Annotated in this window: 37 protein-coding genes and 1 pseudogene; 23 read left to right on the plus strand and 15 right to left on the minus strand. The window is 32.4% G+C overall.

Annotated elements, in window-relative coordinates:
• The first annotated feature begins 292 nt into the window (after window positions 1-292).
• A complete protein-coding gene (locus tag ACKTSW_RS03600; protein WP_408023905.1) occupies window positions 293-1,462 on the plus strand; it encodes a histidine decarboxylase in 1,170 nt (389 codons plus the stop codon).
• Window positions 1,463-1,523: 61 nt separating this feature from the next.
• On the opposite strand, the gene ACKTSW_RS03605 is transcribed toward ACKTSW_RS03600, so the two are convergent.
• From ACKTSW_RS03605 to ACKTSW_RS03615, 3 genes are all read right to left on the minus strand, one after another.
• Window positions 1,524-2,621 carry a methyltransferase gene (locus ACKTSW_RS03605; protein WP_408023906.1) on the minus strand — a complete coding sequence of 366 codons (1,098 nt, stop codon included), beginning with the start codon at window positions 2,619-2,621 and terminating at the stop codon, window positions 1,524-1,526.
• A 19-nt stretch (window positions 2,622-2,640) separates the two neighbouring features.
• Window positions 2,641-4,173, minus strand: coding sequence for an FMN-binding glutamate synthase family protein (locus ACKTSW_RS03610; RefSeq protein WP_408023907.1), 1,533 nt, complete (start codon window positions 4,171-4,173; stop codon window positions 2,641-2,643).
• A gap of 90 nt (window positions 4,174-4,263) precedes the next feature.
• The gene (locus ACKTSW_RS03615) at window positions 4,264-4,515 is read right to left on the minus strand and encodes a type B 50S ribosomal protein L31 (RefSeq protein ID WP_408023908.1); all 252 of its coding nucleotides are present in this window, start codon (window positions 4,513-4,515) and stop codon (window positions 4,264-4,266) included.
• Between the two features lie 197 nt (window positions 4,516-4,712).
• On the opposite strand from ACKTSW_RS03615, the gene ACKTSW_RS03620 reads away from it, so the two are divergent.
• Both ACKTSW_RS03620 and ACKTSW_RS03625 read left to right on the plus strand, forming a co-directional pair.
• Window positions 4,713-5,753 carry a glutaminyl-peptide cyclotransferase gene (locus ACKTSW_RS03620; protein WP_408023909.1) on the plus strand — a complete coding sequence of 347 codons (1,041 nt, stop codon included), beginning with the start codon at window positions 4,713-4,715 and terminating at the stop codon, window positions 5,751-5,753.
• 16 nt (window positions 5,754-5,769) lie between these two features.
• Window positions 5,770-7,266: a hypothetical protein gene (locus ACKTSW_RS03625; protein ID WP_408023910.1), complete on the plus strand. Its 1,497-nt coding sequence runs from the start codon at window positions 5,770-5,772 to the stop codon at window positions 7,264-7,266.
• A gap of 225 nt (window positions 7,267-7,491) precedes the next feature.
• Here the strand turns inward: ACKTSW_RS03625 and ACKTSW_RS03630 are convergent, their stop codons facing one another.
• On the minus strand, window positions 7,492-8,775 hold the full coding sequence (locus tag ACKTSW_RS03630; RefSeq protein ID WP_408023911.1) for a metal-dependent hydrolase family protein: 1,284 nt from the start codon (window positions 8,773-8,775) through the stop codon (window positions 7,492-7,494).
• Between the two features lie 74 nt (window positions 8,776-8,849).
• Here ACKTSW_RS03630 and ACKTSW_RS03635 point away from each other — a divergent pair, with 74 nt between their 5' ends.
• The 4 genes from ACKTSW_RS03635 (at window position 8,850) to ACKTSW_RS03650 (ending at window position 13,360) form a co-directional block, all read left to right on the plus strand.
• Entirely contained in the window at window positions 8,850-9,530 is a 681-nt protein-coding gene (locus ACKTSW_RS03635) for an SDR family NAD(P)-dependent oxidoreductase (protein ID WP_408023912.1), read from the plus strand.
• Between the two features lie 151 nt (window positions 9,531-9,681).
• Window positions 9,682-10,266 (plus strand): SprT-like domain-containing protein, encoded by a 585-nt coding sequence (locus ACKTSW_RS03640; protein WP_408023913.1) that lies wholly within the window; start codon window positions 9,682-9,684, stop codon window positions 10,264-10,266.
• Window positions 10,267-10,276: 10 nt separating this feature from the next.
• Window positions 10,277-11,338, plus strand: coding sequence for a mannose-1-phosphate guanylyltransferase (locus tag ACKTSW_RS03645; RefSeq protein ID WP_408023914.1), 1,062 nt, complete (start codon window positions 10,277-10,279; stop codon window positions 11,336-11,338).
• Between the two features lie 36 nt (window positions 11,339-11,374).
• Window positions 11,375-13,360 carry a GTP-binding protein gene (locus ACKTSW_RS03650; protein WP_408023915.1) on the plus strand — a complete coding sequence of 662 codons (1,986 nt, stop codon included), beginning with the start codon at window positions 11,375-11,377 and terminating at the stop codon, window positions 13,358-13,360.
• Here ACKTSW_RS03650 and lpxK read toward each other — a convergent pair.
• Entirely contained in the window at window positions 13,357-14,388 is a 1,032-nt protein-coding gene (gene lpxK, locus ACKTSW_RS03655) for a tetraacyldisaccharide 4'-kinase (protein ID WP_408023916.1), read from the minus strand. The two genes, ACKTSW_RS03650 and lpxK, sit on opposite strands and share 4 nt — an antisense overlap.
• Before the next feature lie 103 nt (window positions 14,389-14,491).
• Between lpxK and ACKTSW_RS03660 the strand changes: the two genes are divergently transcribed.
• The 12 genes from ACKTSW_RS03660 (at window position 14,492) to ACKTSW_RS03715 (ending at window position 26,834) form a co-directional block, all read left to right on the plus strand.
• Window positions 14,492-15,586, plus strand: a complete 1,095-nt coding sequence (locus ACKTSW_RS03660) for a Nif3-like dinuclear metal center hexameric protein (protein WP_408023917.1) — start codon at window positions 14,492-14,494, stop codon at window positions 15,584-15,586.
• A gap of 3 nt (window positions 15,587-15,589) precedes the next feature.
• Window positions 15,590-16,360, plus strand: a complete 771-nt coding sequence (locus ACKTSW_RS03665; protein WP_408023919.1) for a zinc ribbon domain-containing protein — start codon at window positions 15,590-15,592, stop codon at window positions 16,358-16,360.
• 147 nt (window positions 16,361-16,507) lie between these two features.
• Complete coding sequence (locus ACKTSW_RS03670; protein WP_408023920.1) at window positions 16,508-17,380, plus strand: 2Fe-2S iron-sulfur cluster-binding protein; 873 nt, start codon at window positions 16,508-16,510, stop codon at window positions 17,378-17,380.
• A 183-nt stretch (window positions 17,381-17,563) separates the two neighbouring features.
• A complete protein-coding gene (locus tag ACKTSW_RS03675; protein ID WP_408023921.1) occupies window positions 17,564-19,894 on the plus strand; it encodes a discoidin domain-containing protein in 2,331 nt (776 codons plus the stop codon).
• A gap of 207 nt (window positions 19,895-20,101) precedes the next feature.
• Window positions 20,102-21,157, plus strand: a complete 1,056-nt coding sequence (locus ACKTSW_RS03680) for a hypothetical protein (RefSeq protein ID WP_408023922.1) — start codon at window positions 20,102-20,104, stop codon at window positions 21,155-21,157.
• A gap of 213 nt (window positions 21,158-21,370) precedes the next feature.
• Window positions 21,371-21,760: a biotin/lipoyl-containing protein gene (locus ACKTSW_RS03685; protein WP_408023923.1), complete on the plus strand. Its 390-nt coding sequence runs from the start codon at window positions 21,371-21,373 to the stop codon at window positions 21,758-21,760.
• 151 nt (window positions 21,761-21,911) lie between these two features.
• Window positions 21,912-22,769, plus strand: a complete 858-nt coding sequence (locus ACKTSW_RS03690) for a restriction endonuclease (RefSeq protein ID WP_408023924.1) — start codon at window positions 21,912-21,914, stop codon at window positions 22,767-22,769.
• 175 nt (window positions 22,770-22,944) lie between these two features.
• Window positions 22,945-23,424, plus strand: coding sequence for a MarR family transcriptional regulator (locus ACKTSW_RS03695; protein ID WP_408023925.1), 480 nt, complete (start codon window positions 22,945-22,947; stop codon window positions 23,422-23,424).
• An 8-nt stretch (window positions 23,425-23,432) separates the two neighbouring features.
• Window positions 23,433-23,903: an OsmC family protein gene (locus ACKTSW_RS03700; RefSeq protein ID WP_408023926.1), complete on the plus strand. Its 471-nt coding sequence runs from the start codon at window positions 23,433-23,435 to the stop codon at window positions 23,901-23,903.
• Between the two features lie 164 nt (window positions 23,904-24,067).
• Window positions 24,068-24,460, plus strand: coding sequence for a hypothetical protein (locus ACKTSW_RS03705; protein WP_408023927.1), 393 nt, complete (start codon window positions 24,068-24,070; stop codon window positions 24,458-24,460).
• A 72-nt stretch (window positions 24,461-24,532) separates the two neighbouring features.
• Window positions 24,533-26,101: a serine hydrolase gene (locus tag ACKTSW_RS03710; protein ID WP_408023928.1), complete on the plus strand. Its 1,569-nt coding sequence runs from the start codon at window positions 24,533-24,535 to the stop codon at window positions 26,099-26,101.
• Window positions 26,102-26,141: 40 nt separating this feature from the next.
• A complete protein-coding gene (locus ACKTSW_RS03715; protein ID WP_408023929.1) occupies window positions 26,142-26,834 on the plus strand; it encodes a hypothetical protein in 693 nt (230 codons plus the stop codon).
• A gap of 59 nt (window positions 26,835-26,893) precedes the next feature.
• Here ACKTSW_RS03715 and ACKTSW_RS03720 read toward each other — a convergent pair whose 3' ends face one another.
• Window positions 26,894-27,520 carry a tetratricopeptide repeat protein gene (locus ACKTSW_RS03720; RefSeq protein WP_408023930.1) on the minus strand — a complete coding sequence of 209 codons (627 nt, stop codon included), beginning with the start codon at window positions 27,518-27,520 and terminating at the stop codon, window positions 26,894-26,896.
• 216 nt (window positions 27,521-27,736) lie between these two features.
• Window positions 27,737-29,893 (minus strand): TonB-dependent receptor, encoded by a 2,157-nt coding sequence (locus tag ACKTSW_RS03725; protein ID WP_408023931.1) that lies wholly within the window; start codon window positions 29,891-29,893, stop codon window positions 27,737-27,739.
• A gap of 236 nt (window positions 29,894-30,129) precedes the next feature.
• Here ACKTSW_RS03725 and pdxH point away from each other — a divergent pair, with 236 nt between their 5' ends.
• The 4 genes from pdxH (at window position 30,130) to ACKTSW_RS03745 (ending at window position 33,416) form a co-directional block, all read left to right on the plus strand.
• Window positions 30,130-30,777, plus strand: a complete 648-nt coding sequence (pdxH, locus tag ACKTSW_RS03730; protein WP_408023932.1) for a pyridoxamine 5'-phosphate oxidase — start codon at window positions 30,130-30,132, stop codon at window positions 30,775-30,777.
• Window positions 30,778-30,806: 29 nt separating this feature from the next.
• Complete coding sequence (locus tag ACKTSW_RS03735; protein WP_408023933.1) at window positions 30,807-31,295, plus strand: SixA phosphatase family protein; 489 nt, start codon at window positions 30,807-30,809, stop codon at window positions 31,293-31,295.
• An 8-nt stretch (window positions 31,296-31,303) separates the two neighbouring features.
• Entirely contained in the window at window positions 31,304-32,200 is an 897-nt protein-coding gene (locus ACKTSW_RS03740; protein ID WP_408023942.1) for a Ppx/GppA phosphatase family protein, read from the plus strand.
• 121 nt (window positions 32,201-32,321) lie between these two features.
• A complete protein-coding gene (locus ACKTSW_RS03745) occupies window positions 32,322-33,416 on the plus strand; it encodes an OmpA family protein (RefSeq protein ID WP_408023934.1) in 1,095 nt (364 codons plus the stop codon).
• Window positions 33,417-33,457: 41 nt separating this feature from the next.
• On the opposite strand, the gene ACKTSW_RS03750 is transcribed toward ACKTSW_RS03745, so the two are convergent.
• The 8 genes and pseudogenes from ACKTSW_RS03750 to ACKTSW_RS03785 form a co-directional block, all read right to left on the minus strand.
• Window positions 33,458-33,928, minus strand: a complete 471-nt coding sequence (locus ACKTSW_RS03750; protein ID WP_408023935.1) for a thioredoxin family protein — start codon at window positions 33,926-33,928, stop codon at window positions 33,458-33,460.
• Between the two features lie 186 nt (window positions 33,929-34,114).
• Window positions 34,115-35,563: a DUF389 domain-containing protein gene (locus ACKTSW_RS03755; RefSeq protein WP_408023936.1), complete on the minus strand. Its 1,449-nt coding sequence runs from the start codon at window positions 35,561-35,563 to the stop codon at window positions 34,115-34,117.
• Window positions 35,564-35,806: 243 nt separating this feature from the next.
• Entirely contained in the window at window positions 35,807-35,980 is a 174-nt protein-coding gene (locus tag ACKTSW_RS03760) for an HAD family hydrolase (RefSeq protein ID WP_408023937.1), read from the minus strand.
• A gap of 120 nt (window positions 35,981-36,100) precedes the next feature.
• The gene (locus tag ACKTSW_RS03765; protein WP_408023938.1) at window positions 36,101-38,008 is read right to left on the minus strand and encodes an OmpA family protein; all 1,908 of its coding nucleotides are present in this window, start codon (window positions 38,006-38,008) and stop codon (window positions 36,101-36,103) included.
• An 18-nt stretch (window positions 38,009-38,026) separates the two neighbouring features.
• On the minus strand, window positions 38,027-38,950 hold the full coding sequence (locus ACKTSW_RS03770) for a PorP/SprF family type IX secretion system membrane protein (protein ID WP_408023939.1): 924 nt from the start codon (window positions 38,948-38,950) through the stop codon (window positions 38,027-38,029).
• A 40-nt stretch (window positions 38,951-38,990) separates the two neighbouring features.
• A complete protein-coding gene (locus ACKTSW_RS03775; protein ID WP_408023940.1) occupies window positions 38,991-40,235 on the minus strand; it encodes a gliding motility-associated C-terminal domain-containing protein in 1,245 nt (414 codons plus the stop codon).
• A gap of 237 nt (window positions 40,236-40,472) precedes the next feature.
• Window positions 40,473-43,853: a beta strand repeat-containing protein gene (locus ACKTSW_RS03780; protein WP_408023941.1), complete on the minus strand. Its 3,381-nt coding sequence runs from the start codon at window positions 43,851-43,853 to the stop codon at window positions 40,473-40,475.
• Window positions 43,854-43,890: 37 nt separating this feature from the next.
• Window positions 43,891-44,644 (minus strand): annotated as a pseudogene (locus tag ACKTSW_RS03785) (hypothetical protein); the annotation flags it as partial.

The following is a 44,644-nucleotide window of genomic DNA, read 5'->3' on the forward strand; positions in this document are numbered from 1 at the left end:
ACCACATTTAAGTCTTAACATGAAAACACCTAACTTTGTACATAACAAAAAAACCAGAGAAGTTAACTTCTCTGGTTCAATATAATTTTTTAAATAACTGTCAACCTATTTTAGGACGACTCAATAATTTAATATTACTCCTAAAATATATCTTTTTTACTCCATTAAAAGAACCTTTTACAGTTTATTAAACTATTAAAAATATTTAATTAGAATATTAATCTAAATATTTACATTTTACCTGATAAATAATATCTCTTTAATTACTTTTGACGGCTTAAATTTTAATACTATGGTTAACGAAGGAAAATTATCATTAGAAAATCAGCAAAAACTAAATAAATTACAAGAAGAATTAGCTTCTGCTCGTGATACTTTTTTAGGGTATCCTGTATCAAAAGATTTCGATTATTCAGAATTAAATAAATTTTTTCAATATCCAATTAACAACCTTGGTGATCCTTTTGAACAAGGTACTTACCGCGTACGAACCCATGAAATGGAACGTGAGGTCATCGCTTTTTTTGCAAAACTATTTAGAGCAAACCCAAAAGATTTTTGGGGATATGTTACCAATGGTGGATCAGAAAGTAATTTATATGGTTTATACATCGCTCGTGAGTTGTTTCCGAAAGCTATGGTATATTATTCTGAATCTACTCATTATAGCGTTCGTAAAAACATTCATCTTTTAAACATTCCCAGTATTGTAATTAAATCACAAGAAAATGGTGAAATGGATTATGAAGACTTTGAAAACACAGTTCGTATGAATCGTCATAAACCAGTAATTGTATTGGCTACTTTTGGTACTACAATGAAAGAAGCTAAAGACGACATAGGTAAAATTAAAATAATTTTACACAAGCTAGCTATTCAAGATCATTATATTCATTGTGATGCAGCTTTAGCAGGCTCTTTTGGACCATTTATGCAACCTCGTCTTCCTTTCGATTTTATGGATGGTGCTGACAGTATTTCTATCAGTGGACATAAATTTATTGGTTCACCAATACCTACTGGAGTATTAATAGCTAAACGTTCAAACAGAGATAGAATTGCTAAAGGCATTTCGTACATCGGTTCTTTTGATACTACTATTACGGGTTCTCGTAATGGGCACTCTCCTTTATTCTTATGGTACGCTTTAAAAAAATTAGGTATTGAAGGTTTACAAAAACGTTACCTACATAGTTTATCAATTGCTGAATACTGCGAAGCCGAATTACAAAAAATTGGAATAAATGCTTGGAGAAACCCTAATGCAATTACTGTGGTGTTACCAAAAACTTCAAAAAACATTAAAGATAAATGGCAGTTAGCTACTGAAGGAGATGTTTCTCATGTAATTTGTATGCCTAATGTAACCAAAATACAGATTGATGAATTCGTAAGTGATTTAAAAAATTGTACGGAACAGATTATTGAAGAAGAATTTTCTTATGATTTTTCATTAAGCTAGAATTTTGAAATTTCTCTTATTCATTAAGAACTAAATCATATAAAAAATACTGAGAAATTTCTTAGCGTTTTCTTATACATTCTATAATTTGAAACTTTTTATTTTGTTTTAACACAGTCACGATAGAAAAAAGTTGAGTTAAGTGTGTACTGTAATTCAAATGTGAATTAGCTACTAATAAAAATCTTCCGTTGTTTTTTAAACAGTTTTCTACTCCTTTAAAAAGATTCAGTGCTACTTCAATATTATTTTCATATTCAAAATGAAAAGGTGGATTAGACACTACTAAATCAAAATAATTTTTTTTCAAGTTTTCTAGCGTATCATCGCATAAAAATACTGTATTCTTTTCTTGTAAGTTCATCTTAGATGATTCCATAGCTAAGTTAAAATCATCTAGTAAAGTTACGCCTGCTTCCTTATTTTGCTCTGCTACTTCATAAGCTATAACCCCATTACCCGAAGCTACATCTAATACGTTTAACTCTTCTGGTTTAACTACTAAGTTTTCTAAAAAAAACTGTGTTCCAACATCTATGTTTCCAGAAGAAAACACACCATAATATTGTTGCAACTCTTTATCTTTCCACCGAATAGTATTAATTAAGTTTTTCTTTTCAGTTTCTTTTTTAGGTACTTTTAAAATCAGCAAACGTGCCTTTTTCCATGCTTTTGACTGCGTTACTTCTTCAAAATATTGTTCAGCAACCTTTATGAAAGAAGAAGAAAAATACTTCGTCATAAATCCACAAACAACCTCTGTTTTTTCATACGAAGCTTTATGAATTTGTTGTAAAAACAACTCAAATAACTCTAAAGATTTTGGAATTTTAATCAAGGCTACTTCTACATGCTGTAAATCATCTAGTGGTGTTTTAAAATCAACCTTCGTAGAAAGTTTATTCAATATCAAATTTTTACGAATTGCTTTTCGCTGACTAGCATACGTCCAAATAGTTGTAACTCTTTTATCCTGTAGAGCACAGTTCCAAACCCCGAAACGATCGTTAAAAAGGTGTAAGTGTGCTATATTTTTTTCTGCTACATATTCCAACGCTAAGAGTTCAGCACTACTCCAAGCTCGTAAACTTTTATCAGAAGTTTCGGGGTAACGCTGTAATTGATATGTTTTTGAATTAATTTTTACTGTAGTATCCAATTAAACTAATATTCTACTTTTAATTTACTAAGGCTCTTTCTTTAGTGTAGTAAATTTCATCTAGTGAAGTTATTTTCCCTGCTCCGTTTCTTCTAAAAATGTGTTTTGACTCTACATCTTCTATTGACTCTTTCCCCATAGCTGCAACCATTTCTTTAATTGCACTAATTGTTTTATTGTGATAATTCTTTACACGTATATTTTTATACTTAACTACCAAAGCTTTCACTAAATCTTTTTCTTGTGTTGCTACACCTACTGGACAGGTATCTAAATTACACTCACGTGCTTGAATGCATCCTAAACTCAACATAAAACTACGAGCCATTCCAATAGCATCGGCTCCTAGAGCTAAATATTTAATCACATCAAAAGCATCAATAGCTTTACCGCTTGCAATAATTTTTATTTGATCTTTTAATCCGTACTTTTTTAACGTCTTATTCACGAACGATAACCCTTCTAATAATGGCATTCCGATATAGTTTGAGAACTCTAAAGGTGCAGAACCTGTTCCTCCTTCACCTCCATCAACAGCTATATAGTCAGGGTAGTTGTTTGCATCTGCAAACGTTTTGATCATTGTTTCAATTTCATCGTTATCTCCAACACAAAACTTAATTCCCACAGGCTTTCCTCCTGATAATTCTCTTACTTGTTGAATAAACGCAACCATTTCATCAAAATTAGAAAAGGCATCGTGTGCTGGTGGCGAATCTACACGTGTAAAAGGCTCTACAGAACGTATTTCAGCAATTTCTTTTGTGTTCTTTTTAGCTGGAAGAATTCCTCCATGACCTGGTTTAGCTCCTTGAGAAAATTTAATTTCAATCATTTTCACCTCTGGTCTTACTGCATTTTTCTTAAAAATTTCAGCATCAAAAACACGCTTTCCATCCACACTCTTTCCTGCTCCAAAATAACCTGTTCCCACTTGGAAAATTAAATCTCCTCCTTGTAAATGATATGGTGAAATTCCACCCTCCCCTGTGTTATGCGCAAAATTACCCATCTTTGCTCCTTGATTTAATGCCGTTATTGCATTTTTACTCAACGAACCAAAAGACATTGCCGATATGTTAATTATAGAGGCATCATATTTTTGTGTACACTTGTCTGAACCTATTAATACCCTATCTCCTTTTATATGATGATGATCTTTAGGAAAGAGTGAGTGCTTTACAAATTCATATCCTTTTGCATATACATTGTGTTGTGTACCAAAAGGAACTGTTTCAATTTCTTTTTTTGATCTTTGATAAACTATGCTTCTTTTTTCACGGTTAATTGGTTTCCCACTTAAATCGTCTTCGATAAAATATTGCTGAATCTTCTCTCTTTCCTCTTCAAACACCCAACGCAAACGAGCTACTATAGGAAATGCACGCATTAGTGAGTGTTCTTTTTGAATAAAAGCATCGTAAACTGCTAACAAAGTTACCGCTGAAGCTATGGTTAATAAAATATAATTCCCCATATCTGGCATAAAATAAACCAATACACCACATAAAATATTAATGACAATGATAACCGATAAAATAGTATCTCTCATTTCTTTAGTTTTCAGGTAAAAATACAATTTTAACGCAAAAAAAGCTCTGACATATAGCCAGAGCTTTTAAATATATTGAAATGCTCAAAATTATTTTTTGAATTTTGAGTATTTGTTTTTGAACTTATCAATACGCCCTGCAGTATCTACTAACTTAGACTTACCAGTGTAGAAAGGATGTGAAGTTCTTGAAATTTCTAATTTAATTAATGGATATTCAACTCCATCTACGTCTAAAACTTCTTTAGTATTAGCAGTTGAACGTGTTAAAAAAACATCTCCGTTAGACATGTCTTTGAACGCTACCATTCTATAATTTTCTGGATGTATACCTTTTTTCATCTCTTGTAAATTTAAAATCTTTTATTTTTATTGAAAAAATTACAAAGTTGGTAAAGCTTTATAGTTATTTCATGTATCAAAAACCTGCAATGGCTATTTGAGAGTGCAAATTTAATTCTTTTTTTTAATTTGCAAACAAATAATTTGCTTTAATTTGTAGAAGATCTTTATAAATTACAGAAAACAACATTTTATATATGCATTTTTATAAACTTATAACTTTAGGGCTGGCTACTTTACTTATAACTTCTTGTAGCGAAACTAATTACAAATTTAAATTAAATACCACTAAAAAAACCTCTCTAGGTAAAAAAGCTGCTATAAAATTTGAACAACTTAAAGGGGAACAGATAGATTCTGTACAACTTTATGTAGACAATAAACGTGTAAACACAAACGAAACAAGCATTACCATTAATACTACTGATTTTGGTGTAGGAAAGCATGCTGTTACTGCTTTGGTATTTTACCCTAATAAGTCTAAAAAGCTAAACAATTCTATTGAGATCTTAGCTAAAGAAGCCCCTGCTGTATATTCATACAAAATTGTAAACACCTATCCGCACGATAAAGATGCTTACACACAAGGTTTAGAATATAAAGATGGTTATTTATATGAAACGACAGGACGCAAAGGGCAATCTACCTTACGAAAGGTAGAGTTAAAAACTGGGGAGGTACTACAAAAAATAGATTTAAATAAAAAGTATTTTGGAGAGGGAATGACCATTTTTAACAATAAAATTTATTGGTTAACATGGCAATCACGTAAAGGCTTTATCTACGATTTAGAAACATTTAAACAACTAGGCTCTTTTGATTATAACAATAGTAATGAAGGCTGGGGATTAACACATAACAATTCTGAACTTATTAAAACTGATGGAACAAACAAGCTTTGGTTTTTAAACCCTGAAAACCTAAAAGAAAAAAGAAGTGTTCAAGTATACACAAACAAATATCCAGTTGATAATTTAAATGAGATTGAACTTATCAATGGAAAAGTTTATGCTAACAAATGGCAACAAAATTCAATAGTTATTATTAATCCAGAAACCGGTATTGTTGAAGGTGTGGCTAACTTAAATGGATTAAGAGATATTGTTACTAAAAATCAAGCTTTAGAACCTCAAGACGAAGTATTAAATGGTATTGCATATGATGTTGAAAACAACCGTTTATTTGTTACTGGAAAACATTGGGGAAAATTATTTGAAATAGAATTAATCAAACAATAACTTACTACCTAAAACCATGAAAAATACCCTTACCATACTAGCACTTATTTTATCTATTATTATGATGTCTTGTAGAAAAGACTTTAATACAGTACCTAGTTATGGGAAGTTACAGTTTTCAAAAGACACTGTATTTCTAGACACTATTTTTAGCAACATAGGTTCTGCTACTTATAACTTAAAAGTATATAATAAGAGTAGTAAAACTATTACCATTCCTGAAATTAAGTTAGAAAATGGAAACGCTTCTAATTATCGATTAAATGTAGACGGATTAGCTGGTAACAGTTTTAATAACATTGATATTTTAGCTAACGATAGCATCTATGTTTTTATAGAAACCACTATTGATTTCAATGAAATTACCAATCCTTTATATACTGATAAAATATTGTTTGATAATGGTGAGAACCAACAAGATGTAGATTTGGTTACTTTAGTACAAGATGCACATTTCATTTTTCCTTCAAAAAACAATTCAGGAATTGAAACTCTTACTATTGATGGTGAAGAAACTGAAATTCAGGGACGTTTTTTAACAGATGCGGAGCTTACATTTACAAACGAAAAGCCCTATGTTATATATGGCTATGCTGCAGTACCTTCGAACACAACACTTATAATTGAAGCTGGAGCTAAAATTCATTTTCATAATAACTCTGGATTAATTGTTGATAAAGAAGCTAACTTTATAGCTAATGGAACTTTAGAGGATAAAATTACTTTTGAAAGTGATCGACTAGAACATCAATTTAGCGAAATTCCAGGGCAATGGGGCACTATTTGGATACGTGAGGGCAGTTATAACAATCAATTAAACCATACTCAAATTAAAAATGCCGCTGTAGGACTCTTAGTTGACGGTCAAAACACCTCATCTCCTACACTAACCATAAAAAACACTGAAATATACAACAATACTAACTATGGTATTTTAGGTAGAAATACACATATTGAAGGTGAGAACCTAGTAATAGGTAGTACGGGTCAATCTGCACTGGCTTGTACTTTTGGAGGAAAATATAGTTTTACACATTCTACTTTTGCTAACTTTTGGAACAATAGTATTCGTCAGTTACCATCAGTTTTAGTCAATAACCATATTACTTACCTTAATGATAATAACCAAGAAATTACGGAGACTAATGATTTAGTTACCGCTAACTTTATAAATTGTATCATTGAAGGGAACAACAACGTTGAATTTATTCTTGATAAAATTGATGGTACAACCTTTAATTACATGGTTGAAAATTGCTTAATAAAATTTAATGACCTTAATAATTCATTCACTAACAATAATGAATTGAATTTTGATGATTCTGCACACTATCAAAATAACATTTTAAATGGAGAGCCTAACTTTAAAGATGTTACTAAAAGCGAGTTTATCATTGGTGAAAATAGCAACGCAATTAACAAAGCACAACCTTCTGCTGTTACTCAAGATATTTTAGGTGTTTCTAGAAGTTCTACACTTGATATTGGCGCATATCAACATATAACTTTTTAAATGAATAAGGTTTATATACAAAACACTTCCATTTAACGAACCAAACTCATTAATAAATTAATGAGTTTGGTTCGTTAAGAGCTACTCTTTCGTAACTGTCATGAATAGCTTTTTTAAAAAATAAAATCTATTACAATATAAATATTTGCCGAGGGCAGTACCAAATAGATTTAGGAATCTATGCAAAAAAAAGGATACAGTGTATTCCTTTTTTTTCTTCTAAATTTAATCTTTTTTATATATCACACCATTTTTCATTACAAAGGTTACCTTTTCCATAGTATGGATGTTTTGAGTAGGATCTTCATCTACTGCAATAATATCTGCTAGAAATCCTTTTTTAACTTGTCCTAGCTCATTTTTCATATCTAATAATGCTGCATTAGTTACTGTAGCAGACTGTATAGTCTCCATAGCAGGCATTCCTGCTTCTACCATATACCCAAATTCTTTACCATTCTTACCATGTTTAAACACACCTGCATCGGTACCAAAAGCTATTTTAACTCCTTTTTTATAAGCTCTACCAAAGGTTCCTTGTATTTGCGGGCCAACTGCTAAAGCCTTAGGAACAACTATCTCTGGATAAAACCCTTTTACTTTTGCTTTCTCTTCAACCTCTTTCCCTGCTGTAATAGTCGGTACTAAATATGCATCATGTTTTTTCATCAGCTCCATCGTAATATCACTCATATAAGTTCCATGCTCTATAGTTTTTACACCTCCAATAATAGCACGTTGCATTCCTTCATCTCCGTGAGCATGAGCCGCTACATGCATTCCATAATCTTTTGCAGTTTCACAAATTGCTTTTATTTCATCAATATTAAATTGCGGATTGTCTCCACTTTTAGCAACACTTAACACTCCTCCTGTAGCTGTAATTTTTATACAATCTGCTCCATTTTTATAACGTTGGCGTACTGCTTTTTTTGCATCTTCAACCGAGTTTACGACTCCTTCTTTTGGACCAGGATTTCCAATCAACTCTCTACTACTTCCATTCGTTGGGTCTGCATGCCCACCCGTAGTTGCTAACGATTTTCCTGCAGTAAATACTCTAGGCCCTGTAATTTTACCTGCTTTAATTGCTTTGGCTAAAGAAATATTAACCCCAGTTCCTCCTAAATCTCTCACTGTCGTAAAACCATTTAACAAAGTGGTTTCCGCAAATTTTACTGAATTATAGGCTCTATCAGCTTCATTCAATATATATTTTTCTAATCTCGATTTTGGGCTGTGTTCACTTTCAATATGCACATGCATATCAATCAACCCAGACATTACTACCTTATCTTTTAAATCTATTGTTATATCATCAGGGTTTTCAGGATTCACATAGTCTTTTAACACATCAACAATCTTATTACCCTTTACAATTACGGTTTGTTGTTCTTTTATTTTACCTTTTTCTGTATCAATTAATTTCCCGCAAAATATATAGGTGTTTTGAGCAAATGTTGCAATTGATATTGTTAAGAATAACACTAAAAAAAGTCTTTTTTTCATGATAATTTAAGAATGATTAAGCAATAAATGTAGTGATTTTTATGTAGCTTGCCTTTTTAAATTTTGACAATTACATGAAGAACATTGTTATTACAGGAACTAGTAGAGGTATTGGTTTTGAATTAGCGCAGCAGTTTGCTTATCAAGGACATCAAGTCTTAGCTCTATCAAGAAATACAAAACCTTTAGAACAAGTAAATCACCCAAATATTACAACTATCTCTGTCGATTTATCTGACGAAAAGGATATAAAAAAAGCGGTTGATTTTGTTTCTACTGAATGGGAAAAGGTAGATATTCTTGTTAACAATGCAGGAAAATTGATTAATAAACCTTTTGAACAATTAACTACGCAAGATTTTGAAGAGGTTTATAAAGTGAATGTTTTTGCAGTTGCTGAATTGACTAAAAACTTACTGCCTTTTATGCAACAAGGGAGCCATGTAGTAACAGTAAGTAGTATGGGTGGAATACAAGGAAGCATGAAATTTCCAGGTTTAGCTGCTTATAGTTCTGCCAAAGGTGCTGTAATTACTTTATCTGAATTATTAGCTGAAGAGTACAAAGAACAACAAATCGCTTTTAATGTTTTAGCATTAGGGGCTGTACAAACAGAAATGTTAGAAGAGGCTTTCCCTGGATATGAAGCTCCTTTATCAGCTAAAGAAATGGCTAATTATATTTTTGACTTTGCTTTAACAGCTAACAAATACTACAACGGAAAAGTATTACAAGTTTCTAGTTCTACTCCATAAAGAAATAACGACTGTCACTTCGAGTGATTTTCGTTCAACATAGTTGGAAAGAAAATTGTATCGAGAAGTATTAGCTAATTCTCGATACAATTTTTATTTTTCCATTTTATTTCAAAATAAAAACCACTCGAACTGACTTTTGAAAAAAACATTGATTAAATATATCCCCGAAGAAGCAATTCCATTAGTTGAATATTTAATTGTTGAACATCGTATCAACTTAAAAATAGTAAGCCAACGCCAAACTAAGCATGGCGATTTTCGTCGTTTACCAAACGGTCACATGCAAATTACGGTGAATAACAACTTGAATCCATATCAGTTTTTATTAACATTAATTCATGAAATAGCTCATCATGTTACCTATCAAAAGTTTGGAAGAGTACAGCCTCATGGCAAAGAGTGGAAAACGGTTTTTCAACATTTAATGCTGCCTTTTTTACAGCCAGAGATTTATCCTAAAAATATTTTACCCTATTTAGCCAACTACTTAAAAAACCCGAAAGCGAGTACCGATACAGATGTAAATTTATCATTGGCATTACGAGAAGGAAAATCAGAAGATGGAAAGAATTTTATCTTTGAAGTTCCAAACGGAAGTGTTTTTCAGTTTAAAGAAAAACTATATAAAAGAGGAAATAAACGCAGAACACGCTATGAATGTTTAAATTTAGAAAATAAGCGCGTGTATCTGTTCAATCAAAATGCAGAGGTGAAACTCGTAGTTTCTAAATAAACAAAATAGTATGAACTCTAATTATTATGCAGTAATTATGGCGGGGGGTGTAGGTTCTCGTCTTTGGCCGGTAAGTACCGAAAAGTACCCAAAACAGTTTCACGACCTATTAGGAACCGGTGAATCTTTACTGCAAAGAACTTTTAGTAGAATTAATCAATTAATTCCTTCTGAAAATATTTTAATCGCTACGAATAAGCGTTATGAAGAATTAGTATTAGAGCAGCTTCCTAAAATTAGTAGTAAACAAGTACTACTTGAGCCTACAATGCGCAATACTGCTCCCTGTATTTTATATGCTGCGTTAAAAATTCGTCAGCAAAAAGAAAATGCTGTAATGCTGGTAGCTCCGTCGGATCATTGGATTGAAAACGAGACTGAATTTATTAAGAATATTGAGACTTCTTTTAACGCTTGTGCTAAAGAAGATATATTGATGACCCTAGGAATTCAACCAAATCACCCTAATACAGGTTATGGCTATATTCAATTTGAAGAAAATGCTTCTGAAATAAAAAAGGTTAAAACATTTACTGAAAAACCAAACCTACAAAAAGCTACTCAGTTTTTAGCGAGTGGTGACTATCTTTGGAATGCAGGGATTTTTGTTTGGTCTGCTTCTAGCATTTTAGATTCTTTTAAAAAACATCTTCCTGAAATGGTTGGCATTTTAGATGATGGGAATAATGTGTACAATTCCGATTTTGAAGACGATTTCATTAAAAATAATTATGAAAAATGTGAAAACATTTCTATTGACTTCGGAATTATGGAACGCTCTGAAAAAGTACATGTACTCCCTGTAGATTTTAGCTGGGATGATTTGGGTACCTGGGGTTCTTTATATAACAAACTTGGTAAAGACACTCACCAAAATGCGACAGTTGGAGCCACAACTATTTTTAAAGACGCCAGCGGAAATATGGTCAGCACTAAAAACGGTAAAAAAGTAATAGTTCAAGGATTACAAGATTTTATTGTGGTAGAAAAAGATGATGTTTTGGTTATTTGCCCACGTAAAGACGAACAAGATATTAAACAGCTACGAACTGAAGCAAAAGAGAAGTTTTAACAAACTACCTCTCTTTTTATAAGATATTATTGATTAATGGAATATTCTAACATTCTTAACATAGGAATTTTAGCACATGTTGATGCTGGTAAAACTACTTTAACCGAACATTTATTATACCATACAGGAGCTATAAGAAATATAGGAAGTGTAGATAAAGGTTCTACTGTTACTGATAGTTTAGCACTGGAAAAAGAACGTGGAATTTCCATAAAAGCAGCAACCACTTCTTTTATTTGGAATAATACCAAAGTTAATCTGATAGATACTCCAGGGCACGTAGATTTTTCTAGTGAAGTTGCAAGAACTTTATGTATAGTAGATGCTGTTGTTTTAGTTGTTTCAGCAGTTGAAGGTGTGCAAGCTCACACTTTAACTATTGCAGATGCTTTACAAAAACTAAAAATTCCGACAATAATTTTTATTAATAAAATTGACCGACAAGGAGCAGATACTGAGAGTATTTTAGAACAAATAAAAGATGAGCTTCAAATTAAAACTGTATCTATCTATACCAGTCAGCACGAAGGATTAGATGCTGCTTGTATTAATCCTGTTTTTCATAATATTTTAGTTCCCAAAGAACAAAAAGAAACCATCACAGAAGAACTGATTGAAACTGATGAAAACTTGTTAGAACAATACTTAAACGGTCACACCATTACTGATGAAACCTATATAAAATCTATTGTAAAAAACACTTCCAAAGCTTTAATTTCCCCTGTATTTGTTGGAATTGCTAAAAACAACATTGGTGTAAAGGAGCTATTAGACGGATTAACAAGTTTCATCAAACCAGATAAGAATACTACCACACAAGAAATTTCTGCTTATGTGTACAAACTAGAACACCATAAAACTCATGGTGTTATGGCACATGTAAAAGTTTTTTCGGGTGAGTTATCCTCTAAATCGGTTGTTTATAATCATACCCAATCAGTAGAAACTAAAATAAACCAATCGAAAGTTTTTCATCATACCAAACATATTGACACTACTATTAAAACTGGTGATATCGGAATTATTACAGGTGTTGTTGATACAAAAACAGGAGACATTCTTGGCAACCCCGAAGGAATTCCAAAACTTCCCGAATTAAACACACCTGTTTTGAGTGTACAAGTAATACCTTATAATGATAAAGATTACAATGCTTTAGCGCAGGCTTTACAAATCATAGACAGAGAAGATCCAACACTACAATTTAAATGGCATAAACCCGAAAAAGAATTATTATTGTTACTAATGGGAGATATGCAAATTGAAGTGCTTACACATGTTTTATTAGAGCGATTTTCAATACCAGCTACTTTTACAGAGCCTCAAATTGTTTATAAAGAAACCATAAGCAAAGCCGCAGAAGGTTATGTTCGTTATTGGATGCCTAAACCTTGTTGGGCAATCATGACTTTTTTAATTGAACCTGCTCCTCTAAATTCTGGTGTTAGTTACCAATCTATTGTTTCTAAAAATGATATTCATAACAAATATCAAAATGAAATAGCCAGAACGATTCCTAAAGCTTTAGAGCAAGGTTTACTTGGTTGGGAAGTAACCGATGTAAAAATAACATTGATTAAAGGAGAAGATCATAATGTGCATTCAAGACCAGGTGATTTTAACTTAGCTACTCCAATGGGAATCATGAAAGGTTTACAAGCTGGTGGAACACATTTACTGGAACCTTTAGTTCGCTTTGAAATAAAAACCAATGAAGAGTTTTTAAGTAAAATTATATCTGAACTTACTACGAGAAGAGCTACTATCAACTCTCCTACTTTTCAAAACGAAATGATGCATCTTACAGGAACGATTCCTGTTGCTACTTCTTTAGATTTAAGTATTAAATTAAATACTATTTGTAGTGGTCGTATACGTTTGCGAATGATTTTTCATGGTTATGACGTGTGTCCTGAAGGAGAAGGAAAGTCAAGACCTTTTAAAGGAGTTAATCCATTAGACGAAGCTCAATGGATTTTACATCGACGAGGTGCTTATAAAGCTGACGAACGAGTGATTTAGTTTACCTTATTTACTTCACTCAACACCAAAGAATTAAAAGCTTCTCCCTCACTTATAAAGTGACTTTTTATAGAGATATAATTAAGAGAATCAACCTTTCCTTCTAAACGCATATAATCTTTTTCGGTGGTTAGTATGATTTTTTCTTGAGATTGCAACTCATCAAAATTTTTCTTGATAGTTGTAATATCTTGATTCGTAAAATTGTGATGGTCAGGAAAGTTTAGATGCTTGAAACTTACTTTCTTTTCTTTCAAAAAATTCAATAAAGGAGTCGGATTCGCAATTCCCGTCACTAACAATACTTCTTTATCTTTCAAATCATCAATTGTTAACTCATTTGTTCCTTTTAAATTCTCATCGTAAGCTATTGTTGTAAAGAATACTTTTTGATATGGCTTCGGATTAAGCTTTCGTACTATCTTTTCTTGCGCTACTTCAGATAAATTTTCAGGACATTTCGTAACCACAATCACCTTTGCTCGTTTAGCTCCTCTCCTACTTTCTCGCAAATTTCCTGTAGGCAATAAAAAATCATCTACAAATAAATCGTTGTACTTTGTTAGTAAAACATAACTACTCGCCGTTACTTTTCTATGCTGATAAGCATCATCCAACAACACTATTTCTGGCGGATTATCACGCTGTAACAATTGTTGAATTCCGTTCGTTCTATTAGCATCCACAGCTACGGTAACATCTTTTTTAAACTTCTTATAAAACTGTAAGGGTTCATCACCTACATCTTCAGCAGTATGTGTGTCATTTACTACTTGAAATCCTTCTGTTTTACGTTTATATCCACGACTTAAAACTGCAATTCTATAATTATCTTTTAGTAAACGTATCAAATATTCAATCTGTGGAGATTTTCCTGTTCCGCCTACACTCAAATTACCAACAGCAATTAAAGGAATATCAAAAGAAGTAGATTTTAAAATGCCTACATTAAAAAACCAATTACGAATCCTCGTAATTACATCGTACAAAACAGCAAACGGAAATAATAAAAATCGAAGTAGCTTCATTACATCAAAAGTAATAATTTAAGCATTAATCTACAGGATACTTTTATTTTCATTTTTCTACTTTGTAACTTTGCTATAGTAAATATTTTGAAAACATACCCAAATGCAAATAAAAGACGTCACCAACTATATTGAACAATTAGCTCCACTTTCATATGCTGAAGATTTTGATAATGTTGGCTTACTAATAGGAAACTATCATACTGAAGTTACTGGAGTTTTAGTTACGCTAGATACTCTTGAAGAAACTGTGGATGAAGCAATTGCTAACAACTGTAATCTTATTGTAAGTTTTCACCCTATTGTGTTTAGTGGTTTGAAAAAAATTAATGGTAACAATTATGTAGAACGCGTTGTATTAAAAGCTATTCAAAACAACATTGCTATTTATGCTACACATACAGCCTTAGATAATGTAAACAATGGAGTTTCAGCTAAAATGGGAGAAGTTTTAGGGTTAGAAAACATGAAAACTTTGATTCCTAAAAAAGGAATCATCAAAAAACTAACAACTTATGTTCCGTTTGCAGAGGCTAACAATCTTCGTAAAAAATTATTTGAAGCTGGCGCGGGAAATATTGGGAATTATGATAACTGTTCTTTTAATGTAGAAGGAAAAGGAAGTTATAAGGGCAACGAAAACTCAAATCCTACTATTGGAAAAAAAGGAGTATTGATGTTTGAAGAAGAAACCTGTATTACAGTAACATTTGATTCTTATTTAGAAGGAAAAATACTTACTGCTCTTTTTAAAAATCATCCGTATGAAGAGGTTGCCTACGAAGTTATTACTCTTGATAATCAAAACCAACACGTAGGAATGGGAATGATTGGTGAACTCCCTTCAGCAATGAATGAAAAAGACTTTTTGTTGTTTGTAAAAGACACCTTTAAAACAGGGTGTGTACGACATTCTGAGTTACTTGACAAACCTATTAAAAAAGTCGCCCTACTAGGAGGCTCAGGTAGTTTTGCTATTAAAAATGCTATACGAGCAGGTGCTGATGCTTACATAAGTGCAGATTTTAAGTACCATGAATTTTTTAAAGCTGAAAAAAACATCTTACTTACTGATGTTGGACATTATGAAAGCGAACAATTTACAAAAAATCTTTTAGTTGATTATCTTAGCAAAAAATTTAGTACTTTTGCAATTATTTTAAGCAAAAAAAGTACAAATCCAATACACTATATTTAACAGATGGCAAAAAAAGAAGTAACGGTAGAAGAAAAATTAAGAGCGTTATACGATTTACAGTTAATCGATTCTAGAATTGACGAAATTAGAAACGTTCGCGGTGAATTACCTTTAGAAGTTGAAGATTTAGAAGATGAAGTTGCCGGATTAAACAAAAGACTTTCTAATTTAGCTGAGGATGTTAAAAATTTAGAAACTGATATTAGTAATAAAAAGTTAGCGATTGAAGAATCAAAAAACTTAATTACTAAGTATGAAGAACAACAAAAAAATGTTCGTAATAACCGTGAGTTCGATTCTTTAACTAAAGAGGTTGAATATCAAGAATTAGAAATTCAATTATCTGAAAAGAGAATTAAAGAATATAAAGCTAAGATTGTTCAAAAGAATGAAGTTATTGGTAGCACTAAAGAGAAATTAGATAGACAAGAAGCTCATTTAACTCATAAAAAAGGTGAATTAGACGCTATTTTAAAAGAAACACAAAAAGAAGAGCAATTATTAAAAGAAAAATCTGAAGAGTTTGCTGAATCTATTGACAAACACTTGTTAACAGCATATAAAAGAATTAGAACTAAAGTTAGAAACGGGTTAGCTGTTGTTGCTATTGAGCGTGGAGCTGCTGGAGGTTCTTTCTTTACTATTCCTCCACAAATACAGTTGGAAATAGCTAACCGTAAAAAAATTACAATTGATGAACACAGTGGTCGTATCTTAGTAGATGCTGCTTTAGCTCAAGAAGAAAAAGAAAAAATAGATAATTTATTTGCTTAATATTTTTCTTAAAATATATACAAAGCCTCCAAAAATTTGGAGGCTTTTTTATTGCTATCAATTTTGATTGTAAAATTAGTAACAATTAAAAATCAAAGCTCCTCACTTTTCACCTAACGTTACATTTTCGTATCTTGCATTCTGCTTATGATACAATTTATATTAAATAATCAGGTAATAAAAACTACAGCAAATGCTGGTATTACCCTACTCGATTTTATTAGAGAACACCAACAGTTAAAAGGCACAAAAATAGGATGTCGTGAAGGTGATTGTGGTGCTTGCACCGTTCTAATCGGCGAACAAAAAAACGGTAGCCTTAGCTATCAAAGTATAACTTCGTGTATTTCTCCTTTAGGGAATGCTAACGGAAAACACATCGTTACGATAGAAGGCATCAATTTACCAAAAGAGCTGAATACCGTTCAAAAAGCAATGACCGATAATTATGCGATGCATTGTGGTTTTTGTACACCAGGTTTTGTGGTATCTATGACTGGTTATGCTCTTGACAGTAAACAAACAACTTCTTGTAAAGATGCTGTCAGCGGAAACATTTGTCGTTGTACAGGGTATAAATCGATTGAAAAAGCAGGTTTTGAAATAGAGCAAAGACTACAACAAAAAGATAACAACCATCAAATTGACTGGCTAATCAAAGAAGGATTTATTCCCAATTATTTTGAAACTATCCCTGAAAAATTAGCACAAATACAACCAAAAACCTTTGATAAAGTTATAGCCAATCATGAATTTGCAGCCAAACAAAATAATGCCTTGTTATTTCCTGTAGGAAAAATTTGGAAACAATATAACGAGCATGAAAGTAATACCTCTTTTTTGTATAGTTCTGATAATTTTCATCCATCAACAGCAGGAAGTTTTTTAGCAGCCTTAACTATTTTTCATCAATTACACCCTACAAAAAACATCCAGCAGCTTCCGTTTAAAAAATACCAAAAATGGGTAGCTGATAAAGGCTCTTTTGATTTTCTAACACAACTCATACAAAAGCAATAAATAGTTAAAATTTCTCCTACTCTTTACCTTTCAGCAAGAAAAATAACAATGTCTTAACAGACCGTTTACGCTCTCTTCACTCATAAAAACAATTAGTTTATAAATTTGATAGTTAATCAATTAACTATTTCTGCAAACTAGATTCTATAAGAATTTATACACCATTAAACTAATTTAACCCCCATGAGAAAAACTATTCTTTTTGCCTGCTTCTTATTAGTAGGAAGCCTTATCAAATTACACGCGCAAAGTGTAAACCCTTCAAAAATCACTTATGCTCCTAACGAAACTATTACTGTCAATTTTTCAAACGGTCCTGGCAATGCAAAAGACTGGATTGGTATTTATCACCAAGGAGATACCCCTGGTCTTGTAAGTTCTATTGATTGGTTGTATGTAAACGGACAAAAAAGCGCCACTAAAAAACTTAAAAATGGAGCGGTTACCTTTTCAGCTGGTTTGCCAAATACTGGAACTTACAATGTGTATTTTTTACAGAATGACGGATACACGATATTAGCCTCTTCAAGTTTTACGGTAGGTACAGAAACTCCAACCTGTACTCCTATTTCACAATCTGGATGGAGTTTACAGTATGTAGACAGTCAGGAAACATCGGGTGAAAACGGAGTAGCTACCAATGCCTTTGATGGCGATACGTCAACTATTTGGCATACCGAATGGAATGCTAGTCAACCTACGCACCCGCATGAAATTCAAATTAACTTAAACGGTATATACGATGTTTGTGAGCTAAAATACTTACCTCGCCAAACAGGAACCAACGGTACCATTGCCGATTATCAAATTTATATAAGTGATACTCCTTCTAATTGGGGAACAGCCGTTGCGACGGGAACCTTTGCTTCCAATCAAACAGAAAAAACGGTTGGTTTTCCTAAAAAACAAGGACAATATGTGCGTTTAGTAGCCACTTCTGATATCAACGGTGGAAATTATACCTCTGCTGCGGAGATTAACATCAGCGGTACCTTAATTCAATCGGGAGCTCCAGTAGCTAACTTCACTTCAAACACCACTTCTATTATTTCAGGACAACAAATTTCTTTTACAGATAGTTCAACGAACAATCCTACCTCATGGAATTGGACATTTGAAGGAGGAACACCTGCTACGAGTACTGCTCAAAATCCAGCAGTAACCTACAACACCGAAGGAACGTATAATGTTACTTTAACTGCAAGCAATACTACGGGTAGCCATACCATTACTAAAACAGGTTATGTTACTGTTCGTAACACGAACAGTCTTAAAGTATTGCAATTTAATATTTGGCAAGAAGGAACTTCGGTACCTAACGGAATGACCTACATTAGAGATGTTATTGCCAACGTAAACCCAGATATTGTATGTTTTAGCGAAGTAAGAAACTATACAGGTGATTGGACAACCAAAATTGTAAACAACCTTGCGGCTATTGGCTTAAACTATCACAGAGGTTATGCTTATGGTGATGTTTCTATCATTAGTAAGTACCCTATCACCTCATCGGGTACCAATCTTGGTGCGATTTCGGTTTTTGATGTAGATGTAAACGGACAAAGTGTTGTGGTAGCAACGGCACACTTAGATTATACGCATTACGCTAACTATCTTCCAAGAGGATACAACTGTGGAGGTTCTTCACCTTATAGCGGATGGAGTAAAATAGGAGCTGCAAACCAAGATCCACAACCCGTTACCGATCCTGCTATCATTACAGAACAAAATTTAGGTTCACGAAGAGATGAGCAAATTGCTGCCTTTATCAATCATGTAAAAAATGAAACTCGTCCGGTTATTTTAGTCGGTGATTTTAACGAACCTTCGCACTTAGACTGGACAGCAAGACAAGCCAATATGTTTGACCACCACGGAGTGGTATTCCCTTGGCATACGACTAAAACTTTAGAAAACAATGGTTTTGTAGATGCCTTTAGAGAAGTATATCCTGATGAAGTTGCCAATCCTGGTATCACCTGGCCTTCTGTAGCTACAGGAGTTGGAAGTACTAGTTGGACACCAGAAGCTGACGAAAGAGATCGTATTGACTATATTTTTTACCGAGGTGCTACCCTTTCTGCAACCAGTGCTGCTCTTGTAGGTCCAAAAGCTTCGTATGTTAACAATGTATCGAGTATCGCAAACACCCAAAACGATACCTTTGAAGCTGATCAATTATCGTGGCCTTCTGACCATAAAGGAGTAAGTGCTGTAATTAACCTATCTGCAAATACTGCTGCTAGAACGTTTGAAACAACCGATAACACTTCACAAACCAATAATACCTTTAGCATATATCCAAACCCTACAAAAGGTATGGTAAAGATTAAGTGTGAAGACTGTACTCCGTTTACCTATACAGTACGAAACTTTTTAGGACAAACAATTTTACAGCAAACCGCTACACAAAACAATGTGAACATCAATTTAAAATCAGCACTTAAAGGTTTGTATTTTGTTGATGTAAAAACCAAAGAAAAAACAGCTACCTATAAAGTTATAAAAGAATAAAACACCCCCAAGAAGCTACTACAGAAATAGAGAAACTTTGATACCATAAAATCCCAAGTTCCTAGCTTGGGATTTTTTACTATATTTAGTTCTCAAAAAATGAAAAGAATAAAATTGCTAAAAACTTCTGCTTATCCTACCTAAAAAGGAGTATAATGGTAAGTTTATTCTGTATATAAACTAGTTACCTACAATACTGAAAAAACCGTGACAGAAACAGGATTAACTGTATTAAACTCAATTATTAGTGCTGGAATTGGAGCAATTTCTGCGTTAGCAGTAGTATTGATTGAAGGAAGACGAGAGAAGAAAAAGGAAAAGCAAAATGAATATGATACTTATAAAAAGTATTCAAAACCAATTATGTTCGCAGCGGAGACTTTAGCCTGGCGAATTAATGAAATATTGACCTTTAATGCTGCTTTTTTATTGCCAGACGCACCTGAAAATGGTTTTTTTAAGTACAAATTTGACAGCACGGTTTATCGACTTTGTGCTTTAATTGGATGGATTAGAGCTGCACAAAAAGAGCATTCATACCTCGAAGGGTTTGGAAATACGAAAAACGCCAAAGTTCGAGAATCTATTATTTCCCTTCAAAAAGTTCTTGCGGATGGCAGTCAAGTCGAAGTTTCTATAATTGAAGAACTATCAAAACTTTACAATATTCCAATCAAGGAATTATCCGATAAGGTAAGGTCAGAAATTGGAGTTGAATGCGAACGAATAGTCTTTAAGTACATTCCAGACCAAGTTAAAAAGAACGTGGCTCTTTTAAAAGACAAGGAGCAGTTGAAATTAGTGAACGAAGTAATTGATTTGATTTGTGAAAAAACGCAATCAACTAAACTAGAAAAAAAAGAAATAAAGAAGAAACTGGATATTGCAATAGACGAAATTGCAAGAGAATTCTGTTGGATTTACAGAGACTGGCAAAACGCTATTGGCGATGAAATGCTGATAAAATTAAATGATAGTTATCGTTATTATGACGTCATTGGATTTTCAGCCTTTATGGACAAAAATGCAGAAAATGTTTGGCTACAAAAAGTGAATAACCTTTTTGCCAATTTAGACATTTCAATTGATAATAGATTTGATTCAAGAGTTGGACAAATTAAAGATATTTATATCGCCCTAATTAATTTGATTCAAGAGTTGAACAATTCCATTGAAGATGAGCAGGCAATTTCAAGTAATAGTTTGGACAAACTGTCTCAATATTCAGCGGAATTAAAGAAACAGCGGGGAAAAGTACTGTAGGTAACATTGTATATAAAAAATAGCGCAAGTTATTGATAATAAAATGGTTTGGGTGTTTTTGGAAAGTCGCCAATTTTTTAAATTTGACGATTTCCAAGTAAAAAAAATAAATAGTAAAATTTAAAAATTCGGCTTATGTTCGTCCGAAAAGTTATCGCTTGATTACTGCGCTACTTTTCATATACGAAGCCGTTGTAGCTAATTTGACCAAAAATGATAAAATCTCTAATCCGTAAATTATTTCTTTCCGAAGAAAAACGAAATGAAATTATAAATGACCTGAAAAGCAATCCGAATTTCAGAACTAAAGAAGAAATTGAAAAAGACGGAACTGACTCAATCGAGCCCGATTCCTCTTTAGAAAAAGGTAAAGTTCAATCAATATTTTCACCTGAATTGGGAAATCAAAAGGGTTTGACTTTAGCAAAATGGTATTTTAAGCCAGGAGATATTGTCAAGAGAGGAGACATTGTCTGTGAAATAGGGAATGAAAATATTACAATGGAATTTGAAAGCTTTTACAGCGGAAAAATAATATCCACGTGCAGATTAAATCAAAAACTAACAAGCGGAATAGAACTTTTCAAAATAGAAGGAATATAAAAAACTAGCTACAACAATGTCTAAAAATAATAGCGGTTTAATCGCTAAAACAAAAATATATAAATATAAAAAAGGTCTGTATTTAGCCGAAAAGTTAGTGTGTAAAAATCCGCTACTATTCTTATACTAAACGTTGACAACAATTTGAAAAATGAACTGGAAAAAATACGAAAAGGAAATATTTGAAATTTTCAGAAATGAATATCCAGATGCCGAAATAACTCTCGATGCGAAAATTGTTGGCAGATATTCCAAAAGAAGCAGACAAATTGATATTCTAATTGAACAATATGTTGCGGGAAATAGATTGAGAATTGCAATAGATGCAAAGTTTTTTAATAAAAAAATAGATGTAAAAACCGTTGAAAACTACATCTCTATGTTAAATGACATAGAAGCACATAAAGGACTTTTGATTACGAATGTTGGATATTCACAGACTGCTTTAAATCGAGCTTATTATGACCCGACTGACATAGAACTTGACATTTTGAATTTTGACCAGTTAAAGGAATTTCAAACAGAATATGCTCTGCCCTTTGCTGGAAATAATGCTGTTGACCTATTCGCTCCATTTGGTTGGGTTATAGATGCTAGAAGTTGTCCGAATTGGTTAGCTACGCTTTATCAAAGAGGTGTTGAGTTTGATGTTGAAATGGACGAATGGATGTATGTAAACTTTTGGAACAGAAAAGAAAATAATGACACCGTTGATGACTTATTAAAAATTCAAAAAGACGGATTTGAACAAGATAATTATGAGGTTGAAATCGAGTATTTAAATACAATAAAAAGAAAAGACTCTAAAGTTGTTTTAAGAAAGGTCAAATACAAGAAACATCCAATTCCTGAATATACTGGATTTGTGGAATTTGAGGATTTCATATTTTTTATCGTTATGTTTTCACCTGTCGAACTATCTAACAAAAATATAAGGAAAATGGAAAATATTTTGACCACTATAACACCTAGGAGAATTGAAATAAAAACTGGTGGCAATAACGTATAACCGCAATTACGACGGATTCTACTATTTCTAAAATTCTTTGGTTTGTTACATTTTTAGTTATTAATTGTTTAAATATCTACTACTCTTTTAAACCTATTTACCTATAGATATTATTTTTTCAAAACAAAAAACGCAGTTAACTGCGTTTTTATGTATATTTGACCAAAATAGTCGTATGAACAATGATTTAGTAAGAGAAATGGGCTACATCGCTTTAGCAACACGACTAAAGCGAATTAGTGATAAAATGACCCATAGTACGCGGTTAATGTATCGAAACTTAAATATTGACATAGAACCTAACTGGTATTTAGTTTTAGTAATCGTACAACAAACCCCCAATATTTCAGTAATGGAGATTGCTGAAAAATTAGGTTTTACGCATCAGTCAGTAATTACGATTACCAACAAAATGGTAAAAAAAGAGTACTTACAAGTTTCAAAAGACGAAAAAGATAAAAGAAAAACCGTTTTTAATTTAAACCAAAAGGCAGTCGAAATTCTACCCAAAATAGAACAAATATGGGGCTATGGTAAAGAAGTAATCTATGAGTTACTCAATGAAGATATATCCATTATTGAGCATTTAGAGGTATTAGAATCCAATCTCGAAAAAGCATCCTTTGGCGAAAGAATACTAGAAAAAAACAACTAACAATTCATATGAAAAAACACAACTACAAAATAAAAGTTGAATGGACAGGAAACGAAGGTAACGGAACCTTGAATTATAAGTCGTATAAGAGGGATCATAAAATTATAGCACCCGGGAAATATGGCGAAATAAAGGGTTCATCTGATCCTTCTTTTTTAGGAGACCAAACACGATATAACCCAGAAGACCTTTTTTTATCTTCCCTATCTGCTTGTCATATGCTTTGGTATTTGCATTTATGTTCAGTTCACAAAATCATCGTAACTGACTATGTAGATAATGCTACAGGAATTATGGAAGAAACTGAAAATGGAAGTGGAAAATTTACGGAGGTTACCCTCAATCCAATCGTGAAAATCATTGACGAAAATATGATTCCTAAAGCTAACGAACTACACCATGAAGCAAATAAAATGTGCTTTATTGCTAATTCTTGCAATTTCAAAATAGGACATAATCCAAACACATTGGTGGGATAAAAACCAACTAGTAACAATATATAACTCTAATTCCGAATAGATTCGACCACGTCCGAATTTATTCGGAATTTTTATACTAGCACCAAACAAAAAATTAAAGTATCTTTAATCCGACAATTACCGGTTATACAAAATCGCTGTCGCAAAAAAGAAAAAGTAACCTTATGAACACACCTATTTTAATCGCTAATATCTTAACCTTATTAGCCTTCTTTATTCATACTTTTATGGGCGACAAAGAATTGAAAATAATTGAGCCCGAAGACGATCCAAAACATTTAAAACGAGAAAAATGGACCATGGCGAGAAGTGGTTGGCATTGGATTTCGTTTGATTTATTGTTTGCCTCAATTGGACTTGGACTTATCAATTTTACCGACTATTTAGAAAATGAAACCCTGTTACTTCAACTATTAGCCATCTACTTTTTTGGATACGGAGTTGCTTGGTTGATTGGGATAACAATTTCTAAAAAATTTCCAAAAAACTATTTAAAATTAGGACAATGGATGTTGTTGTGGCTAATAAGCGGACTCATTTATTGGGGAATACACTAAATAGCTACGCTAAGTTCAGCAGATATATAAACTTGTCATCAAAAGCTTCATAAAAGACATTAAATAAAAATCATGAAAAAAGTAATTCTATTTCTCTCATTAATAACTATTGTTTCTCTCACTAACGCTGTTAACGCACAAGAAATCAACTCCTCTGAAATAGACGCTCTTGTAAATAGAGCATTAGCTTCAACTCCTTCAGTAGGAATTGCAGTCGCTGTGGTGAAAGATGGAAAAATAATTCATTCGAAAGGATACGGAGTTAAATCTATTAAAAACAAAGAAAAGGTAGACGAAAACACTTTGTTTGCTATTGCTTCAAACTCAAAAGCATTTACGGCTGCTACCCTTGCAATATTGGTTGATGAAGGAAAACTGAAATGGGAAGATAAAGTGATTACTTACATTCCTGAGTTTAAAATGTACAACGATTATGTGACCGCTAATTTTACCATTCTTGACCTTTTAACCCACAGAAGTGGTTTAGGGTTGGGCGCTGGAGATTTAATGATTTTTCCTGATGGATCCAATTTCACAATCAAAGATGTAGTGAATAGTTTTCAATATCAAAAACCAGTTTCTGCATTCCGTACCCAATACGATTACGACAACCTTCTATACATAGTAGCAGGAGAAGTTGTAGCTCGAGTTAGTGATATGCCTTGGGCAGATTTTGTACAGTCAAGAATATTTAATCCGTTAGGAATGAAAAATTCTGCTCCTATAAGTTCCAAATTAGCCAAAAATGCAAACCTAGCATTCCCGCATGATTCCGAAGGTAAAAAAATAAAACAATTGGCTACTTACCATAACGATTTGGTTGCTGCTGCTGGTGGTATTTACGCAAGTGTACACGATTTAACCCAATGGATGCTTGTGCAACTAAACAATGGGAAATATGGGAAAGAGGTATCCAATCAATTGTTTTCTGAAAAACAACAAAAACAAATGTGGAAACCACATACCAACTTAGGATTCTCCACGAAACCTAACCCAATAACCCAGCAACATTTTGCAGCTTATGGCTTGGGTTGGTTTATTGCAGATAAGCAAGGAAAAATTGTAACTAGTCATACAGGTGGTTTACCAGGTATGCTATCAAAAACGGTGTTAGTTCCTGAACTTAACTTGGGAATTGTGGTTTTAACAAACTCCTTACCTGGAGGAAAAGCATACAGTGCTATTCCTGAAACAATATTGGATTCATATTTAAAGATTGAAAAACGAGATTGGGTTAAAATATTAGCGGATCAAACAAAAGCTACTGGGCAAAAGTCAGATTCTGTTACTACCAAAGTTTGGAAAACTGTTGAAAAGAACAAATCAGTAAGCATAAATTTAAACAACTACTTAGGAACCTATAAAGATGATTGGTTTGGTGAAGTAGAAATATCGTTAAAGAATGGAAAGCTTTGGTTTACCTCTAAACGTTCACCAAAGTTGAATGGACAAATGTTCTACTATAAAGCGACTACTTTTGCTATAAAATGGGAATATACAGACATGAATGCCGATGCGTTTGCTACATTTAATTTAGATGAAGAAGGCAAAGCAATGGGTATAAAAATGAAAGGCATATCTCCTAACATTGACTTTAGTTTTGATTTTCAAGATTTAGACTTAAAACGAGTTGAGAAATAACTAGTTTTTACCTAACCCCTATAAAAGCCCCCCGATTACTATGAAAAACAACAGATCAACTAAACTAGATCACAATTTTTTAACAGAGTATAAATTATCTACTGCTCCTCCTCCAACAGATGCTTTGTTCTGGAAAATGTGGAATGCCTGCCAAGACATTGCTAATGAAACATTGAATACTCAATTTATTCAAGAGATTAAATCAGGAACACTCAACCCTTTACATTATGGAGGGTTTAATATTAGTGACGCCTACTACTGTTTTAAAGGAGCGCAAGATTATCTAAATGCAATGGACAGAACTTCAAATCCAACTCTTAAGGCATTATTACACAAAAAATACAATAGCTATCAAAAATACAATGATACGTTTCCAAAAACATGGCGTATTAAAGATGCAGAGGGGATTGTACCTAGTGAGGTTTGTAAGTTGTATTCTAAATTTGAGTCGATGGTAGCCTCTCATCAAGAGCCTATTTACGCACTTATAGTAATGATACCTTGTGAATATTTATGGGCGTGGTTAGCCGCACAGCTATCTCCTACTTCTTCAAAAAATCTTTATGCTCCATGGATTACTGGCAACAATGACCCTAATGGTTCTTATGCGATGGGTAATTTTTTAGAGGAGTACCAGAAAGAAAATCCTATAGATGAAAAATTAGCAACACAGCTGTATACCCAAGCAATAACCTACGAATACCAAAATTTTAATACTGCTTTAAACAGTTAAAAAAAAGCTTCCTTGCTATTTTGTAAGGAAGCTTTTTTTAGCTAATGAAACCAAACAATTTAAGGTTTCATACATTTTTTCAATACCTCTTCTGCTCTTTCTTTATTGAATCTTGGATAAAATTTCTCCGTTATTTTTTCTTCTTTTCCTAACTCAATTGCTTTCTTGATATTATTACAAAAAGGTTTAGTAGGCTGCCCAAAAAAACGAGCCGCTCCCATATCAGATTCTGCTTTACTAAGTATAACTCTTGGATTATTAGGAGCTATTTTTAATGCTTTTTCATAAAGTCCTGCATTTTTCATTGACATAGTCATTCCATATTTTTGACCGTCATAAGCCATATAACCTACATGTAACAGAGCTTGAGTAATTAATATTTCAGGGTTTTCTGGAGAAATCGATTTTGCAGTATCTAAAAATTCTTGTGCCTTATTTAATTTAGCAATTAACGTTGCTTCTTCTTTTATTTGAAAACTTTCTAATATATAAATCATTCCTGCATAATAAGAAGGTAACCAGTTTTCTTTTTCTACTTTAGAAATACGTTCAAATAACTGAGCTGCTTCTGTAGTTTTATTCGTTTCCCATAACTCGAATGCCTTAGTCATTCCTTTTTCGTATTGACTTTGTGCTGATACATTTACAGCAAATACTATAGCTAAAAGTGTAATAATTTTTTTCATTTTTGATTTGATTTTAATTGATAGTTCAAATATCTTATGATTGCTATTGCTTACATAAAATACTATACTGAGTTGTTGTTTTTTATGACTGAATTGTTATAAGATTTAGATTTAAATCTACGTTCGAAATGACGAACTATGTAAACATTACGTCATTTCGAAAGAACGAGGAACGAGTGACGAGAAATCTTTTCCAAACTCTACTTCTAAAAACTCTTATAAATTGTTTAACTGATTATCTTTTTTATTATCACTAATTGTCCAAAAAAAACCCACAAAAAAGAAACTATCTACCGATGGTATAATAGCCTGTCGGTTGTATGTACCTGTTGAATTTGGTGTGTTTTTATAATTATAACCAAACACATTTTGTGTTCCTAACACATTATTTACTGAAAAATATAAGATTTTCTGTTGGCTAATTAAGTAAGCCCAATTCAAACTTACTGAATTGTAGTTTTTTGTTTTTTGGTTTAAAAACCCACCTTTATTAGGGTTGGTATAACTTCGTCCTGAAGCAAAACTATAACTCATTCCTACTTGACTTTTCCAATCTGCAATCCAATGCTTAGTTACCACCGACAAATTATGCTTTGATGCAAAATTAGGAGTAGCCTTATTTGGATAATTCTTATAATCTCTTTTGGTATCTAAAAACGAATATGATACCCAATAATCTGTGTTTTTTATATTTTTATTATCTCTCCAAAAAACATCAATTCCTTTAGAGAAACCTTCTCCTAGATTTGAGTAGTCGGTATTTGGATACGCTCTTTCTGTATCATATTTTACTAAATCTTGGTATTTTTTATAATACCCTTCTATTCTTAAGACTTGTTTATTTTTTACATATTGATAGTTGGCTATAAAATGGGAAGCATTTTCTGCTTTAAACTGGGTATTAAATTTTAAATATTCATTTTTTGGGTTTTGATAAAAGCGTCCATAAGCCAAAGAAAACTGAGTATTCTTTCCTGATTTGTATGCTAACGATGCTCTTGGAGAAATTGTAAATTCTTTTAACAACTTAGAATACTCTCCACGAACACCTAATTTAGTCGCAAGTTTTTTAGAAAAGAAGATATCTGCTTCTACAAAACTTCCTAAAATATTATTGTCAAATCCATAAACTGCATTTCCTTTCGTTTCACTTGAATAATCTTCAGAAAAGTCAGTTATAAAATACTCTGTTCCAAAATTAAGTTTAAACCTATTTGAAAATCGTTTTTTTACTGTTGCTTTAACATGTGCTGAATTCTCATTATCTACAACTTTATCTTCAACTATATTAATTTTTGAATTATCATTGTTAAACGACATCCCTCCAGAGATAGTCCAGTTATTGTGCAAATGTTGCTTATAAGACCCATTAAAATATAAATTTCTGTTTTTCAACCCAAAACGAAATCCATCTACATAATTAATATCTTCTTGAATCATATCAAATTCTGAATAACTATAAGCTCCATAGAGCTTCAACAGTGATTCATTAGTAAACCTAAATCGGTATACAACTTCACCATTTAACGATTGTACAGGTTTGTTCCAAGTATTTCTATCTGGAAATAATTTTTGATATGGTGCTAAATTGATATACGATGTATTTACGCTTAGTGAGTTTTTACCAAATACTTGAGTATTTCCCACCCCTAAACCAACGGTCATTAAAGATATATCTGTTTTCTCTTTTATTGCCTCATCATTGGTATTTAGTAACAAAACACTTGATAATGCCTGACCATATTCTGCTGAATAACCTCCTGTAGAAAATGTAATTCCCTTAAATAAGAACGGAGAAAACCGTCCACGAGTAGGAATATTTCGTGCAGAAGGGCTATAGGGTGTGAATACTCTAATTCCATCAATAAAAATTTGTGTTTCTTCTGCCTCTCCTCCGCGCACAAACAAACGTCCATCTTCACTTACCGATGAAGTACCTGGTAATGTTTGCAATGCTCCTACAAAATCACCTAAGGCGCTTGCTGTTGTTACTACATCTAAGGCTTTTAATGCAGTTACTTTTGCGTTATCTCCTGCTTCAAAAGTTCCTGCATTTATGGTTACGGCATCTAACGTATTCACATCTTCTCTAAGAATTATTTTTAAGTTTTTAAATGTTGAAACATCTGCTACTTTTCCATAGGTTTCAAACGAAATAAAAGATACAATCAATTTTTGCTGCCTTTTTTCTGAAGTTATAAAAGAAAAAAATCCTTTTTTGTCAGATGAAGTTCCATCATAAGTTCCTTCTAAATATACATTAGCTCCTTCTATTGAATTACCTTTAGCATCGGTTACTTTTCCTGATATAGTTGTTTGAGCAATTAATAATGTATGTATTAAAAAGCATACCGTAAATAATAAATGTTTCATTGTTGTTAGTTTTTGACACTACAAAACTGCTTTCTTTTCAAATTTAAACACAAAAAAAAGTACTCAACTGCATAATTTTATAGATGAATTGTTTTGTATATCTAAACTAAAGTTACTTAACTACCTTTATTTTTCTTTTCTTGCTTTTAATTATTCAAATCTTGCTAAATTTTAATACCTCAGACTTAAAATACTTTTCATAAAGTTGTATTTTTACATAGTATAAATTAACAATAATGGCACACGATTTAAGTGACTATAGAAAATCTTACAAAAAAAGAGAGTTACTAGAAAATAACTGTCCTGAAAATCCTATTGAATTATTTAGAGATTGGTTTTTTACTGCTGATGAATCAGAGATGGTAGATGAAGCAAATGCAATGACAATTGCTTCTATTGGACTGGATGGTTTTCCGAAAAGTAGAGTTGTTTTATTAAAAAAATATACTTGGGAAGGTTTTATTTTTTACACCAATTACAATTCAGAAAAAGGAAAGGCTATTTTAAATAACAACCATGTATGTTTATCCTTTTTTTGGGCTGGTTTAGAGCAGCAAATTATTATTAAAGGAAAAGCAGAAAAGCTTGCTGAAAATTTATCTGATGGGTATTTTGAATCAAGACCTGACGGAAGCAAATTAGGGGCTTGGGCTTCTAATCAAAGTAATGTTGTCACTTCACGTGAAGAGTTAGATAACGAGTTGGCTTCTTTTGAAAAAAAGTTTAAAAATCAAGAAATTCCAAGACCTAAGCATTGGGGCGGTTTTTTAGTAAAACCTATCTCTATTGAGTTTTGGCAAGGGCGTCCAAATAGAATGCACGATCGTATTCGATATAGCTTGCAAAAAGATTTTTCTTGGAAACTTGAACGTTTAGCTCCTTAGTTTTATATTTACATAGTATTTATATTTAAATGAAAACACTTTATATTGTTCGTCACGCAAAATCATCATGGGAATATGATAGCGTTAAAGATATTGACAGACCATTAAAAGAACGCGGCATTAACGATGCGCATCTTTTATCTAAATACCTAGCTAAAGAAATAAAAAGACCTGATGTATTTCTTTCTAGTAGTGCTAATAGGGCACTTCATACGGCTGTTATTTTTTGTGAGAACTTCGGGTACCCTTTATCCAACCTTAAAATAAAACGTCAGCTATACAGCTTTAGTGATGGTTATTTAGTAAAAACTGTTAAAGCTCTTGATGATAGCTTTAACAGTGCCATTGTATTTAGCCACGATCATGGCATTAATAGTTTTGTTAATAAGTTTGGAAACAAACCTATTGCACATGTAACTACTTGTGGGGTTATTGGAATAGCGTTTGATACAAAACACTGGAAAGATGTTAAAAAAGGAAATACCGTTTTAGTCGAATTTCCTAAAAACCATAGATAAATCAATAAATTTTGAAGATAAAAAAATACGGCGCTATTGATATTGGATCTAATGCAGTAAGATTATTAGTAGCCAACGTTATTGAAGAAAAAAATAAAGAACCTCAATTTAAAAAATCATCCTTAGTTCGGGTACCTATTCGTTTAGGAGCGGATGCTTTTGTTTCAGGAAAAATTTCAGAAGCCAACACTCAACGAATGGTTGATGCAATGCTGGCATTTAAGTTAATTATGAAAATTCATGGAGTAGAAAGATACAAAGCTTGTGCTACTTCAGCTATGCGAGAAGCAGAAAACGGTGAAGAAGTTGCTGCTACTATTTTAAAAGACACCGAAGTTAAAATTGATATTATTGATGGAAAAAAAGAAGCAGCTATTATATCATATACAGACTTAAATCAGTTAATAGAGTCTGATGCTACTTACTTATATGTAGACGTAGGAGGAGGTAGTACAGAGTTTACTCTTTTTTCTAAAGGTAAAATTATTAACTCTAAATCTTTTAAAATAGGGACTGTACGAGTACTTAACAATACAAAACCCGAAAATAAAGTACTTTTTAAAAAAATTCAAAAATGGATTGAAGAGAACACGAGTGATTACAGGCGTATTTCTTTAATTGGATCTGGAGGTAATATTAATAAGTTATTTAAAATGTCTGGCAGAGATGCTGGGAGACCTATTTCTTATATCTACCTAAATGCTCAATATCAATTCTTAAAAAAAATGAGCTATCAAGAGCGAATTTCAGAATTAAGTTTAAATCCTGATAGAGCTGATGTAATTGTTCCTGCTACAAAAATATATTTATCTGCTATGAAATGGAGCGGAGCAAGAAAAATCTATGTTCCTAAAATTGGACTTTCTGACGGAATAATTAAAAGCTTATATTTCAATAAGTTATAATTTTTTTATAGAAATTTTAATCGTCTTCAATTTTTGTACTATTTGTATAAATGTGACTTTTCATGCTTAAAAGGGTCATATGAAAAAGTGCTAAATATTCGCATATACAAATTTATAAATTATGAAAAAACTAATATTAGGGGTACTAATTACCACTGGACTAACTGTTTATTCTCAAGACTTACCTCAAAACCCAGAACCAGGAAAATGCTATGTTCGTTGTAAAACTCCAGAAGTGTGGAAAAATGAAGATGTTACTATTGAAATTGCTCCTGCTTATAAAAGAATCATAACACATCCTGCTGAATATAAAACTGTTACAGAAAGAGTTGTTTCAAAAGAAGCTGGTAAACGTTTAGAAATTATTCCTGCTGTTTGGGAAGATAAAATTGTTAGCTATCAAGCTAAAGATGATGCAAATAGTTTAAAAGTAATTAAAGCTACTTTTAAACCTGACGAAGAAGTAATTGAAACAAAAGCAGCTTCTGCTATATGGGAAATGAGTGAAAAAGCTCCAGACTGTGAGTCTAGCGACCCTAATGATTGTAGATATTGGTGTTATAAGCCTATACCAGCTCAGTTTGTCACTATACCTATAACTAAATTAGATATTGATGCAGCAACTCAAAAAACTGCAATACCTGGTTATGAAAAAACTTACACAAAGAGAGTGATGGTAACTCCTCCTACTACTAGAGAGTTTGAAATACCTGCTGTTTATAAAGAAATTACTAAACGTGTTTTGGTAAAAGATGCTTGGCAAGAAGAGATAACTGTTCCTGCTAAACAGAAAACTGTAACTAAAGAAGTTTTAGTTAGTAAAGGAGGTTTAACAACTTGGAAAGAAGTAGAGTGCGAGCTACTAACATACAACCCATTACCAATTAACTGGAACTTAGGTAGTGCTACCTTAACCTCAACAGCAAAGAAGCTTATTGATTCTAGATTATTACCTGTATTAAAAGATGGCGTTCAAGTTGAACTAGCTTCTCATACAGACTCGAGAGGGTCTAAAGCTTCTAATCAAGATTTATCTGAAAGAAGGGCTCAAGCTGTAGCGAACTATTTAATTTACAAAGGTGTAAATCCAAGTCAGTTAGTAGCCAAAGGTTACGGAGAATCTAAATTAAAAAATAGATGTTCTGATGGTGTTACTTGTACTGAAGCTGAACACAGGGTTAATAGAAGAACAGAATTTAGAGTTATTAATCAATAATAAGATTTAACTCTTATAAATAAAAAACGAGGTTAATTAAATTAACCTCGTTTTTTATTTATAACTGATTCAAAAAAAGGATAATAATATTCTGTTAGTAGTAAACCTTTTTTATAAGCTATAATTTTTTGCTTATGGTTTATAAAAAGTATTGTTGGATATGAAGATACTTTATATTTCTTTGCTAGCTTTTTATTTATTCCTAATTTTTCATTTTCTACTAAATCTTCATTAAAAGGGATGTCTGCCTCATACAAAATAAAGTTTTTCTCTGATAGTTTTTTAAATTTTTCTGTACTGAATAACTCTTTGTCTAGTTTTTTACAGGGACCACACCAATCTGAACCTTTGAAGTAAATTAACATCGGTTTCCTTTCTTCTTTTACTTTTTTTAGTGCTTTGTTGTAAGAGGATTCCCAGTTAGTAGTTTTTAAACTATCTGTCTTTTTTTCTTGGGAATAACTACTTATACAAACAGACATTACAACAACTAACAAAAATATTTTCTTCATATCTTAATACTATATTCAATAAAAGTAACAAAAATAATACCATTCTTATTAAACTGTAAGTGACTATTTAAAAAATATAGTGTCATACTAACAGGTAATTAGAGTAATCTCTTATTTACTATAAATACTCTAACAAAGTAATCAAAAAATAAAACCGAGCTATTAGCTCGGTTTTACTTTATATAGTTATTTTCTTTCTAACTCTAATTTATTTGTTTTTAACTCTTTTTGCATCCAACTCTTAAGTTCTTTTTCGTTTTTAACGACAATTGAATCTGCTAGTTTTTTGTTCCACTTTATAGATACTTTAGTAATTGTATCTATTTTAATAAAGTCATTAGAAGATAAAACCTTAGCTAAACTAATTTCTTTAATATCGTTATATCTAATTTTAGCTTCTTTACTAATCTTACTAAAAGGCACTGAGTTTTTGTCTCTATCTAACGCGTCTTGTTCAATTCTTTTATTCAGCTCTGTTATTGTTCTTTTAAGCTCTTCTATTTCTTTATGTAAACCTTTAATTACGTTATCTTTTTCATCTAAATCTGCGATAGCTCTATCGTAAGCATCTACTACTCTATCAACACTTTTAGCTTTATTCTCATTTACTACTAAACTATAAGAATCTATTCTAGGAAAGTTTTTCAATTCATTTCTTAAAAAAGATTCTGTTGCATCGCTAATATCTCCATTAAAAAACAAATTAATTGTTTTGTTCTTAACATCAATATTTTGGCGCTGTAACCACAAGTTGGGATTATCCATCACCTTTGTCTTTAAAAACTTTTCATAATTAGCGTTGATTATACTCTCTTTATAAACACCTATAAATGTAAAAACAGCTGGAACCATCACTAAAAAAGCAACAATAGATGCTATTCTTGCAATTCTTTTACGTTTTGCCGAGTTTACATAACGAATCATTGTAAATCCTAATAACTTCAATACTAAAAACGTAGCCAATGCTATAAAAATGGTGTTGATTGTAAATAAATACATCGCACCTAAAAAATAATCGAAGTTACCAACTGCTAAACCATATCCTGCCGTACATAAAGGTGGCATTAAAGCAGTAGCAATTGCTACACCAAAAATTACCGAAGCAATAGTTCCTTTTTTAGTTCGTGCTATAATTAATGCTAAACCACCAAAAAAAGCGATTAAAACATCTCTAATATCTGGTCTTACCCTTCCTAACAATTCTGAAGTTTCTTCACGAAGCGGAAATAAAAAGAAAAACAAAAAAGCTGTTAACAAACTTAACACAATCATTGTTGCTAAATTGGTAAGTGATTTTCGTAAAGTATCAATATCGTTAATAGCAATTGACATTCCTACTCCTAAAATAGGCCCCATTAATGGAGATATTAGCATGGCCCCAATTACTACAGCTGTTGAGTTGGCATTCAATCCTATAGATGCCACAAAAATTGAACAAATTAAAATCCATGCTGTAGCTCCTTTAAAAGAAATATCGCTTTTAATTGCTTCTATTGTTGCCTCTTGGTCTGTATCATCTCTAAAATCAAGTAGTTCTAGTATAAATTTCTTTATCTTTTCCCATAAGCCTTTTGCATCTTGCTGTATCTCTTGTTTAGATTGCTCTACTACTTTTTCTTGCTTATTTTCTTCCATAAATTTTATTTTTTTGTTAACGCTGGAAAGATACAAAATTCCAAAAATAGAAAAGATATAAAAAACGCTTGCGAATACAGAGATTACAGGCGTTTTAAATTTTGTTATGAAACAAAAGATTATTTAATTGCTAACCTATTTTTTAAACTTGACGATACCGCATCTTTATGTAATAAAACAGATATTACTTTTAATTTAAAATAAGGAATCGACATATATACATAGCTTTCATACAAATTTCATTTACAAAAATTTTAATACATCTGTAATACTAGGCATTGTTTTATATGCATCTAATCTTTGTTCTTCTTTTATTTCTTTATGCACCCATGTTGTGTAAAATGGAACATGAATTGCAGCAGTTCCTATTTCGATTAAAAGTATCACATCTTCTAACTTTAATGAGTTTCCTATCATTAAAAACTCTGAAAGATTAACACCCAATCTTTTTTACTAGTTTTTTCTAAACCTTGAGGAGTATCAATACTAATACTTTCTACTAAAGTTTCTATCATTTTATTTTTTTACTACTTACTATTACTCTTGTAATATGATAAACTCACTACGCCTATTTTGTGCATGCTCTTCTTCTGAACATGGATTACATAAGTTTAACGGTTGTGTTTCTCCATAACCTTTTACTGATAATCTAGATTTATCTATACCTCGTTTTACCAAATACTCCATTGTGGCATTTGCACGTTTAATAGATAAGACCATATTATGTGCTTCGGTCGCTCTAGTATCAGTATGTGATCGAATGTCTATTTTAAGATCTGGATATTCTTCCATTGCTGCCACAATTTTTTCTAATTCTATTTTGGCTTCCTCCTTAATTACGGCTTTAGCAAAATCGAAGTAGATATGCTTTACCTTCAATATTTTTGATAAGTCTGTGGTACTATCTTTAGCTATTTCAAAAACATTACGTACTAACTTAAAATCTTTTTCATAAACATTTTTCCCCTTAACTAAAAAGACATCTGTTGTTTCGTAATCTTTATTTTTTATCGTAGCCACGTGTGATTTAAACTTATTAAGTTTTGTTTCAAAAAAACCATTTTCATCTGTAGATACATCAAATTTTAGTATATTATCTTCACTTTCTATGGTTATTTTAGCATCAGATATAGGTTTTCCTGTTTCACTATCTACAATTTGTCCTGTAAATGGAGCTTCTAGTAATTCTTTAATTGGCTTAATTTCCTTTAAACTGTATATGTTATCTGTTTTTGAGCGGCTAGAGCTAAAAAATCCTTTTTTTGTATGGTTATTTATAGAGAATGCATAATCATCATAAGCTCCATTTATTGGTTCGCCTACATTTAACAATTGTCCTCCTGTTTTTTTAAGATCTATGTAAAACACATCGTAGCCCCCTAACCCAAAATGCCCATCGGATGAAAAATACAATTCGTTATCTTTTGTAACAAAGGGGAAAGACTCTCTTCCTTTGGTATTTATTTTCGCCCCCAAATTTCTAGGTTTACCTAATGATCCATCATTATTTATTTCTACTGCATACAAATCTGTTTGTCCTATTGATGTTGACATATTCGATACGAAGTACAACACTTTTTCATCTGGGCTCAATGTGGGATGTGCATTAGAATAGTTATCTCCATTTATAGACAAATCTTCTATATTATCCCATTTGCCATTAACCTTTGTTGCTCTATAAATTTTTAGCTGTACTGCCTTATTTTTAATTTCTTTTATTCTAGGCGTTGTATTGTTTCTAGTAAAGTAAAGTGTTTTTCCATCTTTGGTAATTACTGGAGAGCACTCATGCAGTTTTGTGTTAACCTCTCCTTTTAAAAGCTTTGGTTCTCCATAACTGTTTTTTTCTTTATTATAATCAACTTCATAAATATCTAAAAACGGTCTATCACTCCAAGCGTCAATATTTTTTTTCTTTCCTAAATTTCGAGATGAAGAAAAATATATTTTTTCTTTATAAACAAATGTCCCATAATCTATTCCTTCTAAGTTTATCGGTATAGGTTCTGTGTTATACCTATTAGAGTTTTCTGCTATAATTTTTAGGTAATCTTCCGATGATGTAAAATCATTGTTTAGTACACCTGACGCTTTTAAAAACTTATTGTACAAATGCGCTGCCTTCTTTTTTTTTCCTGATACTTTTAAGGTTTGTGCATACCTTAATAAATAATCATCCTCTAGCGATTTATCGTTCAGTTTATATAACTTTTCATACCATTTCTCTGCCTCTGTATACTTAGATTTAAAATAGTAGAGATCTCCTAACTTTTTAAAGAGTTCTTCAGATTCGTAGCCTGATTCGGCTACTTTTTGATATATTTTTGAGGCCTCAATAAATTGAAAGACTTCGTATTTTTTATCGGCTTTTTCTATTTGTGCTTTTTGGGCATATACACCTCCAAATACAAAGAGGCTTATAATGATGTGTAATATTTGTTTCATACATTAATTTTTTTAGTATTAAAAGAATCTTGGAGAAACCTTTCCGCTAACTACATTATTTAGAATTTGAAATCTCATGAAGAACTCGTGAGATCCTGAATTGTATCTTGCTAATTCGGTAGTATCAAAATCATAAGTATATCCTAACATGATACTTTTTGATATTTGAAATCCTGCTAAAGCACTTACTGAACTATCTAATCTGTATGACATTCCTAATGTAAATTTTTCGTTGAACAAAAAATTAGCCGATACATCAAATCCTATTGGTGCTCCTGATACTACTTTTATCAGGGTAGCTGGTTTAAATTTTAAGTTATGATTTAACTGAAAAACATAACCTCCTATAACAAACACGTGCAAACGTTTTGCCGCAGTAGATATTGTGAATTCATCATAATAATCTGTTTTTAACAAATTAGGAACCGATGCTCCTAAATACCATTTATCTGTATATAAAAATGTTCCTGCACCCACCTGTGGTGCTGTTTGACTTACATTTTGTTGCAACTGAACATCTGTAGGATCATAGGTGTTTAATTTTGTATAATCTACCCGTAAAGATTGTATACCTCCTTTTAAACCAAAGGCAAGCTTTACATCGTTATTGAGTAGTAATGTATGTGAAAAATCTGCAGTAACATAAAGTTCTTCTGCAGGGCCTATTGCATCATTGATTGCTGAAAGTCCTAATGCGGTATTACCACCACCTATCGGTGTATTTATAGAAAATGCCTGAGTTTTTGGGGCACCATCTAAGCCTACCCATTGCGATCTGTGTAACAAATTAATATCTAAGCCATTATTACTACCTGCATAAGCAGGATTGAATGATACGGTGTTATACATGTATTGTGTTAATTGAGGGTCTTGCTGTGCTATTGCTTGATAATTCACAACCATAAACACCATCATTACTAAGATATATGTTATAATTCTCATATTTTAAAATTTGATTAGAGGAGTTTACACGCCTCAACTATTAGTTGTCATCTTTATTTATATAGAGATATCCTGCTTTTTTTACATTTTGTGGCTGTGCACCTCCCGTATTATATCTCAGTATATAGAAATACGTTCCTGTAGGAAGCTGTTCATTTTTATTAATAGTAATCCTGCCTTCAGAAACCCCGCGAAATACATTATCTGTTTCGTTATATCCAGTGGTTTCATAAACCTTTACGCCCCAACGGTTAAAAATAGTTACACTGTTATCTGGAAATCTTTCTAAACCATCAATAAAAAAGAAACTGTTATCTCCATCTCCGTTAGGTGTTACACTATTATAGATTACTACATCTCCTGGTAAAATGAAATCTTCTTTTACCCTTGCTAAGGTAAATACGCCATATCCAGATATGTTAGCTATTGTTGTTACGGTTTGGTTGGAATCGTCAACTATACCACCTTCATCTACCCAAATCCCTTGTGTTTCATCCCATCTAACAATATGAATTTCTGAAGTGTTATCCGCTACTATTTCTGCAGGTGTGGTATTAATATTCCAACTTAAGGTTAACACAACGTTTGTGTTACCTTGCTCTCTATTTATTATCCAGTATTCTGCATTATCAATTATATCTATAACACCTGCTACTAGGTTATGTGGATATAATGTATTACTGTTCTCCAAAACATATTGCCCATTAATAACCTCATTACTATCATTTGGTGCTGTAATAGCCGCCATTCTATAATATCCTGAATCTCCAATTGGAAATTCAAATGCAGTATCTCCTTTTTTAATTACTTGACCTTTTACATGACTTGCATCACTTGTATTGCTATGATATGCCAAGTTTTGGAACATTATATTTCCTCCAAAATCATTGTTATTTACCACGCCTAAATCAAAATCAGCTTCATTAACAATGCTTATATCTCCACTTAATTGAAAAGCTTCTGTTGAGGTATTATTAAAATACACATCATAGAACTCACTTAGTGCTGTTCCTGAAATTTGTTGAACACTTGTTCCTTGAAAGCGGGTTAATCCATTATTTGCGGCATTGAAATACGAGAACAATCCATCGTTATTAAAATTAGCATACACAAATAATTCGCCATCGTTCATTGTACTACCTATTGCTTCATTACTAAAGTTATCTACAATACTTACTTGTGTATTGGGGCTTATAGTCAACTCTCCAATATTAGTGGTTTGCCCTACAGCTAATGCACTTATCATAAGTGCCAGTAGCAGTATATTGTATTTAATCGGATTCATAATTTTATATTTTTAAGGAAGGTTTTAACCTTAACTAAACAAGTTTTTTGATTTTAAGAATCAACTCTCCTCTTTTTATTTGTTAAAGAATAAAGGAATACTACTAGTACACATTTTACAATAATCCCCCTTTAATAAGACACTTACATGCTCTGAGAAGTTGGTGAATTTTACACTGAAACTTGACATAGGTATCTTCCTACGAAAACTTATACTATCTCTTTTTATATTCTCTTTTTAAAATTTCATTGGTCTTTCCTCATTTCCTAGGAAAAACTTACCATGTCTCATAAAGTCTCCAATTATTACCACACCAAATGTGAAATATTTAGCACCATCAAAACTGTACTCTGCTTCCCAGTTTGTACCATTTTGTACCAATGGCTCTATTTTTATATTTGTCGTAAAACCAGCATCATCCGCCACTACCAATACCAAGTCTTGGGTTGTACTAAATCCAGCAACAATAGCATCAGGTATTTGTACTAATACATCTCCTACTGTACCAGACTCGTTAACCGACCAATCTCGTACTATTTTTTCTTTAAAGATTGATGGAATTCCAGCATTGGCTACATTGGTGCTTAAACCATTATTTCCCCAAAGCAAATAGTCTTTATCATTTGTAAACGTATTTGTATTTGCTGTATTGGTTGCAGCAACACCTCCTAAGCCCATAGTTACAATAGTACCCGTATTGATAGATTTGGATTGTTTTTGGTTTAACCCACCATTATCATCTCTACCAATACCTGCAATATCATTATCATAACCGCCTCCTAATGTCCAAAGTGTGGTACCAGTCGCCCCTGTCCAGTCACTAGCATAATAATTATGCGTTAGGGTAATACCATATTTTATGGCTAAATATGATTGTACTCTTTCTTTGTCAGCTATACTTAAACGTTCTTGGTACACAATAACTTCGTTCATAGAACCATTGATTCCTTCAACTCCACTTATATAAGCTCCTACACCAAAGTTTGAGGTATACCCAATATTATTCATGTCTAATGTAGTATTTACAAAAGAGTTACCATCTAAGGTCATCTCTATACCTCCATCGGTTCCTCCTGTCCACATATAACCAGAAGCCATATTTTTATTCAATTCAAGTGATAAAGACGTAGCTACAACAAAGGTTGGTGACGATCCAACTTTATATATTACTGGATTGTTTGAACCTGTATATCTACCTATATGTGGATCATCTGCCTGAAAATCAATTGGGCTATCCCATCCTGAAAAATCAGTATATGTTGCCACAAAAAATACACTACCATCACTCGTTGCGTATTGTAATATTTGATTATCTGATTCAAATACATCTCCTCCATCAAAAGCAATGTATGGATGAAAATTAGTATTTGTAGTTGGTGTAGTAATATATGTTGCTTCCCTACTATCAACAGTTTGTTGCACATGATTTAAATTTCCAGAAATGTCATCCCACTGTACCCCATCTGTAATGGTTGTTAACCCATTATCTGCCTGATACCAAGTTCTTATACCGGTACTAACACCTCCTGGTCCTTTAGGGCTTATAGCATATCCATTACTAAATTCTGATACAGAACCGTTAGATCCAAAACTACCAGTTCCTGTATTAACTTTTAAGGTAGTTGTCCAATATCCTGTATTATTTCCGCCGCTGTTTACAGATATTGTATGTGGGTTACCTGCTGCAGACAAGCCTGTTGCAACACCTACATAAGTACGCCCATTAAAAAAGGGGTCTGTTGATAAATTGGTAAAGAACTCCACATCACAATTGGTACAGTCATTAGGTACATTAAAGGTTACATCATACGTATCTACTCCTGTATTTGTAGAAGATAGAATAGTTGGAGTATCACCATCGGCATACTCTAAATCGTCATTTCCATTATTCGCTACATTGTCTATACCTGTAGGGTTGTTATAAAATGAGTTTTGAGAGTATAAAACACCATCGGCTTGTGCATTATAAATACCCGTTGTTGTATTATTAAAAAACGTGTTGCTAACTATTTGTATGTTTTTAACACCTCCAGTACTAAATAACCAAACACCGTAACCATTTCCTGTAGTATTAGAGAATATATTGTCATGAATGTTAAATTCCGTAACTGCATTTGCAACATTTATAACCAAACCCGCTCGAGTATTCGCATTAAAGGTGGCATTCCGTATTTCATTATTAGACCTGGTATAATTATTCAAAAACTCTATACCATCATCACAATTATTAAAAGATCCACCATCTACTAGCAGGTTATCTACATCATTAAACCTGATACCATCTGCATCGGCCTCATTTACATTAACATTTGTTAAGGTAACATTACTAGTGATAGTTGAATCAAAAAGGATTCCCCAATCACCATCATTAGTATTTCCAGTCAAATCCAGATCCATATCCACATTGGTCATTGTTATATTAGAGACCGTAGTAGTACTGAAACGAATAGATATTACATCAATATCCCCATCAAAATTATCAAAAGTACTATTTGAAATGGAAATATCTGTGGCTACTCCTCCAAAAAAGATTCCGTAACTTTCTACATCGTGTACTGTTAACCCATCTATATTAACATTAGTTGTTGTTGAGCTAAAATATATACCATGTTCTCCATCATCAGTGCTTCCCGTTTGATCTAAATCTAAAATTGTTGTATTTATTGTCAAGTTAGTTACTGCACCAATAAATTGCATACCATATGCTATACCCGAACCATCTCTATTTTCTACAACAAGATTTGTAATCGTTGCTACATCAGTACCCCCTAAAGGGTTTACCTGTCCTGATACATAAATGGGGTTAATTTCGCAGTTATATATATTTAGATTTGTAATTGTTAAGTTCGACACGTTATTATCAAAACTTAAGGCAGTATCCGAATCATTTGTGGTAGATAAATCATCCAAATCCCAGGTAGAATTACTAATAGTAATATTATCTGCTATGCCACCAAATCTAAATTTTGCAAATCCTCCAGTTCCTGTATTACTTAGGTTAACATCGTCATAGGTTATGTTAGTTGCTGTTCCTGTGATATAGAACGCATTATCATTTTTTACATTCGTTGCATCTACATTTATAATTGATAAATTCAGAGCATTTCCAACGTAATACATAACTTTATCCATGTAGATATTTCCATTCGTATGACGTACAATCATATCCCGTATGGTTATGTCTGTAGGGCTACCCGAAAAAGAAAAAGGTTCATAACCTGTATCTTGCATAATAAAACCTTTGAAGGTTGCACCGTCTCCATTACCATCGGTCCTAAACATATATATTAGGGCATCATTTATACCTGCATCTATTGTGATATCGTCTGCTATACCATTAGCATTTATATCTCCATCTATCGTTACATTAGGGACAGATATAATAGGTAAACTTGATGTTAAACTGATAGTTCCTCCACTTAAAAGCGGATCAAAAGTAATGGTTTGTGTTCCAGCTGTTCCATTCACTTGGTTAATACACCAACGTAGTGTTCCTGATGATCCTGCCCCAGTATTGGTATCGGCAAGGTCATTAACCGTAAACTGAGCATTTACGGTTAAAGTTGTCATTATACTTAGTAGCAGTATTACTAAATTATATTTTGATTTCTGTATCATAATTCTTATTGTTTTTGTTTATATTATTATGATAGTTCTATCTTTTATAATTCAATGTAATATCTCCAACTCTTACTTTTTGAGTATCATCGCCAGCCGCACCTGTTAGTTTTAATATGATAACTGCGGTTTGCCCTGCTGTCATTGCTCCTGGGTTTAAATTAGCTGTTGTCCAAGTAGCTGATGAAGACGCTCCGATAGTTCCTAAAGCAGTACCATCCTCTAAAAACATAGTCGCCGAAAACGTGGTGCTTCCTTCTGCTTGGTAATCTATTACTATTGGGTTTGTGGCATCCCACGCGGTAAAATCATTTGGTAATGTAAAGCGTACTATAACATCGTAATCTTGAGGTGTTGCTTCTCCACTTGACCACTCATAGTAATTCATATAATTTCCTGTTGGACCAGTATTATCGGAAGTCATCATTCCTAAATTATCTGTGCCATCTGCATATAAGGTTGCTCCTGCATATTCTGCACTAAATACTTCTTTTACATTCGCATTGATATATGCACCTCCATCTGTTCCTACTTTTACAGCGTTATCTGTATTAGCACTTACTACATTAGCTGTTTGTGCAGTACCTGCTTCGTTAGTATATGTTATTACTCCTGTTGGTGTAGCTGTTTCTTGCACTAATGAAGTTACAGTTTCTTGTGCTGTTACTAATGCGCCTAAATTGATTTGGGTAGTAGCTCCATTTTCGTCCGTATAGTCTAAGTTTACTCCGTCTGCATTCAATGCTAAGGTTGTTAGGGTCTCTGCATTGCCTATCAACGTATTTAAATCC

This window comes from Tenacibaculum sediminilitoris, assembly GCF_964513795.1.
Classification (GTDB): Bacteria; Bacteroidota; Bacteroidia; order Flavobacteriales; family Flavobacteriaceae; genus Polaribacter; species Polaribacter sediminilitoris.

Bases quoted from the DNA above. Each gene is read 5' to 3' on its own strand.
- ACKTSW_RS03650 (WP_408023915.1), top strand. From the start codon at position 11,375: ATGGAATATTCTAACATTCTTAACATAGGAATTTTAGCACATGTTGAT.
- ACKTSW_RS03770 (WP_408023939.1), bottom strand. From the start codon at position 38,950: ATGAGAATTATAACATATATCTTAGTAATGATGGTGTTTATGGTTGTG.
- ACKTSW_RS03665 (WP_408023919.1), top strand. From the start codon at position 15,590: ATGGCAAAAAAAGAAGTAACGGTAGAAGAAAAATTAAGAGCGTTATAC.
- ACKTSW_RS03705 (WP_408023927.1), top strand. From the start codon at position 24,068: ATGAACACACCTATTTTAATCGCTAATATCTTAACCTTATTAGCCTTC.
- ACKTSW_RS03685 (WP_408023923.1), top strand. From the start codon at position 21,371: ATGATAAAATCTCTAATCCGTAAATTATTTCTTTCCGAAGAAAAACGA.
- ACKTSW_RS03620 (WP_408023909.1), top strand. From the start codon at position 4,713: ATGCATTTTTATAAACTTATAACTTTAGGGCTGGCTACTTTACTTATA.
- ACKTSW_RS03635 (WP_408023912.1), top strand. From the start codon at position 8,850: ATGAAGAACATTGTTATTACAGGAACTAGTAGAGGTATTGGTTTTGAA.
- ACKTSW_RS03760 (WP_408023937.1), bottom strand. From the start codon at position 35,980: ATGATAGGAAACTCATTAAAGTTAGAAGATGTGATACTTTTAATCGAA.
- ACKTSW_RS03700 (WP_408023926.1), top strand. From the start codon at position 23,433: ATGAAAAAACACAACTACAAAATAAAAGTTGAATGGACAGGAAACGAA.
- ACKTSW_RS03600 (WP_408023905.1), top strand. From the start codon at position 293: ATGGTTAACGAAGGAAAATTATCATTAGAAAATCAGCAAAAACTAAAT.
- ACKTSW_RS03715 (WP_408023929.1), top strand. From the start codon at position 26,142: ATGAAAAACAACAGATCAACTAAACTAGATCACAATTTTTTAACAGAG.
- ACKTSW_RS03615 (WP_408023908.1), bottom strand. From the start codon at position 4,515: ATGAAAAAAGGTATACATCCAGAAAATTATAGAATGGTAGCGTTCAAA.
- ACKTSW_RS03675 (WP_408023921.1), top strand. From the start codon at position 17,564: ATGAGAAAAACTATTCTTTTTGCCTGCTTCTTATTAGTAGGAAGCCTT.
- ACKTSW_RS03750 (WP_408023935.1), bottom strand. From the start codon at position 33,928: ATGAAGAAAATATTTTTGTTAGTTGTTGTAATGTCTGTTTGTATAAGT.
- ACKTSW_RS03725 (WP_408023931.1), bottom strand. From the start codon at position 29,893: ATGAAACATTTATTATTTACGGTATGCTTTTTAATACATACATTATTA.
- ACKTSW_RS03735 (WP_408023933.1), top strand. From the start codon at position 30,807: ATGAAAACACTTTATATTGTTCGTCACGCAAAATCATCATGGGAATAT.
- ACKTSW_RS03710 (WP_408023928.1), top strand. From the start codon at position 24,533: ATGAAAAAAGTAATTCTATTTCTCTCATTAATAACTATTGTTTCTCTC.
- pdxH (WP_408023932.1), top strand. From the start codon at position 30,130: ATGGCACACGATTTAAGTGACTATAGAAAATCTTACAAAAAAAGAGAG.
- ACKTSW_RS03660 (WP_408023917.1), top strand. From the start codon at position 14,492: ATGCAAATAAAAGACGTCACCAACTATATTGAACAATTAGCTCCACTT.
- ACKTSW_RS03775 (WP_408023940.1), bottom strand. From the start codon at position 40,235: ATGAATCCGATTAAATACAATATACTGCTACTGGCACTTATGATAAGT.
- ACKTSW_RS03645 (WP_408023914.1), top strand. From the start codon at position 10,277: ATGAACTCTAATTATTATGCAGTAATTATGGCGGGGGGTGTAGGTTCT.
- ACKTSW_RS03610 (WP_408023907.1), bottom strand. From the start codon at position 4,173: ATGAGAGATACTATTTTATCGGTTATCATTGTCATTAATATTTTATGT.
- ACKTSW_RS03765 (WP_408023938.1), bottom strand. From the start codon at position 38,008: ATGAAACAAATATTACACATCATTATAAGCCTCTTTGTATTTGGAGGT.
- ACKTSW_RS03745 (WP_408023934.1), top strand. From the start codon at position 32,322: ATGAAAAAACTAATATTAGGGGTACTAATTACCACTGGACTAACTGTT.
- lpxK (WP_408023916.1), bottom strand. From the start codon at position 14,388: ATGAAGCTACTTCGATTTTTATTATTTCCGTTTGCTGTTTTGTACGAT.
- ACKTSW_RS03780 (WP_408023941.1), bottom strand. From the start codon at position 43,853: ATGATACAGAAATCAAAATATAATTTAGTAATACTGCTACTAAGTATA.
- ACKTSW_RS03720 (WP_408023930.1), bottom strand. From the start codon at position 27,520: ATGAAAAAAATTATTACACTTTTAGCTATAGTATTTGCTGTAAATGTA.
- ACKTSW_RS03695 (WP_408023925.1), top strand. From the start codon at position 22,945: ATGAACAATGATTTAGTAAGAGAAATGGGCTACATCGCTTTAGCAACA.
- ACKTSW_RS03630 (WP_408023911.1), bottom strand. From the start codon at position 8,775: ATGAAAAAAAGACTTTTTTTAGTGTTATTCTTAACAATATCAATTGCA.
- ACKTSW_RS03755 (WP_408023936.1), bottom strand. From the start codon at position 35,563: ATGGAAGAAAATAAGCAAGAAAAAGTAGTAGAGCAATCTAAACAAGAG.
- ACKTSW_RS03690 (WP_408023924.1), top strand. From the start codon at position 21,912: ATGAACTGGAAAAAATACGAAAAGGAAATATTTGAAATTTTCAGAAAT.
- ACKTSW_RS03625 (WP_408023910.1), top strand. From the start codon at position 5,770: ATGAAAAATACCCTTACCATACTAGCACTTATTTTATCTATTATTATG.
- ACKTSW_RS03670 (WP_408023920.1), top strand. From the start codon at position 16,508: ATGATACAATTTATATTAAATAATCAGGTAATAAAAACTACAGCAAAT.